Here is a 57671-nt window from a genome sequence, read left to right on the forward strand (position 1 = left end):
CGTGGCGCGGGGCCTTCCGCATGTCTGCGACACTGGTACGGCCATGCCTAAGCCCGGAGAACTCACTTTCGCCGTGCCGCGTGGGGCCAAGAAGCCCCCGCGGCACCTCGCCGACCTCACACCCGCCGAGCGCCGCGAGGCCGTCGCCGCCCTCGGGGAGAAGCCCTTCCGGGCCGGTCAGGTGTCGCGTCACTACTTCGCCCGCTACACCGACGACCCCGCCCAGTGGACCGACGTACCGGCCGCCGCGCGCGAGAAGCTCGCGGCCGAGCTGCTGCCGGACCTCATGAGCGTGGTGCGGCACATCAGCTGCGACGACGACACCACCCGCAAGACCCTGTGGCGGCTCTTCGACGGCACGCTCGTCGAGTCCGTGCTGATGCGCTACCCGGACCGGGTCACCATGTGCATCAGCTCCCAGGCGGGCTGCGGCATGAACTGCCCGTTCTGCGCCACCGGCCAGGCGGGTCTGGACCGCAACCTGTCGACCGCCGAGATCGTGCACCAGATCGTCGACGGCATGCGGGCGCTGCGCGACGGGGAGATCCCGGGAGGCCCGGCCCGGCTGTCCAACATCGTCTTCATGGGCATGGGCGAACCGCTGGCCAACTACAACCGGGTCATCGGCGCCATCCGCCGGCTCACCGACCCCGAGCCGGACGGCCTCGGTCTGTCCCAGCGCGGGATCACCGTCTCGACCGTGGGGCTGGTCCCGGCGATGCTGCGGTTCGCCGACGAGGGCTTCAAGTGCCGGCTCGCGGTGTCCCTGCACGCGCCCGACGACGAGCTGCGCGACACCCTCGTCCCGGTCAACACCCGGTGGAAGGTGCGCGAGGTCCTGGACGCGGCGTGGGAGTACGCGGAGAAGTCGGGCCGCCGGATCTCCATCGAGTACGCCCTGATCAAGGACATCAACGACCAGGCGTGGCGCGCCGATCTGCTCGGCAGGCTGCTCAAGGGCCACCGGGTGCACGTCAATCTCATCCCGCTCAACCCGACGCCCGGCTCCAAGTGGACGGCGTCCCGGCCCGAGGACGAGAAGGCGTTCGTGGCGGCCCTGGAGGCGCACGGGGTACCGGTGACCGTCCGGGACACCCGGGGGCAGGAGATCGACGGGGCGTGCGGCCAGCTGGCGGCCACGGAGCGCTGACCACCGGCTGATACGGTGCCTTCGCACTACCGTCGCGCGACCGTCCCGCGACGACGCACAAATGAACATTCCGACAGGGGAGCGCGAGAGCGCTGAGAGTGCGGCCCGGCCGCAGACCCTCCAACCTGATCCGGGTCATACCGGCGTAGGGAGTCAGCCCAGCATGAACAGCCATCTTCGGCGTGCCGTCACCGCCGCCCTCGTGACCTCCCTCGGCGCCGGCGTCCTCGCGGGCTGCGGTGGGGGCGCGGCGGACGGCAAGGACTCCAAGACCGTCACCCTGGTCTCGCACGACTCGTTCGCGGCGTCCAAGGCGGTCCTCAAGGAGTTCACCCGCGAGACCGGCTACAAGGTGCGGGTGCAGGCCGGTGGTGACGCGGGGGCGGCCGTCAACCAGGCGATCCTGTCCAAGGACCATCCGCAGGGCGATGTGTTCTTCGGCGTCGACAACACCCTCCTCTCCCGCGCGCTGGACAACGACCTGTTCACGCCGTACGAGGCGAAGGGGCTGGACAAGGTCCCCGCGGCCTTCCAGCCCGACCGGGCGAGGCACCGTGTCACACCGGTCGACTACGGCGACATCTGCGTCAACTACGACCGCGCCTACTTCGCGCGCGAGAAGCTGGCGCCGCCCAGGACGTTCGCCGATCTGACCAAGCCCGCGTACAAGAACCTGCTGGTCACCGAGAACGCCGCCACCTCGTCCCCCGGCCTCGCCTTCCTGCTCGGCACCGCCGCCCGCTACGGCGACCACGGCTGGCGGGACTACTGGAAGAAGCTGCGGGCCAACGGCGTCGAAGTGGTCGACGGCTGGGAGCAGGCGTACTACGACCGCTTCTCCGGCTCGGCGGGCGGCGCCAAGGGTGACAAGCCGCTCGTCGTCTCGTACGCCTCCAGCCCGCCCGCCGAGGTGGCGGACGCGAAGTCGAAGCCCGCCAAGGCCCCGACCGGGGTGGCGGAAGGGACCTGCTTCCGGCAGACGGAGTTCGCCGGGCTGCTGAAGGGCGGGGGCAACACCAAGGGCGGCAAGGCGCTGCTGGACTTCCTGCTGACCAAGCGCTTCCAGGAGGACGTACCGCTGAACATGTACGTCAATCCGGTGCGCGAGGACGCCAAGCTGCCGGAGGTCTTCACCCGGTACGGGGTCAAGGTCGCCGACTCGGCCACCCTGCCGCCACGGAAGATCGCCGAGAACCGTGAGCCGTGGGTCAAGGCATGGTCCTCGCTCGTTCTGTGAAGCCCGCCGCGGCCGGCCGCGGCGGGCCGCGCGGCGCCGCCCTGCGGCTGGCTTTGATGGCAGTGCCGCTCGCCTTCTTCGCCGTCTTCTTCGCGTATCCGGTGGCCGCGATCGTCACCCGAGGGCTGCGCACGGGCGGCCGGTGGCGGCTCGGACGGATACCCGAGGTGCTGGGCGACCCGTCCGTCCTGCACACCCTGTGGTTCACCGGCTGGCAGGCGGCGGCCTCGACCGGGCTGACGCTGGTGGTCGCGCTGCCCGGCGCGTATGTCTTCGCCCGCTTCGCCTTCCCCGGCAAGGGGCTGCTGCGCGCCGTGGTGACAGTGCCGTTCGTGCTGCCGACCGTGGTCGCCGGATCGGCGTTCCTGGGGTTGCTCGGGCGCGGCGGCCTGCTGGACGAGCTGTGGGGGATACGGCTCGACACCAGCGTCTGGGCGATCCTGCTGGCCCATGTCTTCTTCAACTACGCGGTGGTGGTCCGCACCGTCGGCGGGCTGTGGGCGCAGCTCGACCCGCGTCAGGAGGAGGCCGCCCGGGTGCTCGGCGCGAGCCGCCTCGCGGCCTGGCGCCGGGTCACCCTGCCCGCGCTGGGCCCCGCCGTGGCCGCCGCCGCGCTGATGGTCTTCCTGTTCACGTTCACCTCCTTCGGCGTGATCCAGATCCTCGGCGGCCCGCGCTACGCCACCCTGGAGGTGGCCATCTACCGGGAGACCGCGCAGCTGCTCGACCTGCCGACGGCCGCGGTGCTGACCCTCGTCCAGTTCGCGGCGGTCGCGGCCGTCCTCGCCCTGCACGCCTGGACCGTACGCCGCCGGGAGGGCGCCCTGCGGCTCGTCGACGCCGCCCGGACCGCGCGCCGCCCCCAGGGCCCGGCGCAGTGGGGGCTGCTCGCGGGGGTGCTGGCCGTCGTCGCGCTGCTGATCGTGCTGCCGCTCGTGGTGCTGGTGGAGCGCTCGCTCCACGGGCCGGACGGCTACGGATTCACGTACTACCGGGCGCTCGCATCCGCGGCCGACAGCGGCGGCACGTTCTTCGTGGCCCCCGTGGACGCCATCGGCAACTCTCTCCAGTACGCGGCCGTCGCCACCGTTTTCGCCCTGCTCGTGGGCGGACTGGCCGCCGCCGCGCTCACTCGCAGGGCCGGGCGGCTCGTCCGGGGTTTCGACGCGCTGCTGATGCTGCCGCTGGGCACCTCCGCCGTCACCGTCGGCTTCGGGTTCCTCATCGCGCTCGACGAACCCCCGCTGGACCTGCGCTCCTCCTGGCTCATCGTGCCGCTCGCCCAGGCCCTGGTGGGCGTGCCCTTCGTCGTGCGCACCCTGCTGCCCGTGCTGCGGGCCGTGGACCACCGGCTGCGGGAGGCCGCCGCCGTGCTCGGCGCCTCCCCGCTGCGCGCCTGGCGGGAGGTGGACCTGCCGCTGGTGGGGCGGGCGCTGGCGGTCGCGGCGGGTTTCGCGTTCGCCGTATCGCTCGGCGAGTTCGGGGCCACGGTGTTCATCGCCCGCCCCGACCTCCCCACCCTTCCGGTGGCCGTCGCGCGCTTCCTGGGCCGCGCGGGACAGCTCAACTACGGGCAGGCGATGGCGCTGAGCACGATCCTGATGCTGGTGTGCGCCTGCTCCCTGCTGGCCTTGGAGCGCATCCGCACCGACCGCTCGGGGGAGTTCTGAATGGGGGAATCCTGATGACGCCGCCGCTGCTGCGTCTGGACGAGGTGACGGTCCGCTACGGCCGCCACGACGCGCTGGACGCCGTCGAGCTGGAGGTCGCCGAGCACGAGACGGTCTGTGTGCTGGGCCCCAGCGGCAGCGGCAAGTCCACCCTGCTGCGCGTGGTGGCCGGGCTCCAGCGCGCCGCCTCCGGCCGGGTGTGGCTCGCGGGCCGCGACCAGAGCGGCATACCCACCCACCGGCGCGGGGTGGGGCTGATGTTCCAGGACCACCAGCTCTTCCCGCAGCGCGACGTGGGCGGCAACGTCGCCTTCGGACTGCGGATGCGGGGGGCCGGGCGCGCGGAGACGGACCGCCGGGTCGCCGAACTGCTCGATCTGGTCGGGCTGCCCGGCGCGCAGCGGCGGCCGGTCGACTCGCTGTCCGGCGGTGAGCAGCAGCGCGTCGCACTCGCCCGCGCGCTGGCGCCCCGGCCGCGGCTGCTGATGCTGGACGAGCCGCTGGGCCAGCTCGACCGCGGGCTGCGGGAGCGGCTGGTGGTGGAGCTGCGGGAACTGTTCGCCCGGTTGGGCACCACGGTCCTCGCCGTCACCCACGACCAGGGCGAGGCGTTCGCGCTCGCCGACCGGGTCGTGGTCATGGAGGACGGGAGGATCGCGCAGTCCGGCACCCCGCTGGAGGTGTGGCAGCGCCCCGCGAACGAGTTCGTCGCCCGCTTCCTGGGCTTCGACAACGTGGTCGAGGCGACCGCGCACGGCGAGTACGCCGACACGGTGTGGGGCAAGCTGCCCGTGCCGCCCGGCTCCCCGCCGGGCCCGGTCCGGCTCCTCGTCCGCCCGGCCGGGGTTCGGCTCACGGCCCCCGAGGACGGCCTGCCCTGCACGGTCGCGGCCCGTACCTTCCGCGGCGACCATGTGGCGCTCATCCTCCAGCCGTCCCAGGGCCCGCGCCTGGAGGCGTCCTGTGCGCTGCGGGACGCCCCGGAGGCGGGGGAGCGGGTCGGGGTGGCCTTCGACGCCGCGGACGTGGTGGTGCTCGGTTCGTCCCGGTTCGGCTCACCCCGGCTCGGTTCGCCGTAGAAAAGTTCAGCCCGTCGGCCAGGCGCTCAGCCCGTCAGGGAGGCGAGCGCGTCCGGGGCCTCGTCCACCGAGTCCACCAGCGCGATACGGGCCTTCATCGGCCGTCCCTCCGCGAGCGCTTCGAGCAGCGGCCAGGCGGGCAGCCGGCGCGTCCAGTGGTCGCGGTCCACCAGCACCATCGGGGTCGGCTCACCGCGCGACTCGTAGTAGTTCGGCGTGGCGTTGTCGAAGATCTCCTGAAGGGTCCCGGCGGCGCCGGGCAGGAAGACGACGCCGGCGTTCGAGCGGGCCAGCAGCCCGTCCTCGCGGGTCGCGTTGGCGAAGTACTTGGCGATGTGCGAGGCGAAGGCGTTCGGCGGCTCGTGCCCGTAGAACCAGGTCGGTATCCCGACCGACGCGCCGCCGTCCGGCCACCGCTCCCGCACCGTGAACGCGGCCCCGGCCCAGGCGCCGACCGACGGGCGGAACGAGGGCTCCCGGGCGAGGAGTTCCAGGGCCTCCTTCAAGGCCGCGTCCGGAAGCGGCGCCGTGTAGGCGCCGAGATTGGCTGCCTCCATCGCGCCCGGGCCGCCGCCCGTCGCGACCGTCAGCCCGGACCGCGCCAGCGTCTGTCCGAGCCGGGCGGCGCCCGCGTACCCCTCGGAGCCGCGCTCCAGCGCGTGCCCGCCCATCACGCCCACCACCCGTGCACCGGCGAGCAGTTCGTCCAGCGCGTCGGAGACCGCGTCGTCGTGGATCGAGCGCAGCATCGAGGAGAAGATGTCGCCGTCCGCCTTGGTCCGCTGGAACCAGGCGTAGGCGCGCGCGTCCGGCGTGCCCGCGTATCCGTCCACCCCGTCGTCCAGGCCCTCGAACAGCTCGGCCGCCGTGTAGAGGGCGCCGCGGTACGGGTCGAACGGCAGGTCCGGCACGGGCGGGAAGACCAGCGCGCCCCGCGCCCGCACCCGCGCCGCGGCCTCCGGCTCCATCGGACAGCCGAGGAAGACCGCCCGGTCGGTGTCGGTGGACAGCAGCGCGGACGTACGGGCCGTCAGGTCGACGGACTGGACCCGGTATCCGGCCAGGGTGCCGCGGGCGACGACCTGGTCGAACTCCTCCAGGGACTCTATTTCGACGTCGGGTGCGGTGGGCGCGGGGGTGTCTGCGTCATCGGTCTGCACGGCGTCATGCTAATCACATCGAACGCCGGTGCGGTCAGCGATGGGTGAACGGCATCGTCGTCAACTGGGCCACGCCCCACACCACCGGCGCCAGCAGGAGCAGCAGGGCCACACCGCGCGTCACGGCCGCGCCCCGCAGCAGACGGGCCGACGCGCCGAGGCGCAGCAGCGCGGCCGTGGTGCGCCGGCGCGCGCTCCGCGCTTCCAGCGCCGCGTTGAGCACCGCGATGAAGGCGCACATCAGGACCAGGGCCACGCCCAACTCGGTGAGCGGGCCGAAGGAGTGGGCGCCGGGGCGGCCGTGGGTCGCCTCGTGCAGCCGCAGCGCTCCGTACAGCCCGGAGGCGACCGCGCACAGCACCCCCACCGGACGCCCGATCAGCCCCGCCTCCTGCTGCAGCATCCGCCCCGCCAGCAGCCGCAGCGGGCCCGGCCGGCCCGCGGCCAGCAGCCGGCCGCAGCCGTGCACGAGCCCGGGCCCGGCCAGGATCAGCCCGGCCACCGTCAGCGCCCAGCCGCCCACCACCTCGGGCGCGCTGCCGCCGAACCGCCCGGACAGCGACACCAGGGCGGCGGAGGACGGATGCGCGCCGCGCCCCGCGTACGCCCCCAGCGCGAGCCCCGCCGTGGTCAGCGCCACGCCCCACGGCAGGGCGGACGCCGCGCGGTGCGGAGGCGGGGTGAGCGGGCCGGTCGCCACGGTGGGGAGGGCGGGCCGTACCGTACGGGCCTCCGCCCCGGCCCCCGGCTGCCGGGGCCACAGCCCCGCCGCGCTCGCCGTGCCCGCCACCACCGGTACGACGGCCACCAGCGTGACCGCCCCGACCAGCGGCAGCGGCCCGTCCCCGCCGAGCGCGCGGTCCGCCGCGCCGCTGCCCGCCCACAGCAGCCACGCGCCGCCCACATCGCCGCGCAGATGCAGGAAGGCCAGCAGCGCCAGCGCGCTCCCGGCCGCGCAGGCCGTCGCCGTCACGGCGCCCGCCAGCAGCGCCAGCCGGGCCGGGCCGAGCCCGGCTGCGGCGAACCCGGCGCCCGGCCGGGTGCTGGGGTCGGCACGGGCGACCGACATGGCCAGCTGCACGGTCGCGGCCAGCGGGACGACGCACCACAGCAGCCGCGCGAGCGCCCCGTCGGGGTCGGCCGGGTGGCTCGCCGCGAACCCCAGGGCGGACAGCAGCAGGAAGCTCACGCCCGCCGCCGCGACGGCCACCAGGGACCGTCGCAGCAGGACCAGCGGGTGGGAGCCGCGGGCTAGGCGGAGGCTGAGCACGCCGCGATGCCCTCCGCGTCGGGGGACGCCGCCGGGTCCACCAGGCGGCCGTCCAGCAGGGTCACGGTGCGGTCGGCGAGCGTGGCCACCTCCGGGTCCTGGGTGGCCAGTACGACGGTGAGGCCGTGCGTACGGGCCGCCGAGGTGAGCGCCCGCAGCACCTGGGCGCGGTCGGCGCGGTGCAGCGGCGCGGTGGGCTCGTCCGCGAACAGCACGCTCGGTGTGGAGGCCAGCGCCCGCGCGATCGCGACCCGCTGACGCTGCGACTGCAACAGCGCGCCGGGGCGCGACCCCGCGCACTCGGCGACGTCGAGCCGCTCCAGCCACTCGCACGCCGCGCTCTTCGCGGCGCGCCGCCCGGTGCCGCGCAGCATCAGCGGCAGCGCGGCGTTCTCCCATCCGGTCAGCTCCGGCACGAGCTGTGGCTCGGTGTCGATCCAGCCGAAGTGGTCGCGCCACAGCCGCTCGCGGCTCAGCGGGGCGAGGGAGTGCACGGCGGTGTCCTTGAACCAGACCTCGCCGTGCTCCGGGACGAACTGGCCCGACAGGCACTTGAGGAGTGTGGTCTTCCCGCAGCCACGGGGGCCGGTCACCGCCAGGATCTCGCCCTCGCGGGCACCGAGGGAGACGCCGGCGAGGGCGGGCGAGCCGTCATGGGCGTACGACAGGGTGCGTGCCCGGAGCACGTCGTCCGGCGGAGCCACCATCCAGAGCACCTCGCCTTACCTGCGATCGACTCGTTCCCCCGACGGGGTGAACGAGACCGGAGCCAATGGGTCACTGGCACGGTAAGGACTCCGGCCGGGGCCGGTGCCTGAGGCTCGGCCGGGTGTGGGCCCAGTTCCTCCGATCAGCCCTGGTGCGGTGGCCGATCGGGTTCTTCGAGGTGGGTGGGCGCGAACATGCGCAGCCGGGCGGGGAGCACGACGACCGAGGGGCCCGGCGCGGCCAGCGCCGCCGCCAGATCGGTGCGCAGCCGGTCGGGTGCCGTCCGTACGGCCGGTACGCCGAAGGACTCGGCGAGCGCCGCGAAGTCCGGGCGGGCCAGCTCGGTGGCTGTCGCCTCGCCGAAGGCGTCCGTCATGTACTCGCGCAGGATCCCGTAGCCGCCGTCGTCCACGATCAGCCAGGTCACCGGCAGGTCGTACTGGCGGGCGGTGGCGAGTTCGGCGATCGAGTACATGGCCCCGCCGTCGCCCGACACGGCCAGCACGGGCCGCCGCCGCGTACGGTCCGCGGCGGCGGCCCCCAGCGCGGCGGGCAGCCCGTAGCCGAGGCCGCCCGCGCCCTGCGCGGAGTGCGTCGCGCCCGCCCGCGGGTCGAACGCGGACCACGCCCAGTACGCGAGGATCGTCATGTCCCAGAAGCTGGCCGCGTCATCGGGCAGGGCCTCCCGTACGGCGCCCAGGACCTGCTGCTCCAGGTCCAGGTCCTGCGCCGCGATCCGCTGCCGCACACGGGCCAGCAGGGCGGCCGCGGTGGCGGCGCCGGTCGACTCCGGGCGGGGGGTGACTTCGCTCAAGAGGGCGGTCAGGGCAGGCTTCGCGTCGGCGTGGATGCCGAGGGCGGGGTGGTTGGACTCCAGCTTGCCGAGGTCGGCCTCGATCTGGATGACCTGACCGCGGGGGCGGAACGTGTGGTAGTTGGACGACAGTTCGCCGAGCCCGGAGCCGGCCACGAGCAGGACGTCCGCGCCCTCCAGAAGGTCGGTCGTGTGCCGGTCCTCCAGCCAGGACCGGAGGGAGAGCGGATGGTCCCAGGGGAACGCGCCCTTCCCGCCGAACGTGGTGGCCACGGGGGCGTCCAGGCGCTCGGCCAGCGCGCGCAGTTCCTCGCACGCCCCCGCGCGCACAACCCCGCCTCCGGCGAGGATCACGGGGCGCTCGGCCGCGCCCAGGAGCCGTGCGGCCCGTTCCATGAGTTCCGGCCGGGGCGGCAGCGGGCGCGGTGCGGCCGGCAGCGTGGTGACGGGCGGTACGGAGGTGGGGGCCAGCAGGACGTCCTGTGGTATCTCCAGCCACACCGGGCCCGCCGGTGCCTCCAGGGCGGACGCCCAGGCGGCGGCGAGGGCGGACGGGATCTGCGAGGCCGTACGGACGGTGTGGACGGACTTGACGATGTCGCGGAACGACGCCTTCTGGTCGACCAGTTCATGCAGATATCCCTTGCGGCCGCCGCCGAGCCCCGGGGTGGGCACCTGGCTGCCGATCCCCAGCACCGGCGCGGACGCCGCGGCCGACTCCTGCAGCGCCGCCAGCGTCATGAGCGCGCCGGGGCCGGTGGACACCAGCAGCGGGGCGACGGTGCCGGTGACGCGGGCGAAGGCATCGGCCGCGAACCCCGCGTTGTTCTCCACGCGCAGCCCTACGTAGTCGAGGCCGGAGCGGCGCAGGGCGTCGAAGGCGCCGAGCGCGTGCTGCCCGGGGAGTCCGAAGACGGTGGTCGCGCCGAGCGCGGCGAGGGATTCGACGACGAGATCGCCGCCGTGGCGCTCGCCCTGTGCGGTGCGCATGGGTGCCCTTTCGTGCGGGTGCGGGTTGCTAGGGATGGGCCGGGGCGGGCTCCGGGGCGGGCTCCGGGGCCGGGTCGCCGGCCAGGCGGCGGTGCCAGGTGTCCAGGACCGCGGCGTCCGTCGGCTTCGTGGCCAGGCTCACCGCCACGTACGCCACGAGCGAGGCCAGCAGGCCGATGTAGATGGGCTCGCTGGCGAGGATGCCCTTCCCGACCATGAGCCCGATCACCGTCAGACCGCCCACGGCCACCGAGGCCAGCGCCCCCGCACCCGTGCCGCGCTTCCACAGCAAGCCGCCCAGGATCGGCATCAACAGCCCGCCGACCAGTACGTTGTAGGCGACGGTCAGCGCCTCGACGACGTTGTTCAGCGCGATCGAGACACCGACCACCGTCAGGCCCATGACGAGGATGAACAGACGGTTGCCCGCGATCTCGTCGTGCGAGGCGGTGGCGGGGCGGCCCCGGAGGCGGGCCCAGATGTCGTTGTTCGCGACCGTGGCGCAGGCGATGAGCGCGCCGGAGGAGGTCGACATCACCGCCGACAGGGCCGCGGCCAGGACGAGCCCCTTGACGCCGATCGGAAGCGCGTCCTTGACGATCGTCGCGAACGCGTCGTCGGGGGAGCCGAGATGCGGGTAGAGAACCTTGGCCGCCGTGCCGATGACCGCGCCGGCGACCGCGTACGCCAGACAGTACGTACCGGCCGCGGTGCCGCCGAGGCGGGCCACCTTGTCGTCGCGGGCGGTGAAGACGCGCTGCCAGATGTCCTGGCCGATGAGCATGCCGAAGGAGTAGATGAGCACGTAGGTGAAGACCGTCTGGGCGCCGATGCCCATGGGGGAGAAGTAGCCGGCCGGCAGTTCGGCCTTCATCGCCGCGAAGCCGCCCGCCTTGACGACGGCGATCGGCAGCAGGAGGAGCAGCACGCCGACGGTCTTCACGACGAACTGCACCATGTCGGTGAGCGTGATCGACCACATGCCGCCGAGCGTGGAGTAGCAGATCACGATGGCCCCGCCGAGCACGATCGCCACCACCCGGTCGAGACCGAAGATCACATCGAAGATGGTGGCGTAGGCGATGGTCGAGGTGACCGCGAGCATGAGGGTGTACGCCCACATGACGATGCCCGAGATCAGCCCGGACGATCCGCCGTAGCGCAGGTCCAGCATCTGGCTGACCGTGTACACCTTGAGGCGGGCGATGCGCGCCGAGAAGAAGACGGACAGCGCCAGCAGGCCGAAGCCGATGGTGAGGACCATCCAGGCGCCCGAGAGCCCGTAACTGTAGCCGAGGCCGACGCCGCCGATGGTGGAGGCGCCGCCGAGGACGATCGCGGCCATCGTTCCGGAGTACATGGCCGGGCCCAGGCGTCGGCCCGCGACCAGGAAGTCGCTGGTGGAGGTGGCGCGGCGCATGCCCCACCAGCCGAGCGCGAGCATGCCCGCGAGATAGACGACGATCACCGTGTAGTCGACAGCGGTCATGGTGGGGCTCCTCACGGTGGGACGGTGACCGCGACCCTAGGCTGTCGCCGAGGAGGCCGGGAAGTGTACGTTTCCTCCACTCGTGGATTCCGGGATGGAGGAAACGGCCATGCCGCCGACCGTGCCCGTACCCCTCACCGTCCTGCTGGACCACCCCCGCCTCGGACTGCGGCAGATCGCCGGGCCGCGCGGGGAGGCGCCGGTGTACCTGGTGCACACCAGCGAGATGGAGGATCCGGTTCCGTATCTTCTCGGCGGTGAACTGCTGCTCAGCGCCGGTGTGCACGGCCCGGAGGCGACGGACGCGTACTGGGACCGCTATGTGGCCCGCACGGTCGAGGCGGGCGCCACGGCGCTGGGATTCGGTATCGCGCCGGTGCACCAGGAGATGCCGCGGGCGCTGGCCGAGGCGTGCGACCGGCACGGGCTGCCGCTGGTGGAGGTGCCACGCGAGACGACGTTCGCGGCTGTCGCGAGCGCCGTGTGGGACGCCATGGCCGAGCGCCGCCACCAGGAGCTGCGGCGGATCACGGAGGTGCAGCAGTCGCTCGCGGCGGCCGCCGCGCGGCCCCATCCGGTACCGGCCGTGCTGCGCCAACTCGCGCGCCATCTGGGCGGATGGACGGTGCTGTACGGGCCGGACGGGAGGGAGCTGGCGGCGGCCGGTCCCCGGCCGTCCCAGCAGGCGCGCGCCGCGCTCGGCTCGCTGGCCGCCCGGCTGCGGGCGGGCCCGGCCTCGGCCGCCGGCACGGCGGACGGGGCCTCCTTGAGCGCCTACGGTCTCGGCGGGCCGGAACACCCGCTCGCCCTCGGGGTGTGCGCGCCGCGCCGCGACGCGGCGGAGAGCGCGGTCGTGGGGGTGGCCATGGTGCTGCTCGCCCTGCTGACCGGACGGGCGACGGCCGACGCGGGGACCGAACGCACGGCGCTGGTACGGCTGATGCTCGGCGCCCAACCGGCCGACGTCGCGGGGCTGCTGAGCGGTGCGGAGGTGTGGACCGTCGTGCGCGGGCGGCGCCGCGGCCGCGGCGGGGACCACGGGCCGCTGGCCGTGGCGGCGCTCTCCGCCGGGCTCGGTACGCCCCTGGTCGACCTGGACGGGGACGACCTGTGCGCCCTGGTGCCCGGCGCCGCGGAGGTACGGGCCCAGCCCGGCTGGACGCTCGGCGCCGGGGCGCCGGTGTCCGCCGCCGGGCTGGCACACGCCGGAGCCGACGCGGCGCGCGCCCTGCGCCGCGCGGTCGCGGAGCGACGGCCCGTGGTACGGCACGCCCCGGCGCGGCGCGGCGTCGTCTCGCTGGTCGACCCGTCCGAGGCCGAGGCCCTGGGCCGCGCCCGGCTCGCCCCGCTGGACGGCGCGCCGGCGCTGCGCGAGACGCTGCGGACGTGGCTGTCGCTGCACGGCAGCTGGGACCGTACCGCGGTGGCCCTGGACATCCACCGCAACACGGTCCGCCAGCGCATCGCCCGCACCGCCGCCCTGCTGGAGGCGGACCTGGGCGACGCGGACGTACGGATGGAGCTGTGGTTCGCCCTCAAGTGGGGATGACCCCCACCGAGCAGCGGCCCGACGCCCGGGCCTGCCCGCACCCTCCCGCGCGCGACGCCGCGCCCACCGCCCGGCGCGCGCCTGGAGCGCCCCGGCTACGGCGGTTCAGCGGCGGAGCCCCACGCCGGGGCCCCGCCGGATGCCGGAGGCCGCCGAACCCGGGGCCCGGGGCCGTGCGCCCGCGAACGGTGGCCCGGGCGATGTGCCCACAGGCGGGAGTTCGGCGTCCGGGCCCCGGACGCGAGACGCCGCCGGATCCCGGGCCGGGGCGTGGCGTCGCGTGGCCGGGGTCCAGGCGGAGCCCCTGGGTTCGGGAAGGGGGGGGGGGAACGCGCCGCCGCCCGGTCAGAGCTTCGCCCACGCCTCCGTCAGCACACCCCTGAGCACCTGCTCGATCTCGTCGAACAGCGCCTGGTCCGCGATCAGCGGCGGGGCCAGCTGGACGACGGGGTCGCCGCGGTCGTCGGCCCGGCAGTAGAGGCCGTTGTCGTACAGCGCCTTGGAGAGGAAGCCGTACAGGACGCGCTCGGTCTCCTCGTCGTCGAAGGACTCCTTCGTGGCCTTGTCCTTCACCAGCTCGATGCCGTAGAAGAAGCCGTTCCCCCGGACGTCGCCGACGATCGGCAGATCGTGCAGCCGCTCCAGGGTCGACCGGAACGCGGCCTCGGTGTCCAGCACATGCCGGTTCAGCCCCTCGCGCTCGAAGATGTCGAGGTTGGTGAGGGCCACCGCGGCCGAGACGGGGTGGCCGCCGAAGGTGTAGCCGTGCAGGAAGGTGTTGCCGTCCCGGTAGAAGGGCTCGGCGAGCCGGTCGGAGACGAGGCACGCGCCGATCGGGGAGTAGCCGGAGGTCATGCCCTTCGCGCAGGTGATCATGTCCGGGACGTAGCCGAACTTGTCGCACGCGAACATCGTGCCCAGCCGCCCGAACGCGCAGATGACCTCGTCCGAGACGAGCAGGACGTCGTACTGGTCGCAGATCTCGCGCACCCGCCGGAAGTACCCGGGCGGCGGCGGGAAGCAGCCGCCCGCGTTCTGCACCGGCTCCAGGAAGACCGCGGCGACGGTGTCCGGGCCCTCGAAGAGGATCTGCTGCTCGATCTGGTCGGCGCACCAGCGGCCGAACGCCTCGGGGTCGTCGCCGTGGATCGGAGCCCGGTAGATGTTGGTGTTGGGCACCTTGTGCGCGCCGGGGACCAGCGGCTCGAAGGGGGCCTTGAGCCCGGGCAGACCGGTGATCGACAGGGCGCCATGGGGGGTGCCGTGGTAGGCCACGGCGCGGGATATGACCTTGTGCTTGGTGGGCTTGCCGGTCAGCTTGAAGTACTGCTTGGCCAGCTTCCAGGCGGTCTCGACCGCCTCGCCGCCGCCGGTGGTGAAGAAGACCTTGTTGAGGTCGCCGGGCGCGTAACCGGCCAGGCGCTCGGCCAGTTCGACGGCCTTGGGGTGGGCGTAGCTCCACACCGGGAAGAAGGCCAGTTCCTGCGCCTGCTTGTACGCGGTCTCCGCGAGTTCGACGCGCCCGTGCCCGGCCTGCACCACGAACAGCCCGGCCAGGCCGTCGATGTAGCGCTTGCCCTGATCGTCGTAGATGTACGTGCCCTCGCCGCGCACGATCGTCGGCACGGGGGCGTTCTCGTACGACGACATGCGGGTGAAGTGCATCCACAGATGGTCGTACGCCGTCTTGGAGAGGTCCGCGCTCATGGCTATCTCGTTCCCCAGGTGTAGGTCTGCTTACGGAGCTTGAGGTAGACGAAGCTCTCGGTGGAGCGCACGCCGGGAAGGGTCCGGATCCGCTTGTTGATCGTTTCGAGGAGGTGGTCGTCGTCCTCGCAGACGATCTCGATGAGGAGATCGAAGGAACCCGCGGTGACGACCACGTACTCGACCTCGTCCATGGCGGTCAGCGCGTCCGCGACCGGGTCGAGATCGCCCTCGACGTTGACCCCGACCATCGCCTGGCGCCGGAACCCCACGGTGAGGGGGTCGGTGACGGCGACGATCTGCATCGCGCCCTGGTCGAGCAGCTTCTGCACCCGCTGCCGCACGGCCGCCTCGGACAGGCCCACGGCCTTGCCGATGGCGGCGTACGGGCGCCGGCCGTCCTCCTGGAGCTGTTCGATGATCGCCAGGGACACGGAGTCGATCGACGGCGTGCCGTTCTTGTCAGGTGTGGCCACGACCCTCACTGTGCACGAGCCTCGACGGTCTGGCAACCCTCGATCAATGAATTCCGTTGTTCGAAGGGTTTTAAATCACTGATTCCGTTGTTCTGGTGTGGCGGGTATGTTGAAAGCGTCGTCCTCGCGACTAGGGTGGTGTCTCACCCATCGGACAGCCGACAGGAGGGGTCGTACGTGACCACCGAACTGCGTCGTTTGCGCAACTACATCGACGGGGAGTTCCGGGACGCCGCGGACGGGCGCACCACGGAGGTGGTCAACCCGGCCACGGGCGAGCCGTACGCCACGGCGCCACTGTCCGGAGCGGCGGACGTGGACGCGGCGATGAACGCGGCCGCGGCCGCGTTCCCGGCCTGGCGGGACCTGGTGCCCGGCGAGCGGCAGAAGGCCCTGCTGAAGATCGCCGACGCCTTCGAGGCGCGGGCGGAAGAGCTGATCGCGGTCGAGTCGGAGAACACCGGCAAGCCGATCGGGCTCACGCGGGACGAGGAGATCCCGCCGATGATCGACCAGATCCGTTTCTTCGCGGGCGCCGCGCGGATGCTGGAGGGCCGTTCGGCCGGTGAGTACATGGAGGGGCTGACCTCCATCATCCGCCGCGAGCCGATCGGGGTGTGCGCGCAGGTCGCGCCGTGGAACTACCCGATGATGATGGCCGTGTGGAAGTTCGCGCCGGCGCTGGCGGCGGGCAACACGGTCGTCATCAAGCCCTCCGACACCACCCCGGCCTCCACCGTGCTCTTCGCCGAGATCATCGGCGGGGTGCTGGCGGAACTGGGCCATCCGCAGGGCGTCTTCAACGTCATCTGCGGCGACCGTGAGACCGGGCGGCTGATGGTCGAGCACGACGTGCCCGCCATGGCGTCCATCACCGGTTCGGTGCGGGCCGGTATGCAGGTCGCCGAGAGCGCGTCAAAGGACCTCAAGCGGGTCCATCTGGAGCTGGGCGGCAAGGCGCCGGTCGTGGTCTTCGAGGACAGCGACATCGCCAAGGCTGTCGAGGACATCTCGGTCGCGGGCTTCTTCAACGCGGGCCAGGACTGTACGGCGGCCACCCGCGTGCTCGTCCACGAGTCGATCCACGACGAGTTCGTGACCGCCCTGGCCAAGGCCGCCGCGGACACCAAGACCGGCGCCCCGGACGACGAGGACGTGCTGTTCGGCCCGCTCAACAACGCCCACCAGCTGGCCCAGGTCAGCGGCTTCATCGAGCGGCTGCCCGCGCACGCCAAGGTCGAGGCGGGCGGTCACCGGGTCGGCGAGAAGGGTTTCTTCTACGCGCCGACCGTGGTCTCCGGGCTCAAGCAGGACGACGAGATCGTCCAGCACGAGGTCTTCGGCCCGGTCATCACCGTCCAGCCGTTCTCCGACGAGGCCCAGGCGGTCCAGTACGCCAACGGCGTGGAGTACGCGCTCGCCTCGTCGGTGTGGACCAAGGACCACGGCCGCGCGATGCGGATGTCCAAGGCCCTGGACTTCGGCTGCGTCTGGATCAACACCCACATCCCGCTGGTCGCGGAGATGCCGCACGGCGGATTCAAGAAGTCCGGTTACGGCAAGGACCTGTCGGCGTACGGGTTCGAGGACTACACCCGCATCAAGCACGTGATGACGTCGCTGGGTTGATGCCTGGTAAGGGCCTTCGGGTCAGCGGCGGCCGAGCAGGGCGCAGAGGGTGCCGATGCGGTTCGTGGTGATCGCGTCGGCACCCGCCCGCAGCAGCCGCGCCATGGAGCGGCGGGTGTCGGCGGTCCAGGCGGAGACCAGCAGACCGTCGGCGTGGGCGCGTGCGACGAGGGCGGGGGAGACCAGGCCGAAGCGGTAGTTCAGCCAGCGTGGCCGCAGATCGGCCAGCAGGGTGGGCCGTGGCGGCGCGAGGGTCGTCCAGGTCAGGGAGATCTCGGCGCCGGGGTCCGCGCGGCGGACGCGGCGCAGCGCGGACAGCCCGCCGCAGTAGTACACCCGGTCCGCGGCCCCGGCCTCGCGCACCTCGGCGACGGCCGCGAGGGCGGCCGACGCGTCGGGCAGGTCGATCAGCAGCCGGGCCCCGCCGGTCGCGGCGAGCGCGTCGCGCAGCGTGGGTATGCCCCCGCCGGACAGCCGCCGCACCTCCTCGGCGGTCAGCGCGGACAGCGGCCGGTCGTGCCCCCACAGCCGCTTGAGGGTGGCGTCGTGGAGGAGGACCGGGACGCCGTCGCGGGTCAGCCGTACGTCGATCTCCACGGCGCCCGCCCCCGCGCGCACCGCCGAGCCGACCGACGCCAGGGTGTTCTCGCGGTGGGTGTACGGATCGCCGCGGTGACCGACCGGGATGAAGGCCGAGCCCACCGCCGTCATCCGCCCGCGGCCGCCGTGTACGCGTCGATCTCGGCGGCCAGCCGCGCCTTGTCCGGCGCGTCCAGGAAGGACGCCTCGACGGCGTTCTTCGCGAGGGTCGCGACACCCGCCGCGTCCAGGTCGAGCAGCCGGGCGGCGACCGCGTACTCGGTGTTGAGGTCGGTGCCGAACATCGGCGGGTCATCGCTGTTGATGGTGACCAGCACCCCGGCCTCGACCATCCGCTTGACCGGGTGCTCGTCGAGGGTGGCGACCGCGCGGGTGGCGATGTTGGAGGTGGGGCAGACCTCCAACGGTATGCGGTGCTCCGCGAGATGGGCGAGCAGCTTCGGGTCCTGGACGGCGCTGGTCCCGTGGCCGATCCGCTCGGCGCGCAGCTCGGTGAGGGCGTCCCAGACCGTCTGCGGGCCGGTGGTCTCGCCCGCGTGCGGAACGCTGTGCAGCCCGGCGGCGATGGCGCGGTCGAAGTACGGTTTGAACTGCGGGCGCGGCACACCGATCTCGGGCCCGCCGAGGCCGAAGGAGACCAGCCCCTCGGGGCGCAGGTCGCAGGCGATGCGGGCGGTCTCCTCGGCGGACTGCAGCCCGGCCTCGCCGGGGATGTCGAAGCACCAGCGCAGCACGGTGCCGAACTCGGCCTCGGCGGCCTTGCGGGCGTCCTCGATAGCCTCGGTGAACGCGGTGTCCGGAATCCCGCGCCGGGTCGAGCTGTAGGGGGTGACGGTCAGCTCGGCGTAGCGGATGTTCTGCCGGGCCATGTCGCGGGCGATCTCGTAGGTGAGCAGCCGCACGTCCTCGGCGTCGCGGATCAGGTCCACCACGGAGAGGTAGACGTCGATGAAGTGGGCGAAGTCACGGAAGACGAAGTAGTCGGCCAGCGCCTCCGGATCCGTGGGCACCTTGGAGTCCGGGTGGCGGGCGGCCAGCTCGGCCACGATGCGCGGGGACGCCGAACCGACGTGGTGGACATGCAGCTCCGCCTTGGGCAGTCCGGCGATGAAGGCGGTGAGATCGGTCAACGAGAACCTCCGGGTGACGGCCGCCGGCGGCGGGCTCCGGCCATCGTAGATGCGCCGGGCACGGGGCGGTGTTCGCAGGCCGTAGCATGGGCGGACATCGCTGTGGGGGAGATACATGGCTGACCAGCCCGACCAGCACCACCAGCAGCGGCAGCCGGAGCCGCGCGACCACGACCCCTGGGCCCCGCCGGCCCGGCGGACGTCCCTGGACAAGCCGCCGTCCCGGCCCTCGGTGGCCGAGCAGCAGACGCTCACCTCCCTGCCCACGGGGCCGCCCGCCCCGCCCCCGCCGCCCGTGCCGGGCCCGCCGCCTCCCGTCCCCGGGCCGCCGCCCGCCGCACCGGGCCCGCCCCCGGGCGGCGCCACCCTGCCGGGCGCGGTGCCCCCGCCGCCGCCCGCCCCGACCGGGCCGGGCACCCCGAGCGCCTACCAGGCCGGGCCGTACGGCACCGGCGGCTACGCCCAGCCGGTGCCGTACGGCGGCCAGGCCCCGTACGGCGCCGGGCCCGGCTACGGCTACGGTTACCCCGGCGCGGCGTACCCCGCCTACCCCGGCGGCGCCTACCCGGGCGCGGGCTACGGCCAGGGCTGGCAGCCGGGTATGACCCATATGCCGGACAACGGCACCGGCACGGCCGCCCTGGTGCTCGGCATCGTCGGGCTGGTCTTCTTCGCCAGCGTCGTGCTGGGCATCATCCTCGGCGTCCTCGCGATCATCTTCGGGGTGCTCGGCCGCGCCAAGGCGGGCCGGGGCGAGGCGACCAACGGCGGCTCGGCCCTCGCCGGGCTCATCCTCGGTGCCGCCGCCGTGGTGGCGGGCGTGGCGATGATCTTCGTCTATGTCGCGGCCGCGAACCACGACAGCTCGGGCGACTCCGATGACTCCGGCTACGCGGACATGTCGGTGGTGCGGGTGGTCCCGTCCGCCGATATGAGCCGCTGACGCGCCTCCATCAGTGCGAACCCCAGGAGATTGAGCCCCCGCCAGCGGACCGGATCCGCCGCCCGCTCGTCGTCCGCCGCCAGTCCGATGCCCCATATGCGGTCCACCGGGCTGGCCTCCACCAGCACCCGGGAGTTGGTCCCCAGCAGATAGCCGCGCAGCGGCGGGTGCTGCCCGAACTTGTGCACGCTGCCCTCGACGACCAGCGCGAAGCGGTGCGCCCGCCACCGCGCCTCGTCGAAACCGCGCACCGAACGCCCCGCGTCCTTGGCCTGCTTGGGGTGCGAGGCGGTCAGCGCCCGCCGCTCGGCCTCCACATCGCCGAACAGCCGCGCCTTCCCGGCCATCATCCAGTGCTCGGCGGTCGGGTAGGTGATGTCGGCCACCTCGAACGGCGCGGGCCACCACTGGCTGAAGCACCCCGCGCCCACGCCACCGTCGCGCCGCGGCCGATGGCCCCAGAAGCGCACGTACTTGAAGGCTTCGCCGCGTGCGGTCCGGTCCACCAACTCCTCGACCGACCGCGGGCTGCCGTCCGGCTCGGCCGGTACCGTCACCCCGTTCGTTTCCATGTCCCGGATTCTCGCAGCCGACGCTGACAGCGCACGGGCTCCGAAGCCGGTCACCCTCCCAGCGTCGTCACCGAATCCGTCGAGAAACCAAAAAGCGGCAACGGAATCCCTTGTTGAAGTGGGGTAGCTCTGTCAGTATCAGCCTCCAATTCCGGTTGGAGCTACGCCGCCTTCCCCCTCGGAGGGAGGTCCGGCGGAGGAGACCAGGCGATGGATCAGCGATGCGGTCCGACGGAGCGGCGGTTCGCCGAGGGGGCACAGCGTATGGAGTCACGGCACGAGCCCGAGAGCCTGTCCGCGCCGCAGCTCGCCGCGATCCGGCGCAGTGTGACCGGCGGCCGCATGGCGCTGAGCCGTCGTGGGCTGCTGCGCGCGGGTGGCGCCGGAGCGTTCGCCGTCGGCGGGCTCGGGGCGCTCAGCGGCTGCGGTATCCCGCCCGCCGGGCGCACCGGCGCCGCCGGCGCCGCCGACGACCACTCCGCCGAGGAGAAGCGAGTCGACTTCTCCAACTGGACCGAGTACATGGACCAGACCAAGGGCGGCCACCGCCCGACCCTGGAGGCGTTCCGGCGCCGCACCGGCATCACGGTGAAGTACACCGAGGACATCAACGACAACGTGGAGTTCTTCGGCAAGATCAAGCCGCAGCTCGCCGCGGGCCAGGACACCGGGCGCGACCTCATCTGCGTCACCGACTGGCTGGCCGCCCGGATGATCCGGCTCGGCTGGGTGCAGACCCTGGACGCGGCCAACCTGCCCCACGCCTATACGCACCTGGCGGCGGAATTCCGCGATCCGGACTGGGATCCGGGCCGCGCCCACTCCTATCCCTGGACCGGCATCCCCGCCGTCATCGCATACAACAAGAAGGCCACCGGCGGCCGCAGCGTCACCTCCGTCTCCCAGCTCCTCGAGGACCCCCGGCTGAGGGGACGGGTCGGCCTGCTCACCGAGATGCGCGACACCGTCGGGCTGACCCTTCTCGACATGGGCAAACGGCCCGAGGACGTCACCGCAGACGACTTCGGCGCGGCGATCGCCCGCCTCCAAAAGGCGTCCGACCGCGGCCAGATCCGCCGCTTCACCGGCAACGACTACACCGGCGACCTGACCCGGGGCGATCTCGCCGCCTGCATGGCCTGGGCCGGGGACCTCATCCAGCTCCAGGCCGACAACCCGGAGATCGAACTCGCCGTCCCCGACGCCGGTTACATGACCGCCACCGACAACCTGCTGATCCCGGCCAAGGCCCGTCACAAGAAGAACGCCGAACGGCTCATCGACTACTACTACGAGCCCGAGGTCGCCGCGAAGGTCGCCGCCTACATCAACTACGTCTGCCCGGTCGACGGCGTACGCGCCGAACTCGCGAAGATCGATCAGGCGCTGGCGGACAACCCGCTGATCCTCCCCGACGAGGAGATGGCCGCCAAGTCCCATGCCTTCCGCTCCCTGTCGAGCAAGGAAGAGACGGCGTTCGAGGACGCGTTCGCCAAGCTCACCGGCGCCTGACGGCCTGACACGCGAGGATGCCCACCCCATGACCCAGCCCACCACCACCGGCGGCGACGTCCGGCTCGACGGGATCGGCAAGACCTACGGGTCCTTCACCGCCGTCCACCCGCTGGACCTGCACATACCCGCCGGCTCCTTCTTCGCCCTGCTCGGCGCCTCCGGCTGCGGCAAGACCACCACCCTGCGCATGATCGCCGGACTGGAGGAGCCCACCACCGGCACCATCCGGCTCGCCGGGGAGGACATCACGGCCCTCCCGCCGCACCGGCGGCCGGTCAACACCGTCTTCCAGAGCTACGCCCTCTTCCCGCACCTCGACATCTACGAGAACGTCGCCTTCGGGCTGCGCCGACGCGGCATCAAGTCCGTCAAGAAGCAGGTCGGGGAGATGCTGGACCTCGTCCAGCTCGGCGACCTCGCCCGCCGCAAGCCCCAGCAGCTCTCCGGCGGCCAGCAGCAGCGCGTCGCCCTCGCCCGCGCGCTGATCAACCACCCCAGGGTGCTGCTCCTCGACGAGCCGCTGGGCGCGCTCGACCTCAAGCTGCGCCGCCGGATGCAGCTGGAACTGAAGCGCATCCAGACCGAGGTCGGCATCACGTTCGTCCACGTCACCCACGACCAGGAGGAGGCCATGACCATGGCCGACACGGTCGCGGTGATGAACGGCGGCCGCGTCGAGCAGCTGGGCGCCCCGGCCGAGCTGTACGAGAGCCCGGGCACCACCTTCGTCGCCGACTTCCTGGGCACCTCCAACCTCATCGATGCCGAGATCACCGACAAGAGCGGAGGCGACCTCCTGCTCACGGCCGCCGGAGGCCGCCTCACCCTGCCCGTCGGGCGATGCCGCGCGGCCGTCCGCACCGGCGCCACGGTGCTGGTCGGGGTGCGCCCCGAGAAGATCTCCCTCACCCCCGCCGAGGACTCCGGCACCGTCCCCGCGACCCGCAACCGGATGACCGGCCGCATCGCGGCCGCCGGCTTCATCGGCGTCTCCACCCAGTACGTCGTGACCACCCCGGACGGCGCCGAACTGGCCATCTACGAGCAGAACATCGAGCGCGACCCCCGGCTCGCCCCCGGCGCCGAGGTCGTCCTGCACTGGAACCCGGCCCACACCTTCGGCCTCGACCCGGCCCAGGGCACCGCCGCGGGCAACGGCTCCGGTGAGGAGGCGGCGTGACGGCCACGGAGACGCGCGACACGGCCCCCGCGGCGCGTGCCACACCCCGCAAGATGCCCCGCAAGATGCCCCGCAAGACGTCCGTACGCAAGCGGCTGGTGCCCTACTGGCTGCTGCTCCCCGGCATCCTGTGGCTGCTGGTCTTCTTCGCGGCCCCGCTCGTCTACCAGGCGTCGACCTCCGTCCAGACCGGCTCCCTCGAAGAGGGCTTCACCGTCACCTGGCACGTCCAGACCTACTGGGACGCGCTCACCGAATACGCCCCGCAGTTCCTGCGCTCGGTGCTGTACGCGGCCACCGCCACCGTGCTGTGCCTGCTGCTCGGCTACCCGCTCGCGTACCTCATCGCCTTCCGCGCGGGCCGCTGGCGCAATCTGCTCATGATCCTCGTCATCGCGCCGTTCTTCACCAGCTTCCTGATCCGCACGCTCGCCTGGAAGACGATCCTGGCGGACGGCGGCCCGGTGGTGGGGGCGCTGAACTCCCTGCACATCCTTGACGTGACCAGCGGTCTGGGGATCACCGAGGGGCAGCGGGTGCTGGCCACCCCGCTCGCCGTCGTCTGCGGGCTGACGTACAACTTCCTGCCCTTCATGATCCTGCCGCTCTACAGCTCCCTGGAACGCATCGACGGCCGGCTGCACGAGGCCGCCCGCGACCTCTACGCCCGCCCCAGCACGGTCTTCCGCAGGGTCACCTTCCCGCTGTCCATGCCGGGCGTGGTCGCGGGCACCCTGCTCACCTTCATCCCGGCCGCGGGCGACTACATCAACGCCGAGCTGCTGGGCTCCACCGACCAGAAGATGATCGGCAACGTCATCCAGTCGCAGTTCCTGCGGGTACTCGACTACCCGACGGCCGCCGCGCTGTCCTTCCTTCTCATGGCGGCGATCCTCGCGATGGTCACCGTCTACATCCGCAAGGCGGGGACGGAGGATCTCGTCTGATGGCCCTCATGCCCCTCATCCGCTGGATACGGCGCAACCTGGTGGTCCTCGCGGGGCTCGCCACCCTCGCGTACCTGATCCTGCCGAACGTCGTCGTCCTGGTGTTCTCGTTCAACAAGCCGAACGGCCGCTTCAACTACGCCTGGCAGCGGTTCTCCACCGACGCCTGGACCGATCCGTGCGGCGTCGCCGACCTGTGCGGCTCCCTCGCGCTGAGCCTGCGGCTCGCGGTGTGGGCCACGCTCGGCGCGACCGTCCTCGGCACCATGATCGCCTTCGCGCTGGCCCGCTACCGCTTCCGGGCCCGCCCCGCCGTCAACAGCCTGATCTTCCTGCCGATGGCGATGCCCGAGGTCGTCATGGCCGCCTCCCTCGCCACGCTCTTCCTCAACATGGGCGTCGGCTTCGGCTTCTGGACGATCCTCATCGCCCACATCATGTTCTGCCTGAGCTTCGTCGTCACCGCCGTCAAGGCGCGCGTCATGAGCATGGACCCCCGGCTGGAACAGGCCGCCCAGGACCTCTACGCCTCCCCGGCGCAGACCTTCCTGCGCGTCACCCTGCCGATCGCCGCGCCCGGCATCGCCGCCGGTGCGCTGCTGTCCTTCGCGCTCTCCTTCGACGACTTCATCATCACCAACTTCAACGCCGGATCCACCGTGACCTTCCCCATGTTCGTGTGGGGATCCGCGCAGCGCGGCACCCCCGTCCAGATCAACGTGATCGGAACGGCGATGTTCGCCCTCGCGGTGCTGTGCGTCCTCGCCGGTCAACTGGCCGGCGCCCGCCGAAAGAGGAGCTGACCACCATGGCCGCAGACGCCATGCCCCGCTCTCCCGGAGGCAGCGACGCTCCCGGACCGCCCGTCCTGGAAGCCCTCGCCGACGTCGCCTACACCCCGTACTGGCTGGACGACCCCGGACGGCCCCGCCCGAACCCCGCCCTGGTCGGCGGCGAACGCTGCGACCTCCTCGTCATCGGGGGCGGCTACAGCGGACTGTGGACCGCCCTGACCGCCAAGGAGCGCGACCCCGGCCGCGACGTGGTCCTGGTCGAGGCCCAGGAGTCCGGCTGGGCCGCCTCCGGCCGCAACGGCGGCTTCTGCGCCGCCTCCCTCACCCACGGCCTCGGCAACGGCGCCGCCCGCTGGCCCCACGAACTGGCCGCACTGGAACGGCTCGGCCACCGCAACCTCGACGCCATCGAAGCCGCCGTCGCCCGCTACGCCATCGACTGCGACTTCGAGCGCACCGGCGAGATCGACGTCGCCACCCGGCCCCACCAGATCGCCGAACTGCGCGAAACCGCCACCCGGGCCGCCGCGCTCGGCATCACCGAGCCCCGGTTCCTGGACCGCGACGCGGTGCGCGCCGAGGTCGACTCGCCCACCTTCCTCGCCGGGCTGTGGGACCACCGGGGCGTGGCCATGCTGCACCCCGCCAAGCTCGCCTGGGGCCTGAAGCGGGCCTGCGCCGAGCTGGGCGTACGGATCTACGAACACACCCCCGCCGAGCAGCTGAGCCGCGCCGGAACCGGCACCCCCGGCATGCTGGTGCGCACCCCCTACGGCCGGGTACGGGCCCGGCGGGTCGCCCTCGCCACCAACGCCTTCCCGGCCCTGGTACGCCGCGTCCGCCCGTACATCGTCCCCGTCTACGACCACGCCCTGATGACCGAGCCGCTGACCGGCGCCCAGCTCGCCGCGATCGGCTGGCGGCGACGGCAGGGCCTCAGCGACACCGCCAACCACTTCCACTACTTCCGCATCACCGCCGACCACCGCGTCCTGTGGGGCGGCCACGACATCGTCTACCGCTACGGCGGCGGGGTGCGCGCCGAATACGACCACCACCCGGCCACCTACCGCACCCTCGCCCAGCACTTCTTCCGCTGCTTCCCGCAGCTGGAGGGCGTCCGGTTCAGCCACGCCTGGGGCGGCGCGATCGACACCTGCTCCCGCTTCTCCGCGTTCTTCGGCAGCGCACACGGCGGACGCGTCGCCTACGCCCTCGGCTACACCGGCCTCGGCGTCGGCGCGAGCCGCTTCGGCGCCGAGGTGATGCTCGACCTGCTGGCCGGGGACCACACCGAGCGGACCCGACTGGAGATGGTGCGCAGCAAGCCGCTGCCGTTCCCGCCGGAACCGGTCCGCTGGGCGGGGATCGGCCTCACCCAGTGGTCGATGAGCCGGGCCGACGCCAACGGAGGACGGCGCAACCTGTGGCTCAAGGCGATGGACCGGATGGGGCTGGGCTTCGACAGCTGAGGTCCCTCTGCCCGCTCAAGGACTCCTGACAGAAGTGGTGGACTTACCCGGTCGGAGGGGGGCATCGGGCACGAGGCCGCCGGATAGCGGGACGCGGTCAGCCGCGTCATCGCACGTGAGAAACCCGGCGACATCGGCGATCACTCCCGGGATACTGGCCGCCCATGGATGAGGTCGAAGTCGTCGTCGCCCATTCCGAGCGCGCGACCCTGCGCGTCGGCGATGTGTTCCTGAAGGTGGACGCCGATCAGGCGCGCATCGACGCCGAGATCGAGGCGATGTCCCTCGCGCCGGTCCCGACCCCGGAGGTCCTGTGGCGCAAGCCGTCCGTGCTCGCGACCGCCGCACTCCCGGGCACGACGCTCGGGCGCCTCGGCGGGCCGTCGGCCGGGTCGTCGGCGGCGTGGGCGGCGGCGGGTGCCACCCTCCGGAAGCTGCACGACGCGCCGCTGCCGCCCCGGCCCGGCCCGGCCGGGCCGGGCCGGGCCGGGCGGAGCGTCGTCGCGCTGGTTGCGGAACTCGACGACGAGTGCGAGTGGCTCGTGACGAACGGCGCCCTGCCCGCGGACCTGGTCACCCGCAATCGCCAGGTCGCCGAGGCCGCGCTTCGGTCGTGGACTCCGGCGTTCACTCACGGCGACCTGCAGATCGCGCATGTCTTCGTCGACGGCGATGAGGTCACGGGCATCATCGACTGGTCCGAGGCGGGCCAGGGTGATGCCTTGTACGACCTCGCCACCTTCACGCTCGGACACGAGGAGCACCTCGACGACGTCATCGCCGGCTACGGCACCGGCATCGACCGCGACGTTATCCACGCGTGGTGGTCGATGCGAAGCCTGCTGATCGTTCGCTCGCTGATCGAGCACGGCTTCGACCCCTTCGCGCCGGGCTGTGAGGTCGACGTGCTGAGATCCCGGATGTGAGGCCGCGCGGGCCCGGCTGCTGCGAGTGCGTTCTGACGTATCGAGCAGGCCATCTCCTGGGGTGCATCACCTGCCCTTGCTCCCACAAAGCGCGGTGTGGAGTCGCCGCCAACGGATGACGGCGCGGTGGCCGGCCGCGCTTGCCGCGGATCGGCGGGGCGGCCGGATCAGAGGGATCAGTGGGGTGACGTCAATTGCGGTTGCCGCCGGTGGTTACCCGGTCTGTTGGCGCACCCGCAGCACCGCCCACAGCAGACAGCCGCACAGACACCAGCTCCCGGCCACATCCAGCGGCCAGTGGTACGCCCGGCGGACCAAACCCACCCCCACCGCGAGGTTGAGCAGGACGACGACGCCGATCAGCCACCCCCGGAGCCCTCCGCGCAGGAGGGGGAGCAGCAGCACGGCCGCCGCGCCGTAGGCGACGGCCGCCGTCGCGGCATGGCCGGACGGGAAGAACCCCGTCTCGTCCGCCAGCGGGCCGGGCGGGCCCGGGCGGTCGATCAGCGCCTTGAGCGGCGCGACCAGGGCCGGGACCGCCGCCATCGCCAGCGTGGCGGCCAGCGGCCCCGGCCAGCGGCGCGCTGCGGCCGGGGAGCGCCACGCCGCGCAGGCGAGCGCGACACCGAGGACCGGGAGCGCCACCGCCGTATTGCCGAGGTCGGCGAGGAACTCCGCGACGGGGGAGGGGAGGGGCGATCCGGCGATGGCGCGGCCGAGCCGCTCGTCGAGCGTCAACAGCGGGCCGTGGGCGGCGACCTGCCAGGCGCACAGCGCGAAGATCACCAGCAGCACCGTGGGGAGGGCGAGCGCCCGGAGGAAGACAGACGGCGGCCCCGGAACAGGGGGGGTGGTTCCGGGGCCGGCGTGGCGATCGGTGTGCCGCACGCCCCGGGGGGTTTGGGGCGGGCGGCCGTCCGATCGGTGAGGAGATCCGGAGCCGGAGGCTCCAGTGGTGTGCGCGAGGGCACAGCCGGGTCGGGGCTGGGGAAGCACCGGCTCGGCATCGCCCGCAGTCCCCTGCGAGCGGGGTGTTTCTCTCATCTGCAACGACCGTACGGCAGCGAGAGGCTGTCGGACAGGCCGATCACCCACCTGTCATCGGCCCCGCACATCTTCTTCACGCGGCTCGACGATCCACCCACAGTCACAGCTCGGCGAAGGCGCCCTCGAGGACGTCCAGACCCTCGTTCAGCAGGTTCTCCCCGATCACCAGCGGCGGCAGGAAACGCAGCACGTTCCCGTACGTACCGCAGGTCAGGACCAGCAGCCCGGCGGCGTGGCAGGCCTTGGCGACGGCCGCCGTCGCCTCCGGGTTGGGGTCCTTGGTGCCCGGCTTCACCAGTTCGACGGCGATCATCGCGCCGCGGCCCCGGAGGTCGCCGATGACGTCGTGCTTCTCCTGCATCGCGGACAGCCGGCCCTTCATGACCTCCTCGATGCGCTTGGCCTTCGCGTTGAGATCCAGCTCGCGCATCGTCTCGATCGCGCCCAGCGCCGCCGCGCACGCCACTGGGTTGCCGCCGTAGGTGCCGCCGAGGCCGCCGGAGTGCGCCGCGTCCATGATCTCGGCACGGCCGGTGACGGCGGCGAGCGGAAGCCCGCCCGCGATGCCCTTGGCGGTGGTGATCAGGTCCGGCACGATGCCCTCGTCCTCGCACGCGAACCACTGGCCGGTGCGGCAGAAGCCGGACTGGATCTCGTCCGCGACGAAGACGATGCCGTTGTCCTTCGCGAACTCGGCGATCCTCGGCAGGAAGCCCTTGGCCGGTTCGATGAAGCCGCCCTCACCGAGGACCGGCTCGATGACGATCGCGGCCACGTTCTCCGCCCCGACCTGCTTGCTGATCATGTCGATGGCCTGGGCCGCGGCCTCCTCGGCACAGTTCTCCGGGCCCGTCAGCCAGCGGTAGGGGTAGGCGAGCGGAACCCGGTAGACCTCGGGCGCGAAGGGGCCGAAGCCATTCTTGTACGGCATGTTCTTGGCGGTGAGCGCCATGGTGAGGTTGGTCCGGCCGTGGTAGCCGTGGTCGAACACGACGACCGCCTGGCGCTTGGTGTGCGCGCGGGCGATCTTCACCGCGTTCTCGACCGCCTCCGCGCCCGAGTTGAACAGCGCCGACTTCTTGGCGTGATCGCCCGGCGTGAGCCGCGCCAGCTCCTCGCAGACCTCCACGTACCCCTCGTACGGCGTCACCATGAAACAGGTGTGCGTGAAGTCCGCCAGCTGCGCCGACGCCCGGCGCACCACGGCCTCGGCGCTGGAGCCGACCGACGTCACGGCGATGCCGGAACCGAAGTCGATCAGCGAATTGCCGTCCACGTCCTCGATCACCCCGCCGCCCGCGCGCACCGTGAAGACCGGCAGCACGCTGCCCACACCGCCGGCGACCACCGCGTTCTTACGGGCGAGCAGCTCCTGCGACTTCGGGCCGGGAATCGCGGTGACGACGCGACGCTCCTGGGGGAGGGACGGGCCTCCGGACAGTTCGGTCATGAGGTACTCCACGGAAAGAAAGGGACGTGACAGGGGCTTTACTCGCAGGCTAGGCGCGCGGCGAGCGAAGCGGCATGTTCCGTTCGGGAGCAGTGGGTGGGGTGCGTTGTCCGCGACGGCCATAGCCGCGGCCCCGGCGCCATCCCGGCACCTTGTGAGGTGCCACCCCGGTGGGGTCGCTGAACTCCCCGGGCGGGAACACTAGATTGAGCGGTGGCGCGGTGGCGCGAAACGCAGAGGCACAGCCGGTCAGGGGGCAAGGGGTAGCAGATGGACACCGAGGGCACGTTCGACTCCCGCAACACCCGACGACCCACCCCCCCGCCCATCCCGCCTGCCCCACCGCGGGTGCCTGACCGGCCCCCGTATGCCCAGCCGTACCCCGAGCAGGCGCCCGCGACGGCCATGGCCCGGCCGACGGCGCCGCCGCCCATGCCGTCGGCGGCACCCCCGACCCCGTCCGCGACGGTCTCGGGTGCGCGGCCGTCCTTCGCGGCATGGCTGCGGGCGCCGCGCTCCGAGGAGGCGGGGCCGGGGGTGTGGAGGTATGGGCACAAGCCCAAGCCGCCGGAGGATCCGGAGAGGATTCCCGGGCGACGTCTGATCAGCGGCGCGCTGATCGCCGGTCTCTGCGGCTGGTTGGTCTGGTCGCTGCTCTGGAACGGGTACCTCGGGTGGTACTGGCTGTGGCCGCTGGACCTGTTCACTCCCGACTCGTGGGAGCGGAAGGGTGACCGTGCTTACGTCGTTGCGGCGTACATCTACTACGGCATCTTCGCGTGCGCCATCGCCGTCCTCTTCGGCCGCGTCGGCCACTGGGGCGAGGTCTGGCGCCGCTACGTCACGCCCCTCTTCCGGCGGGCCTGGGACGAGACGGACGCCGCCGCCGAGCCGAGCCGGCCCGAGGCCGACCCCGTCGAGTGGCCGCATCTGCGGGCCGCCGGGGCGCATGGGGCGGCTGATCGGCTGGCGGCCGACGCGCGGGCCGGGGCGATGAACGACGTCGATCACGCCCGGATCGAGCACGCCTGGCAGTCCGTGCGCGCCGGACGGAATTCGCTCGCCGCGTTCACCGACACCGTGCTGCGCCACGGCGCCGCCTCGCACGGCCATCCGTCCGGCGCCCGGGACCTCCCCGCGCGCACGGCCGAGCACGATCTGCTCACCCGCCAGGTCCGCCTCGGGACCGCCCTCGACGATCTGCGCAATCCGTATCAGCACCGCGGCGCCGGGCTCGCGCTCGATCCCGATGTGCTGGGGACCTCGCTGCTCGCCGTCGGGCCGCCCGGGTCGGGGAAGACCGGGCGGCTGGTGCGGCCCGTCGTGGAGTCGCTGTGCCTGCAGGCGCTCGCCGGGCGGGTCGCGGTGGTGGCCGTGGGGGCGGCGGGGGCGGGCCTGGGGACCGACGAGGCGTTCGACGTCGTCGTGAAGATCGGCCGGCCCGACTCCGTCTACGACTTCGACCTCTACGGCGGCACCACGGACCCCGACGAGGCCGCGGGCATCCTCGCCGAGGCGCTGATCGGCGACATGGCCGCCTCACTGCCCGGCGGCGACAGCCGCCGGGCAGCGACGGCGCTGGCCCAGCTGCTCGGCCCCTATCGCGCCGCGCACGGCCGCTTCCCGGCCGTGCCGGAGCTGCGCGAACTGCTCGACGGCGCGAAGACGGCGGTCGGCGCGCTGCGCGAGGCGCTGGAGGCGGCGGGGGAGCGGGCGCAGGCGCGGGAGCTGGAGGCGCGGGTGCGGCAGTCGGGTGCGCCCGGGGACGTCGGCGCGCTGCTGGCCGACCGGATCGCGCTGCTGGACCGGCCCGCGTTCGCCGACTTCTTCGACACCACCGGCGACCGCCGTCCGTTCTCCCTCCGCGCCCTCGAACACCCGCTGCGGGTACGGATCGATCTGCCGGAGCGCGGGCACGCCGAGGCGTCCCGCATGCTGGCCCGTCTCGTGCTCGCGCAGTTCACCGAGTGCGCCGTGGGCCGCGCCGACCGGTCGCTCTTCGCCTGCCTGGTCCTCGACGACGCGTCGCACACCATCACCCCCGAGGCGCTGCGCGGCATCCAGCGCCTCCGTGCCGCCCACGCGGGCGCGGTGCTCACCCTCCGCACCCTCGACGACGTTCCCGAGGCGCTGCGCAGTGCCCTGCTGGGGGCGGTCGGGTGCCGGATGGCCTGCGCCGGGGTGACGACGTGGGACGGGGCCCGGTTCGCCGAGGTGTGGGGCACGGAGTGGGTCGAGACCCGGGATGTCACGGACCGGCAGATCATCTCGGACGAGCCGTTCACCAAGGTCCTGCACTTCATTCGCAAGGTCGTGACGGGGAAGGCCGTCACGACCCAGTCCGTGACGGTGCGGAAGGTGGAGCGTGAGCGCTGGTCCGCCTCGGAGCTGGCGCATTCGGTGCCCGCCGGGCACGCGGTGCTGTCGGTGACGTCGGTGCGGGGCGAGGGCGGGCCGCCGGTGCTGGTGGATCTGCGCGGGTGACCGGCCGGCGCCGTACGGCAACGGCGCGGATACCGCGGATTCGTCCATTGAGGCAGAATCGGCAGTAGCCGTTCATACGGGGCGGTGAAGTCGCATTTCGTGAAGTCGCATCCCGTCCAGTCGTCCAGTCGCAGTCCGTGCAGTCGCATTCGTCGTCGCATCCGCATCGAAGGTGCCATGCCTCCCACGCTCGCCTCACTCGTCCACCACACCGCGCTCAAGCTGTCCGTCCTCGCGGGAGAGGACCGGCTGGAGACGCCGGTGCGCTGGGCCCATGTCAGCGAGCTCGCCGACCCCGTGCCGTACATGGAGGGCGGCGAGCTGCTGCTCATCACCGCGATGAAGCTGGACGCCGAGGACCCGGCCGCCATGGCCCGCTACGTCCGGCGGCTGGTCGGCGCGGGGGTGGTGGGGCTGGGCTTCGCGGTCGGCGTCGCGTACGACGAGGTGCCGGCGGCGCTCGTGGCCGCGGCGAAGGAGGAGGGGCTGCCACTGCTCGTGGTGCCGCGCCGTACGCCCTTCATCGCCATCAGCAAGGCCGTCTCGGCGGCGATAGCCGCCGACCAGTACCGCGCGGTGACCGCCGGGTTCGAGGCGCAGCGTGAGCTGACCCGCGCCGCGATCGGCGCCGAGGGGCCCGCCGCGCTGCTCGCCCGGCTCGCCGCGCACGTCGACGGCTGGGCGGCGCTCTACGACGCCTCCGGCTCCGTGGTCGCCGCCGCCCCCGACTGGGCGGCCCGCCGCGCCGCCCGGCATACGGCGGACGCCGAGCGGCTGCGCGCCCGCCCCGCCCCGGCGAGCGTGGTGGTCGGCGGGAGCGGCGCGGAGGCGGGCGATGAGGCGACGGACCGGGTGGAGCTGCAGTCGCTGGGCACCGGGCGCCGTACCCGGGGCGTCCTCGCGGTCGGTACGGGCGCGCCGCTGGGCACCGCCGAGCGCTACGCCGTGCACTCGGCCGTGGCGTTGCTGACCCTGACCACCGAGCGCTCCCGGGCCCTGCGGGAGGCCGAGCAGCGGTTGGGCACCGCCGTGCTGCGGATGCTGCTCGCGGGGGAGCCGGACCACGCCCGGGCGGTGGCCGGGCGGCTGTACGGGGAACTGCTGGACGCCCCCTTCCGGATGCTGGTCGCCGAGGCGGTGCCGGGCGGCGGTGGGCAGGCGTCGCACACGGCGTACGCCACGGACGAGACGGCGGCGGAGGCATCCGCGGCCGGTGATGCGAGCGGTGGCGCGGGCGACCCGGACCGCGCCGATCCCCTCGGCGTGCTCGTCGACGCCATGGAGGCGGCCGCGGCCCGCGCCGGCGAGGCGGTGCTCGTCGTGCCCGACGGCGAGCGGCTGATCGTGCTGGCCCCGGACGGCGGGGCCGCGGTCGCAGGCTGTACGGAGCACGCCGAGGGGATCGAGAGCCGGCGCGGTACGGCGACCCGCCCCCGCGACCGCGGCGCCGCCGCGACCCAGTGCGGCGACCTGGTCATCGGCCTGTCCGCCCCGGCGGGCCCCATCGCGGCCGCGGCCGCCTACCGGCAGGCGGAGCAGGCCCTGTCGGTGGCCCGGCGGCGCGGGCGGGTGCTGGTCGAGCACGAGCACGTCGCGGCGGGTTCGCTGCTGCCGCTGCTCGCCGACGACGCCGTACGGGCCTTCGCCGACGGCATGCTGCGCGCCCTGCGCGACCACGACGCGACGGGCCGCGGCGACCTGGTCGCCTCGCTGCGCGCCTGGCTGTCCCGGCACGGCCAGTGGGACGCGGCCGCCGCCGACCTGGGCGTCCACCGGCACACCCTGCGCTACCGGATGCGCCGCGTGGAGGAGATCCTGGGCCGCTCCCTCGACGACCCGGATGTCCGCATGGAGCTCTGGCTGGCCCTGAAGGCCACGGCCCCGGCGACCCCCACGCTGAAGTCGTCCTGAGGGGGCCCCAGGGCGCCACGCCATTGCGGTGCGCTGCGGGCGCCGACTGCGCCGCCCCGGACAAACGCGCCGCGCGTCCCACGCGCCTACGGTGGGAGGGGAGAGACAACCGCACCATCACCCCACCACTTCAGAAGGGTCGGGATCCGCTGTGCCGGACACAAACGAAGCTGTCACCCATGCGTTCTGGCTCGCCGGCCGCGAGGCGACGGGCGAGAGCACGCTCGAGGTCACGTCGCCCTGGGACGGCCGGCGCGTCGGCGCGGTGAGCGTCCCCACCGAGGCGCAGATCGAGGAGGCCGTGGCGGCCGCCGAGGCCGTGCGCGGGGAGTTCGCCGCGACGCCCGCGCACGTACGGGCCGCCGCCCTCGACCACGTCGCGCGACGGCTCGCCGAGCGCACCGAAGAGATCGCCCGGCTCATCTCGGACGAGAACGGCAAGCCCATGAAGTGGGCGCGCGGTGAGGTCGGACGCGCCGTCTCCGTCTTCCGGCTCGCGGCGGAGGAGGCCCGCCGGTTCAACGGCGGCGAGGCCCAGCGGCTGGACACCGACGCCGGTGGTGAGGGGCGGCTCGCGCTGACCCGCCGCTTCCCGCGGGGCACCGTGCTCGGCATCGCGCCGTTCAACTTCCCGCTGAACCTGTGCGCGCACAAGGTCGCCCCGGCCCTCGCGGTCGGCGCGCCGATCATCCTCAAGCCGGCGCCCGCGACCCCGCTGTCCGCGCTGGTCCTCGGCGAGCTGCTGGCCGAGACGGACCTTCCGGCGGGCTCCTGGAGCGTGCTGCCGGTGCCGAACGACCAGATGCCCGCGCTGGTCCAGGACGAGCGGCTGCCGGTCATCTCCTTCACCGGTTCGGACAAGGTCGGCTACGCGATCCAGGCGTCGGTGCCGCACAAGCACTGCACGCTGGAGCTGGGCGGCAACGGCGCGGCGGTGGTCCTGTCCGACTACGCCGCCGACGCCGACCTCGACTGGGCGGCCACCCGCATCGGCACGTTCTCCAACTACCAGGGCGGCCAGTCCTGCATCTCCGTGCAGCGGGTGATCGCGGACGCGTCGGTGTACGAGCGGCTGCTGCCGAAGGTCGTCGCGGCCGTCGAGGCACAGGTCACCGGCGATCCGTCCGATGACGCGACCGATGTCGGCCCGCTGGTCAACGAGGACGCGGCCAAGCGCGTCGAGTCCTGGGTGGACGAGGCCGTGCAGGCCGGTGCGAAGCTGCTGACGGGTGGCAAGCGCGAGGGTGCGAGCTACGCCCCGACGGTGCTCGCGGACGTCCCGGCGGACGTCACGATCTCCTGCGAGGAGGTCTTCGGCCCGGTGCTCACCATCCAGCGGGCGGCGGACGAGGAGGCGGCGTTCGCGGCCGTCAACGACTCCAAGTACGGGCTGCAGACGGGTGTCTTCACCCGCGATGTGCAGACCGCGTTCCGCGCCCACCGCGCGCTGGAGGTCGGCGGGGTGATCGTCGGCGATGTGCCGTCGTACCGGGCCGACCAGATGCCCTACGGGGGCGTCAAGAAGTCCGGCGTGGGGCGCGAGGGCGTGCGGTTCGCGATGGAGGACTACACCTACGAGCGGGTCATGGTCCTCACCGGGATCGACCTGTAGGCCCACCGCCGGAGCGGATACGGCCCGCCCCGGGTTTCGTACGGGCCCTCAGCCTTCGAAGCCGAGGCGGGCCAGCCGCAGAGCCCCGCGCAGCGTGATGTGGAGGTCGTGCACGCCGGCCGGCGGCGTGGGCAGATCGGCGCGGACGGCGGTGTACGCGTAGCGGCCGCCGGTGGGCGGGATGGCGACGGTGGCCAGGGGCGTGCCGTCGGCGAGGTGCAGTTCGACCGCCGCCTCACCGACCCCCGCCCCACCGTCCGCCGTGCCCTCGACCGCCGCCCCGCCGCCCGCCGCCTCGTGGGCCGCCTCGACTGTGACCGCCGTCGCGCCCGCGCCGAAGTCGCAGGCGCGGAAGAGCAGCCGGCCGACCGCCTCGTCGCCGCAGGCCACCGCGTCGCCGCGCGCCTTGGCGCGGTCGACGAGCACGGTGCCGTCCGTCGCGTCGTAGTCCGCGGCCTCCAGCCCGCGCCGCAGCACCGGGCGCGGGGCGGGCGGCGGGCCGTCGAGGGTGAGGGCGGCGGTGCGGCGGATGTCCGCGCTGGAGCCGCCCGCGTGGATCTCGTAACGGCCCGGGTCGACGGTCCAGCGGCCGTGCGCCACGTCCCAGAACCCCAGCGCCTCGTCCACCGGCACGGTGAAGAACAGCCGCACCCGCTCGCCCCGGCGCAAGGCCACCCGGCGGTGGGCGATCAGCCGTCGGTGCGGGCGCGGCACGCGCGCCCCCGGCGCGCTCACATAGATCTGCGCCACCTCGTCACCGTCGCACGGGCCGGAGTTGGTGACCGTGCACTCGACGGTCAGCGACCCGGCAGGGGCGGTGTTGTCGTCCTGCCGCACCGACAGGTCGTCGTAGTCGAAACGGGTGTACGACAGGCCGTGCCCGAAGGGGAAGAGCGGGGCGCGGTCGAAGTAGAGGTAGGTGGCGCGGGAGGTGATGATGTCGTAGTCCAGCAGGTCGGGCAGATCGTCCTCGGAGGCGTACCAGGTCTGCGGCAGCCGCCCGGCCGGTGAGACGTCGCCGAACAGCACCCGGGCCAGTCCGGTGCCCGCCGCCTGGCCGCCGTGCGCGGTCCACAGCAGGGCGGGCAGCGTGTCGGCCGCGTCCCCGACGGCGTACGGATAGCTGCTGGTCAGCACCAGCGCGGTGCGCGGGTTGGCGGCGTGGGCCGTACGCCACAGCCGGTCCTGCCCGGCGGGCAGGGCGAGGGTGGCGCGGTCCTCGGTCTCGCGGCCGTTGATGTGCGGATCGTTGCCCAGGACAACGACGACCGTGTCGGCGGCCGCGGCGGCGCGCGCGACGGCGTCCTCGCCGCGTTCGACGACGTGCCGGTGGAAGACCTCGGCCCGGGAGCGGTCGGCAACCTTCAGGCCCTCGGCGGCGACACAGACATATCCGCCCGTCCCGCCGTGTCTGAGGAGATGTCCGTCACCGTGCCGCTCCAGCGCGAACGTCTCCTGGACCACCCAGCCGCCGGGCTGCTCGGCGGCGGCCCGGACGAAACCGTCCCCGGCGACCGTCAGATAACGGCCGGAGGGGGCGCGCAGCGTGAACACGCCCCCGCCCCAGTCGGCCAGCGCCAGGTCGGTGGGGGTGTCACCGATGGTCAGTGGCGGCAGATCGGTGCGCGCGGCCCGTTGCGCCGGGTTGAGCGACGCCTCCCGCGCCCCCGCCCGGCCCGCCCCCTCCGCCACGGCACCGGGCGGCACCCGCACCCAGCCCGCCGTGGTGCGCAGCCGTACGGTGTCCGTCCCCTCCACGAACACCACACGGTCCGCGCCGAGCCGCGCGGCCAGCGCCTCGCGCGGCGAACTGCGGCGCAGCAGAGCGCCGCTGTACCAGTCGAGCTTGCACTCGTCGGCGAGCGGGCCGACCACGGCCAGCGTGCCGGTGGCGGACGGCGACAGCGGCAGCAGCCCGTCGTTCTTGAGCAGGACGACGGCCTGTTCGGCGGCCTCCAGGGCGAGCGCCCGGTGCGCGGGCGTGTCGAAACCGGCGCCCCGCGGATCGGCGTACGGATCGTCGTCCCCGTCGAACTCGCCCAGCGCGCACCGCATCGTCAGCAGCCGCCGCACCGCCGTGTCGATCACGGAGGTGTCGATGAGCCCGCGCTCCAGCGCGCCCCGCACCCGGCCGATCGTCTTCGAGGCGTCCTGGTCGTGGTCGGTGAAGCTGTCCACCCCGGCCAGCAGGGCGGCCGCCACGCCCTCCTCATGGGTGGCGAAGTAGTGCTCGGAGTCGACCAGGTTGGACGGCGCGCCCGCGTCCGAGCACACCACCAGCTCCTGGCCGGTCCAGGTGCGCAAGTGCTCCCGCAGATACGGGGAGAGATGGTTGGGCCGCCCGTTGACCAGGTTGTACGCGGGCATCACCCCGGCCACCGCGCCCGCCCGCACCGCGCCGCGGAAGGCCGCGAGGTCGTATTCGTGCAGGACGCGCGGGCGCACGGAGGACGACGTGGTGTCGCGGGCGGTCTCGTTGTTGTGCGCCAGCCAGTGCTTGAGGACCGGGGCGGTGCGCCAGCGGTCCGGATGGTCGCCGCGCAGCCCGCGGGTGTAGGCGGCGGCCAGGGCGGAGGTGAGGTACGGATCCTCGGCGTACCCCTCCTCGTTGCGGCCCCAGCGCGGATCGCGCAGCAGATTGACCGTGGGCGCCCACACATTGAGCCCGACCCGGGGGTCGCGGGCGCGCATGGCCCGTACCTCGGCGCCGACCGCCTCGCCGATCCGCCGCACCAGGTCCGGGCTCCAGGTGGCGCCGAGCCCGACGGCCTGCGGGAACACGGTCGCCGGTCCCATCCAGGCGACGCCGTGCAGCGCCTCCTGCCCGGTGCGGAAGGCGGCGAGGCCGAGCCGTTCCACCGCGGGGGCGTACTGGTGGAGCATCGCGATCCGCTCGTCGGCCGTGAGCCGGGTGAGCAGGTCGTCCACGCGGGCGCCGAGCGGCAGCCGCGGATCGCGGAAGGGCGGACGGGTCGCCGGCGTACCGGGCTCGTAACCGCTCACGGGTCTCCTCGCGGAGGTCGGAGGTGTGATTCGAAGCGCTTCGATGCTGGAGGGCCGAGCCGCGCCCTGTCAAGACTCGAACGATCAACGGCCCTTGTCCGGGGCCGGGTTAGAAGAGAACAAGAATCAACGAACCGTCGTCGACTCCTTCCCGCCCGGCCCTTGCGCGACCTGACCCTCCCACTTAATCTCAGCGCAATATCGAAGCGCTTCGACCATCGATCGTACGGCGGGCTCGCCACGAAGGGTTGACGCAATGCCGAACTCCCAGGCTTCGGCCTCCACTTCCCCTCCCGGCCGGAGAACCTTCCTGGCCTCCACGGCGATCGCCGCGGTGGCCGTGACGGGAGGTGTTCCGCTGTTGTCCGCGTGCTCCACGGAGGACAGCGGCGACAAGAACGGCACCACCTCCGGCAAGGACCTGAAGAAGCTGCTGCCGACCTATGTGGCCTCGAAGGTGGCGGACCCGGATATTCCGAGCGTCAACGGCTCCAGCCCCGGCTACACCAAGGCCCCGCCCGCCGCCGACCTCGTCGCCTCCGTGAAGGGCAAGCCCGGACACGGCGGCAGCTACACCATGTTCGAACCGCTGTGGGGCACTCCGCCGCCCAAGAACAACGCCTATGACAAGGCTGTCGACGAAGCGCTCGGCGCGACGATCAAACTTCAGCCGCAGGACGGCAACACCTACGGCGAGAAGCTCAGCGCCGTCCTCGCCTCCGGAGACATCGCCGACATCGTGATGATTCCGCTGTGGGAGATGGGCGGAAAGATCCATGGCGCGGTCGGCGCGAAATTCGCCGACCTCGGCCCGTATCTCTCCGGTGACAAGGTCAAGAAATACCCCAACCTGGCCGCCATTCCCACCGCCGCCTGGCAGATGTCCGTCTTCGGAGGCAAGCTCCGCGGCCTGCCGATGCCCTCCCGCCCGCTCGCCGGAGTCATCCCGTACTACCGCGAGGACCTGTTCAGGAAGAACGGATATCAGGTCCCCAGGAGCCCGGACGAATTCCTCGCCCTCGCCAAGGAGATCACCCGGCCCAAGAGCAAGGTGTGGGCGTGCGACGACATGTGGTGGGCGGCGCAGAAATTCTTCGGCTGCCCGGGCGAAAAGCCGTATTACTGGGTGGAGAAGGACGGAAAGCTCGTCCACAAGGTGGAGACCGACAACTACCTCGAGGCCCTGGAGTGGTGCCGCAAGCTCTTCGCCAAGGGCTATGTCCACCCCGACGCGGTCGCGGGCAAGGCCAATGACGCGCTGACCCGCTTCACCTCCGGCCAGACCCTCATCTACAACGACGGCGACGCCAAATGGTACGGCGCCACCTTCGAACAGGCCGAGCCCCAACCCGACTTCAAGATCCAGGGGATGGACTATTTCGGTCCCGACGGCGGCGACCCGGTCCTCTATCTCGACCCGCCCGCCCAGATCTGGTCCTTCCTCAGCAAGAACCTCGGCAAGGAGCAGATCGAGGAAATCCTCGCCCTCGCCAACTTCATCGCCGCGCCCTTCGGTACCAAGGAGCAGCGGCTCATCGACTACGGCGTCGAGGGCGTGCACCACACCATGAAGGACGGCGTCCCGGTCAAGAACGCCACCGGTGTGCGCGATGTCCAGGACACCTACCGCTTCATCGTGTCCCCGCAGGCCAGCGTCGCCTACCCGGACTTCCCGCAGATGGTCGAGGACTACTGCGGCTGGATGCGGCGCATGGGCAAGTTCGCGAAGAAGCCGCTCTTCTACGGCATGCAGATCCAGGAGCCCAACCGGTACGCCTCCCTCTACACCCCCTTCGAGGACCTGGCCAAGGACGTCACCCGCAGCCGCAAGTCGATCAAGGACGCCCAGCGGGCCATCAGCGACTGGCGCAGCGGCGGCGGCGACCGGCTCCGCGACTGGTATGCCAAGCTCCTCGACGAGAACGGCAGCGGCGCCTGATGGCGGTGGACCTCCCCGACCGGAAGCTCCCCGACCGGAAGCTCCGCCGGAAGTTCCGCGGCCGGGCGGAAGCCCACAGCCGCCGCTCCGCGGACGGCGTCCGGTGGTGGCACCGGCTGCGCCGCGACCGCACCCTGCTGCTGATGACGGCCCCGGCCGTCGCTCTGCTCCTGCTCTTCACCTACGTCCCGCTGCTGTGGACCACGGTCGCCTTCAAGGACTACGACCCGTTCACCCAGGGGCTGTGGACCAGCCCCTGGGCCGGGTTCGACAACTTCACCCTGCTCTTCCAGGACAGCCGCTTCTGGGACGCCTTCGCCAACACCCTCAGCATCACCTTCATCCAGCTGGTGCTGTTCTTCCCGGTGCCGGTCGCGCTCGCGCTGCTGCTCAACAGCGTGCTCAGCGACCGGCTCCGGGGACTGGTGCAGTCGATCCTGTATCTGCCGCACTTCTTCTCCTGGGTGCTGGTCATCACGATCTTCCAGCAGATGCTCGGCGGCGCCGGGCTCCTCGCCCAGCAGTTGCGCTCCCACGGGTACGAGGGCTTCGACCTGATGACCGACCCGGGCGTCTTCACGTTCCTGGTCACCGCCCAGCTGGTGTGGAAGGACGCGGGCTGGGGCGTGATCGTCTTCCTCGCCGCGCTGTCCGCCGTCAACCAGGACCTGTACGAGGCGGCCGCCGTGGACGGCGCGGGCCGGTGGCGCCGGATGTGGCACGTCACGCTGCCCGCGCTGCGCCCGGTGATCGCCCTGCTGCTGGTGCTGCGCGTCGGCGACGCGCTGACCGTCGGCTTCGAGCAGATCCTGCTCCAGCGTGACGCGGTGGGGCCGGGCGCCTCGGAGGTCTTCGACACCTATGTGTGGTGGGTCGGCATCGCCAACACCGACTACGGGATCGCCGCCGCGGGCGGCCTGATCAAGGGCGTCTTCAGCCTGGTCCTGGTGCTGATCGCCAACAAAGTCGCCCATATGCTCGGCGAGCAGGGGGTTTACCGGAAATGACGCCGGACATGACCGTGACCGAGCGGCCCGCCGCCGCCCCCGCCGCGACGCCCTCCGCCCAGCCCCTGCGCCGGCGCGGCGGGGAGAAGCGCCCGGTGTGGGAGGAGGAGCCCGGCAGGGTCGGCCAGGGGCTCAAGGGCGTCACCCTCACCGGGGTGTGCCTGGCGATCCTCGGCCCGCTGTGGGTGGTGATCGTCACCAGCCTCTCCGACCAGAGAACCATCACCGACGCCGGTGGTCTGGTGATCGTCCCCGAGACGATCACCTTCCGGGCCTATACCGAGCTGCTGAGCGGCGGCACGGTGACCCGCGCGACGCTCGTCAGCCTCGCGCTCACCGCGGTGGGCACCGCGATCAGCACGGTGGTCTCCGTGCTGTGCGCCTACGGACTGTCCCGCTCCGGGTCGTTCCTGCACCGTCCGATCCTGATGCTGCTGCTCGTCACGATGTTCTTCAACGCCGGTCTGATCCCCACGTATCTGCTGGTCACCGGGGTCGGCCTGGAGGGCAGCTACTGGTCGATGATCCTGCCGAGCGCCATCTCGGTCTTCAACGTGCTGGTGCTGCGCGCGTTCTTCCAGGACACCGCGCCCGAGCTGGTCGACAGCGCCCGCATCGACGGCGCGGGGGAGTGGCGGATCCTGTTCCGGATCGTGATGCCGCTGTCCAAGGCGGTGGTCGCGGTGGTCTCGCTGTTCTACGCGGTCGGCTACTGGAGCCAGTGGTTCAACGCGATGCTCTACCTGAACGATCAGCAGATGTGGCCGCTGCAGATGATCCTGCGCCAGCTCGTCATCAAACAGCAGGCGCCCCAGGGCATGTCCCAGATGATCTCCAGCCAGCAGGTCCCGGGCCTGGCCGTGCAGATGGCCGTCATGGTGCTCGCGCTGATCCCGGTCGCGATCCTCTACCCCTTCGTCCAGAAGCACTTCACCAAGGGCATGCTCATCGGCGCCGTCAAGGGCTGATCCGAGCGCCCCCGCCCGTTCCACCAGCCAGCCCCGACCGGAAAGAGCCGGTATGCCCGACCTGAACGACGCCACCCGCGGCCGCGTCCTCTACGGCGCGGACTACAACCCCGAGCAGTGGCCCGAGAGCGTCTGGCACGACGACGTCCGGCTGATGCGCGAGGCGGGCGTCACCACCGTCACGGTCGGCGTCTTCTCCTGGGCCACGCTCGAACCCCGCCCCGGGGCCCGCGACTTCGGCTGGCTCGACCGGGTCATGGACCTGCTCCACCAGGGCGGCATCGAGGTGTGCCTGGCCACCCCGACCGCCTCCCCGCCGCCCTGGATGGGCGCCCGCCACCCCGAGACGCTGCCGCGCGACGAGACCGGCGGAGTCGTCTGGTACGGCTCGCGGAACCAGTTCTGCGCCTCGTCCCCCGTCTACCGCGACTACGCCCAGCGCATCACCGAGGACCTGGCCGAGCGCTACGGAAACCACCCCGCCCTGCGGATGTGGCACGTGGGCAACGAGTACGGCACCCACTGCTGGTGCGACACCACCGCCACCCACTTCCGCCGCTGGTTACGCGCCAGGTACGGCCGCCTCGACGCGCTCAACGAGGCATGGGGGACCGCCTTCTGGAGCCAGCGCTACGACTGCTGGGAGGAGATCATCCCGCCGCGCCGGGCCCAGTACCTCGGCAACCCCGCGCAGGCGCTGGACTTCCGCCGCTTCACCAGCGACGCGCTGCTGGAGTGCTTCACCGCCGAGCGCGACGCGCTGGCCGCGCGCACCCCGCACATCCCGGTGACCACCAACTTCATGCCGCTGTTCATCGGCCAGGACGGCTGGGCCTGGGCCGCCGAGGAGGACGTCGTCTCCGTCGACGTCTACCCCGACCCCAAGGACCCGCACGGCGGCGCGTACGGGGCGATGATCCACGACCTGACCCGTTCCCAGGCCGGCGGGCCATGGGTGCTGATGGAGCAGGCCGCCGGCCCGGTCAACTGGCGCGGCGTCAACCACCCCAAGCCACGGGGTCTGATGCGGCTGTGGTCGCTGCAGGCCGTCGCGCGCGGCGCCGACGGCGTCTGCTTCTTCCAGTGGCGGCAGTCCCGGCAGGGAGCTGAGAAGTTCCACTCCGGCATGGTCACCCACGCCGGGGAGCACAGCCGCGCCTATGCCCAGGTGCGCGAACTCGGCGCCCAGCTGCGCGAGCTGGGCCCCGTCGCGGGCAGCGACGTGCCAGCCCGGGCCGCGATCCTGCACGACTGGCACGCCTGGTGGGCGAGCGTCCAGGGCGGCCGCCCCTCCTCCCGGCTCCACTACGACCAGGTGCTGCGCGCCTGGCACCAGGCCCTGTGGGAGCGGAACCTCACCACCGACTTCGCCCACCCGCAGGCCGACCTCACCGACTACGCCCTGGTCGCCGTGCCCCATCTCTATCTGCTGACCGATGAGGCACTGGAGAACCTGGCCGGTTACGTCCGCGGCGGCGGCACCCTCGTCTGCGGCTTCTTCACCGGCGTCGCCGACGAGGACGACCGGGTCCGCCCCGGCGGGGTCGACCAGCGGCTGCGCGACATCCTGGGCCTGCGCACGGTCCACGAGTGGTGGCCGCTGGACGAGGGCGAGACCGTGACCGCCGAGAGCCCCTGGCTCGGCCCCTTCACCGGCACCCTCTGGTCCGAGGACCTGGAGCCGGCCACCGCCGAGACCGTCGCCCGGATCAAGGGCGGTGAGCTGGACGGACTGCCCGCCATCACCCGCAACGCCCACGGCGACGGCACCGCCTGGTACGTCTCCACCCTCCCCGAACCCGCCGCCCTGCGCGCCCTGCTGGCCCGCGCCGCCGGCGAGGCGGGCCTGCGGCCACCGCTGCCCGGCATCCCCGAGGGCGTCGAGGCCGTGCCGCGCGGTGACTGCCTTTTCCTCCTCAACCACGGCCGCGCCCCCGCGGTCGTCCCCCTCCCGTCCGCGCGGACCGACCTGCTCACCGGCCGCGTGTACGACACCCAGGTCCACCTCGACCGCTACGCGGTCGTGGTCCTGACCCCGCTCGATTCCCCCCACCCGAAGGGAGCAGCACCGTGCACCGAGCCGCTCGAAAGCTCTTCCTGACGCCGCTGTTCGCGCTCCTCGCACTCATCGGCTTCGCCGCCGCCCCCGCCCACGCCGCCACCTGGTCCTCCTCGGAGCAGTGGGGCAACTGGTCCACCGGCGGCTACACCCTCTACAACAACATCTGGGGCTCCGGCGCCGGAGCGCAGACCATCTGGGCCAACTCCGCCGCCGACTGGGGCGTCTGGGCCAACCACCCGAACACCGGCGGCATCAAGTCCTACCCCAACGCCAAGAAGGTCGTCGGCAAGAAGATCAGCGCCATCAACACCCTGACGAGCAGCTACAACGTCACCGTGCCGTCCTCGGGCGCGTACAACACCTCGTACGACATCTGGGACAGCAACCACGCGTACGAGATCATGCTGTGGGTCAACAAGACCGGCCCGGTCGGCCCCCTCGGCACCTCCCAGGGCACCGTCACCCTCGGCGGCCACACCTGGACCGTCTACAAGGGCAGCAACGGCTCCAACCAGGTCTTCTCCTTCATCCGCAGCTCCAACTCCAGCTCCGGCACCGTGGACATCAAGCCCATCGTGAACTGGATCAAGAACACCAAGGGCTGGTTCGGCGACGTGACCATCGGCGACGTCCAGTTCGGCTACGAGATCACCTCCTCGTCCGGCGGCCTGGACTTCAAGACCAACAGCTTCGGCGTGTCCGCCGGCTGATCCCGCCCGCCACCGCGTGCCGCCGCTCTCCGGGGAGCGGCGGCACGCGCGGTGCCGGCCGGCGCCGGCGGGCCGCTCATGGCCGCGGCCGCTCATGGCCGCGGCCGGTCAGGGCTCCCGCACCGGCAGCCGGGCGCCGTCCCGCAGGAACAGCGGGATGCGGTCCAGCGGGGCGGGGACGGTCACCGTCCGGCCGCCGTCGTACACCTCGCCCGTCCAGGCGTCCGTCCAGCGCGCGCCCGCCGGGAGATACGCCGTCCGATCGGTGGCGCCCGCCTCCAGGACCGGGGCGACCAGCAGGTCGGGGCCGAGCAGAAAGGCGTCCGCGACGCCCCAGGCCGCCTCGTCGCCGGGGAACTCCAGGAAGAGCGGGCGCATGGGCGGCAGCCCCTCCTCGTGGGCGGCGCGCATCTGCGCCAGCACATACGGCTTGAGCCGCTCGCGCAGCCGCAGACAGGAGCCGAGGACGCGCTCGGCCTCCTCGCCGTAGGACCACACCTCGTTCGGGCCGCCGGTCATGCCGGGCCCGAGCGGCAGCCCCGGGTCGCGGAAGCCGTGCAGCCGCATGATCGGCGACAGCGCGCCGAACTGGAACCAGCGGATCAGCACTTCGCGGTAGGCCGGGTCGTCCGGGTCGCCGCCGTGAAAGCCGCCGATGTCGGTGTTCCACCACGGGATGCCGGACAGGGCCACGTTGAGCCCGGCGGCGATCTGGCGGCGCAGCGTCGCGAAGTCGGTGCCGATGTCGCCGGACCACAGGGCGGCCCCGTGGCGCTGGCTGCCCGCCCACGCCGAGCGGTTGAGGGTCACCACCTCCTCCTCGCCCGCCGCGCGCAGACCCTCGTGGATCGCGCGGGCGTTCTCGCGCGGGTAGAGGTTGCCGACCTCCAGGCCCGGCCCCGCGTGGTAGCGCAGATTCGCCGGGAAACCGGGCTTGATCTCCGGTTCGCAGGCGTCCAGCCAGAAGGCGCGGATCCCGTACGGCTCCAGGTAGTTCTCCCGCACCCGCGACCACATGAACTCCCGGGCCCGCGGATGCGTCGCGTCGTAGAAGGCGACGTGGATCCGCTCGCCCTCGCGCACATCCGGCCAGTCGGCGTGCGCCGTGGGCCCGTACTCGGTACCGACCAGGAAGCCCCGCTGCTCCATCGTCTCGTGGTTCTCGCTCAGCGGGGAGACCGAGGGCCACACCGAGACCACCAGCTTGATGCCCAGGTCGTCCAGCTCGCGCGTCATCGCCGCCGGGTCGGGCCAGGCCACCGGGTCGAACTTCCAGTCGCCCAGGTGCGTCCAGTGGAAGAAGTCGCAGACGATCGCGTCGATCGGCAGCCCGCGCCGCTTGTGCTCGCGGGCCACGGCCAGCAGCTCCTCCTGGGTGCGGTAGCGCAGCTTGCACTGCCAGAACCCGGCCGCCCACTCCGGCAGCATCGGCGCGCGTCCGGTCACCGCGGAGTAGCGGCGCTGGGCGGCGGCCGGGTCCCCGGCCGTGATCCAGTAGTCGATCTGGCGTGCGCTGTCGGCGACCCAGCGGGTGCCGGTCGCGCCCAGCTCGACGCGCCCGATCGCCGGGTTGTTCCACAGCAGGGTGTAGCCGCGGCTGGAGGTGAGGAGCGGGATGGACACCTCGGAGTTGCGCTGCACCAGGTCGATCACGGCGCCCTTCTGGTCCAGCAGTCCGTGCTGGTGCTGGCCGAGGCCGTACAGCCGCTCGCCCTCGTACGCCTCGAAGCGCTGCTCGATGCGGTGGTAGCCGTTGCCGGTGGCGGTGCGCAGCCGCGGCCCGGGCCACCAGAAGTGGGCGCGCTGCTCGGCGAGCAGCTCCCGGCCGCCCTCGGTGGCCTCGAACCGGATCATGCCCTCCGCGGAGATCCGGGCGGTGATCGCGCCGCAGGTCAGCGACGCCTCCCCGGCCCCGATCGCGACGCGCGCGGCCGCCTTGGGCGGGCTGTCGAGGAGCGCGCCGGGCAGGTTCTCCAGCAGCGGCCCGCCGAGCCGGGCGCGCACCCGGATCGCGTCGGGCCCCCATGGCTCCAGGCGTACGGTCTCCTGCCGCCCGCTCCACTCCAGCGCGCTGCCGCGCTCGGTGAAGGTGCCGACGGTGGGGGAGGACTGGGCGAGCGAGGAAGAGGCGGGCGAAGGCGGCGACGGGTTCACGGATGCGCTCCTCGGGGGTGCGGCGGTGAGGGGTCGTACGGTCGGTGCCTACGGGGCGCGGCGCCGGCGTCAGGAGGGGGCGGGGCCCGAGCTGGCCCGTACGGTCAGCTCCGGCGCCAGCAGCGCCACCTTCTCGGAGGCGTCGCCCCGCAGCTTGGCCACCACCAGCTCGACGGCCCGCCGCCCCATCTCCTGGGCGGGGATGGCGACCGAGGTGAGCCGCACGGACGCACTGGTGGCCACCTGGTCGGGGCAGATGGCGACCACCGAGACGTCCTCGGGGACCGCCCGCCCCTGCCGTCGCAACAGGCTCAGCAGAGGATCGATGGCCGCTTCGTTCTGGACGATGAAGCCGGTGGTGCCGGGGCGCTCGTCGAAGATCCGGGACAGGGTGCCGTCCATCGACTCGTAAGAGCCCTCGCACGGGCGGTGCAGCAGCCGCAGCCCCAGCTCGCGGGCGGTCGTGCGCAGCCCGTCCAGGGTCCGTTCGGCGAATCCGGTGTGGCGCTCGTAGACCGCCGCCGCCTCGCCGATCACCGCGATCTCCCGGTGGCCGAGGGCGGCCAGATGCTCCGCGCACAGCGCGCCGGTGGCGGTGAAGTCGAGATCGACGCAGGTCAGGCCGATGGTGTCGGCGGGCAGCCCGATCAGCACGGTGGGCTGGCGGGCCGCGTGCAGCAACGGCAGCCGCTCGTCCTCCAGCTCGATGTCCATCAGGATCATGGCGTCGGCGAGCCCGCTGCCGGTGATCCGGCGCACCGCCGCCGGGCCCTCCTCGCCGGTGAGCAGCAGCACGTCGTACCCGTGCGCGCGGGCGGTGGTGGCGACCGCGATGGCCACCTCCATCATCACCGGTACGTAGATATCGGTCCGCAGCGGCACCATCAGCGCGATGATGTTGGAACGGCTGCTGGCGAGGGCGCGGGCTCCGGCGTTCGGGTGGTAGCCCAGCTCCTTGATCGACCGCTCCACGCGCTCCCGGGTGGGCGCCGAGATCGAGCGCTTGCCGCTGAGGACGTAGCTCACCGTGCTGGCGGAGACTCCGGCGTGGCGGGCGACCTCGGCGAGAGTGACCATGCGGGGAACTCCGTCCGGCGGGAGAGGGAAGTGAAGCGCTTCGACACAGCCGCTACGCGGCCAGTACGCAGTCCATGCGCAGCCCATGAGCAGCCAGTACACAGACAGCGTGCAGTCAGTAAACCTGTTCCACGATGAGCTGTCCAGAGAGTGTCGAAGCGCTTCACCAGGCGGCACCACTTTGCCGACCCGGCCCGCCGGGGGCACACTGAACAGCGGTACGTGCCGGTAATGTCACGAGATCGTCATTTGCGGCAAGGGAGCACCGATGACCGCATCATCCGTCAGGCCGGTGTCCGAGCGTGAAGCGCGCCAGGTCGCCGAGGCCGCACGCGAACAGGTATGGCACAAGCCGAGTTTCGCCAAGGAGCTGTTCCTCGGCCGCTTCCGTCTCGATCTGATCCACCCCCACCCCGCCCCCGCGCCGGACGACGTGCGGCGTGGCGAGGCGTTCCTCGCCAAGCTCCGCGAGTTCTGCGAGACCCGGGTCGATCCCGCCCGTATCGAGCGCGAGTCGCAGATCCCCGACGAGACCATCAACGGCCTCAAGGAACTCGGCGCGCTCGGCATGAAGGTCGATCCCAAGTACGGCGGCCTGGGCCTCACCCAGGTCTACTACAACAAGGCCCTCGCGCTGGCCGGCTCCGTCAGCCCCGCCATCGGCGCGCTGCTCTCCGCCCACCAGTCCATCGGCGTGCCGCAGCCGGTCAAGCTGTTCGGCACCCAGGAGCAGAAGGACCGCTTCCTGCCGCGCTGCGCCCGCACCGACATATCGGCGTTCCTGCTCACCGAGCCGGACGTGGGGTCCGACCCGGCCCGGCTCGCCACCACCGCGATCCCGGACGGGGACGACTACCTCCTCGACGGCGTCAAGCTGTGGACCACCAACGGCGTGGTCGCCGATCTCCTCGTCGTCATGGCCCGGGTGCCGAAGTCCGACGGCCACAAGGGCGGGATCAGCGCCTTCGTCGTCGAGACGGCCGCCGAGGGCGTCACCGTCGAGAACCGCAACGCGTTCATGGGGCTGCGCGGCATCGAGAACGGGGTGACCCGCTTCCACCGGGTCCGGGTCCCCGCGGCCAATCGCATCGGCCCCGAGGGCGCCGGTCTCAAGATCGCGCTGACCACGCTCAACACCGGGCGGCTCTCGCTGCCCGCGATGTGCGCGGGCGCCGGGAAGTGGTGTCTGAAGATCGCCCGTGAGTGGTCCGCGGCCCGTGAGCAGTGGGGCAAGCCGATCGCCCGGCACGAGGCCGTCGGCGCCAAGGTCTCCTTCATCGCCGCGACCACCTTCGCGCTGGAGGCGGTCATCGACCTCGCCTCCCAGATGGCCGACGAGGACCGCAACGACATCCGCATCGAGGCGGCGCTCGCCAAGCTCTACGGCAGCGAGATGGCCTGGCTGATGGCCGACGAACTGGTCCAGATCCGCGGCGGCCGCGGTTTCGAGACCGCGGCCTCCCTCGCCGCCCGCGGGGAGCGGGCGGTCCCCGCCGAGCAGATGCTCCGCGACCTGCGCATCAACCGGATCTTCGAGGGCTCCACCGAGATCATGCATCTGCTGATCGCCCGGGAGGCCGTGGACGCGCACCTGTCCGTCGCGGGCGACCTCATCGACCCGGACAAGTCCCTGTCGGACAAGGGCAAGGCGGCCGCCAAGGCGGGCGGCTTCTACGCCCGCTGGCTGCCGGGCCTGGTCACCGGCCCCGGCCACCTCCCGCGCGCCTACGCCGAGTTCGCCCCGCCGGGCCACCGGGACCTGTCCCCGCATCTGCGCTACGCCGAGCGCTCGGCGCGCAAGCTCGCCCGGTCGACGTTCTACGCCATGTCGCGCTGGCAGGGCCGGATGGAGACCAAACAGGGCTTCCTCAGCCGGATCGTGGACATCGGCGCGGAGCTGTTCGCGATGAGCGCGGCCTGCGTACGCGCCGAGATGCTGCGCAGCCGCGGCGACCACGGCGTCGAGGCGTACCAGCTGGCCGACGTCTTCTGCCGGCAGGCCCGGATCCGCGCGGACGAACTGTTCGGACGGCTGTGGACCAACACCGACGACCTGGACCGCAAGGTGGTCTCCGGGGTGCTCTCCGGCTCGTACGAGTGGCTGGAGGCGGGCGTCCTCGACCCCAGCGGTGACGGCCCGTGGATCGCCGATGCCACCCCCGGCCCGTCGACCAGGGACAACGTCCACCGCCCCATCAGGTGACCGCCGCCCCGGCGGCCCGGACCCGGATGGCGGGATCCGGCCCGCCGGGCCGGGGCGGGCCGGGCCCGGTCATCCGCGGGCGGCGACACGGGCAACAATGGGCAGATGACGGATTCCCTGGCTGACCCGCATCTGCGCCCCCCGGCAGCCCCCGCCGACCCCGGCAGCCCCCGCGACATCGTGATCCTGGGCTCCACCGGATCGATCGGCACCCAGGCCATCGATGTGATCCTGCGCAACCCGGACCGCTTCCGGGTGACCGCCCTGTCCGCCGCCGGAGGGCGGGCCGGGCTGCTGGCCGAGCAGGCCCACCAGCTGAAGGCCGCCACCGTCGCGGTCGCCCGCGAGGACGCGGTGCCCGAGGTGCGCGCGGCGCTGTCCGCGCGGTACGGCGCGGGCGAGCCGCTCCCGGAGGTGCTGGCCGGGCCCGGCGCGGCCACCGAACTGGCCCGCTCCGAGTGCCACACCGTGCTCAACGGCATCACCGGCTCCATCGGCCTCGCGCCCACCCTGGCCGCCCTGGAGGCGGGCCGGGTGCTGGCGCTGGCCAACAAGGAGTCCCTCATCGTGGGCGGGCCGCTGGTCAAGGCGGTCGCCAAGCCGGGCCAGATCGTGCCCGTCGACTCCGAGCACTCCGCGCTCTTCCAGGCCCTGCTCGGCGGCGGCCGCCAGGAGGTCCGCAAGCTGGTCGTCACCGCGTCCGGCGGCCCGTTCCGGGGGCGTACGAAGCGTGAGCTGGCCCAGGTCACCCCGGACCAGGCGCTGGCCCATCCCACCTGGGACATGGGCCCGGTCGTCACGATCAACTCCGCGACCCTCGTCAACAAGGGGCTGGAGGTCATCGAGGCCCATCTGCTGTTCGACATTCCCTTCGAGGAGATTGAGGTGGTCGTCCACCCTCAGTCGTATGTCCACTCGATGGTTGAATTCACCGATGGTTCGACGCTCGCCCAGGCGAGCCCGCCCGATATGCGGATGGCGATCGCACTCGGCCTCGGCTGGCCCGAGCGGGTGCCGGACGCCGCCCCCGGCTGCGACTGGACCAGGGCCCACACCTGGGAGTTCTTCCCCCTCGACACCGAGGCCTTCCCCTCGGTGGACCTCGCCCGGCACGTCGGCGGCCTCGGCGGCACCGCCCCGGCCGTCTTCAACGCGGCGAACGAGGAGTGCGTGGACGCCTTCCTCGGCCGGAAGCTGCCCTTCAACGGAATTGTCGATACGGTCGCGGAAGTGGTCGCCGAGCACGGCGCCCCCTCCGCGGGAACTCAGCTCACCGTCGCGGACGTCCTCGAAGCCGAGACGTGGGCCCGTGCCCGCGCCCGTGAACTGGCCGCCCGCGCGGCGAAGGCGACCCCGGAGGGTCACGCATGACGACATTGATGACGGTCCTCGGCATAGTCGTATTCGCCGTCGGCCTGGGGATCTCGATCGCCTGGCACGAACTGGGCCATCTCTCCACCGCCAAGCTCTTCGGCATCCGGGTCCCGCAGTACATGGTCGGCTTCGGACCGACGGTCTTCTCCCGCAAGAGAGGGGAGACCGAGTACGGCATCAAGGCGATCCCGCTCGGCGGCTTCATCCGCATGATCGGGATGTTCCCGCCCGGTGACGACGGCAAGGTCACCCAGCGCTCCACCTCGCCGTGGCGCGGCATGATCGAGGACGCCCGGTCGGCCGCCTACGAGGAACTGGAGCCCGGCGACGAGAAGCGCATGTTCTACACGCGCGCGCCGTGGAAGCGCGTGATCGTGATGTTCGCCGGGCCGTTCATGAACCTGGTCCTCGCCGTGGTGATCTTCGTCGGCGTGATGATGAGCTTCGGCGTCAACACCCAGACCACCAGCGTCGGCACCGTCTCCGCCTGTGTGGTCCCGGCCTCGGCCGCCGCCGACAAGTGCCCCAAGGGGGCCAAGGACTCCCCGGCCAAGGCCGCGGGCCTCCAGCCCCGGGACAAGATCGTCGCCTTCGACGGCCACCGCGTCTCCGACTGGGGCACGCTCCAGAAGGACATCCGCGAGACCACCGGCCCCGCGACGATCACCGTCGAGCGGGACGGCGCCCGCAAGACCCTGCACGCCGACCTCATCACCAACAAGGTCGCCAAGTCCGACGGGAACGGCGGCTATGTCGAGGGCCAGTACGTCACTGCCGGGTTCCTCGGCTTCACCCCGGCCAACGGCGTGGTGAAGCAGTCCCTCGGCCAGTCCGTGGACCGCATGGGCACCATGGTCGAGGACGGCGTCCAGTCCCTGGTCGACCTGCCCTCCAAGGTGCCCGACCTGTGGAACGCGGCCTTCGGGGACGCCCCCCGCAAGGCGGACTCCCCGATGGGCGTCGTCGGCGCCGCCCGGGTCGGCGGCGAGGTCGCCAACCTCGACATCCCGCCCTCGCAGCGCATCGCGACGATGCTCTTCCTCGTCGCCGGGTTCAACCTCTCGCTGTTCCTGTTCAACATGCTGCCGCTGCTGCCGCTGGACGGCGGCCACATCGCGGGCGCGGTGTGGGAGTCCCTGCGCCGGCGCCTCGCGCGCCTGGTCCGGCGGCCCGACCCCGGCCCCTTCGACGTGGCCAAGATGATGCCGGTCGCCTATGTGATCGCCGGCATCTTCATCTGTTTCACGCTGCTCGTTCTGGTGGCCGACGTGGTGAACCCCGTGCGAATTTCCTGATGATGTGAACTGTCCCGAAGTTCGCCTTTGGGTGGACTTCGGGACCGGAGTGTGCTGGGGCACCGCCCGGTGCCGTAATCTCGGATCGGAGCCCGCTGATCTCGGGCCACTCAAACACCTTCTTGGGGCTACGAACCAGATGACTGCGATCTCGCTAGGAATGCCGTCCGTACCGACCAAGCTCGCCGACCGCCGGGTCAGCCGGAAGATCCAGGTCGGGTCGGTCGCCGTGGGCGGCGACGCGCCGATCTCGGTGCAGTCGATGACCACGACGGTGACCGCGGACATCGGGGCGACGCTCCAGCAGATCGCGGAGCTGACGGCCTCCGGCTGCCAGATCGTGCGCGTGGCCTGTCCGTCGCAGGACGACGCCGAGGCGCTGCCCGTGATCGCCAAGAAGTCGCAGATCCCGGTCATCGCGGACATCCACTTCCAGCCGAAGTACGTCTTCGCCGCGATCGACGCCGGCTGCGCGGCCGTGCGGGTGAACCCGGGGAACATCCGGCAGTTCGACGACAAGGTCAAGGAGATCGCGCGGGCCGCCTCGGAAGCGGGCGTGCCGATCCGCATCGGCGTCAACGCGGGCTCGCTGGACAAGCGGCTGCTGGAGAAGTACGGCAAGGCCACGCCCGAGGCGCTGGTGGAGTCGGCCCTGTGGGAGTGCTCGCTGTTCGAGGAGCACGGCTTCCGGGACATCAAGATCTCGGTGAAGCACAACGACCCGGTGGTGATGGTCAACGCCTACCGTCAGCTGGCCGCCCAGTGCGACTACCCGCTCCACCTCGGCGTCACCGAGGCCGGGCCCGCGTTCCAGGGCACGATCAAGTCGTCGGTGGCCTTCGGCGCGCTGCTGAGCGAGGGCATCGGGGACACCATCCGCGTCTCGCTGTCGGCGCCGCCCGCGGAGGAGGTCAAGGTCGGCATCCAGATCCTGGAGTCGCTGAACCTGCGCCAGCGGCGGCTGGAGATCGTCTCCTGCCCCTCGTGCGGGCGTGCGCAGGTCGACGTCTACAAGCTGGCCGACGAGGTCACCGCCGGGCTCGACGGCATGGAGGTCCCGCTGCGGGTCGCCGTGATGGGCTGCGTCGTCAACGGCCCGGGCGAGGCCCGCGAGGCGGACCTCGGCGTGGCGTCCGGCAACGGCAAGGGGCAGATCTTCGTCAAGGGCGAGGTCATCAAGACCGTGCCCGAGTCGAAGATCGTGGAGACCCTGATCGACGAGGCCATGAAGATCGCCGAGCAGATGGAGAAGGACGGCATCGCCTCCGGCGAGCCCCAGGTCTCCGTCAGCGGCTGAAACACCCGGGTGCCCCCGCCCTCCCGGGCCGGGGGCACCTCCCCGCAGTAGCCGGGGGAGGCTCCGGCGCCCGGAGGCCGACCGAGCCTTCTCGGAAGAGGGCGGTACAGTGCGGGGAATCGACTCCCCTCCGGCCCGCAGGCCCCGCAACCGGTGAGGCAATCCGACACGTGCTGACGACGTCCACCACCAGGGTCCTCGAGCCCCAAGAGCTCGACTCGGCCCTCGCGGTGCTCAACCGCGACCCCATCTCCAATGCCTTCGTCGCCGCCCGCGTCCAGGTCGCCGGCCTGGACCCATGGCGGCTGGGCGGCGAGATGTGGGGCTGGTACAACGGCGGACGGCTCGAGTCGCTCTGCTACGCGGGGGCCAACCTGGTCCCCATCTGCGCCACCCCCGAGGCCGTGCGCGGCTTCGCCGAGCGGGCCCGCCGGTCCGGGCGGCGCTGCTCCTCGATCGTCGGCCCCGCCGACACCACGGCCGAGCTGTGGTCCCTGCTGGAGCCCAGCTGGGGCCCGGCCCGTGAGGTCCGCGCCCGTCAGCCGCTCATGGTCACCGCCTCGACGTCCGCCGACGTCCCGCCCGACCCCCGGGTGCGCCGGATCCGCAAGGACGAGATGGACGTGATCATGCCCGCGTGCGTGGCGATGTTCACCGAGGAGGTCGGCGTCTCCCCGCTCGCGGGCGACGGCGGACTGCTCTACCAGGCGCGCGTCGCCGAACTCGTCGCCGCCGGCCGCTCCTTCGCCCGCGTCGAGAACGGCCGCGTCGTCTTCAAGGCCGAGATCGGCGCCGCCACCCCGCACGCCTGCCAGATCCAGGGCGTCTGGGTCGCCCCCGAACACCGCGGCCGCGGGCTCTCCGAGACCGGCATGGCCGCCGTGCTGCACTACGCGCTGAACGAGATCGCGCCCGTGGCGAGCCTGTACGTCAACGACTACAACACCGCGGCCCGCGCCGCGTACCGCCGCGTCGGCTTCCAGGAGGTCGGCGCGTTCATGAGCGTGCTGTTCTGATCGCCGGACCGGGCCAGTAGGGTGCCGCCCATGCTGCAGATGCCCGGGGGCCACCCCCCGGACCCCCGAGGTGTCGTCGTCGGCCCGCTCGACCTCGCCGCACGCGTGGACGAGGCGCTCGCCGTGCAGGCCGTGGCCTTCGGACTGACGGATGAGGAGATCGGCGTACGGCGGCACATCGTGCTGCGCCACCTCACCAGCCCCGGCGCCCGCGCCCTCGGCGCGACCACCCCGCAGGGGCGTCTCGTGGGCTTCGTGTACGGCATGCCCAACGACCGCACGCACTGGTGGTCCACCATCGTCCAGCCCTATCTGCGCGCCGCCGGGCACGAGGACTGGCTGGACGACAGCTTCGTCATCACCGAGCTGCACGTCCACCCCGACTACCAGAACCACGGCATCGGGCGGTGGCTGATCACCGCCATCACCGACGGGGTCGCGCAGCCGCGCTCGATCCTGTCCGCCATCGACACCGACAGCCCGGCCCGCTGCCTCTACCGTTCGCTGGGCTACCGCGACCTGGCCCGCCCGGTGCTCTTCCCGAGCGCGCCGAGCCCGTACGCCGTCATGGGCGCCCGTCTGCCGCTGCGGCGGCAGCCCGCCTCCGGATAACGCATTTCCGGGTTGCGTCCCCGGGCGGCTAACCTCCTGACATCCATCTCGTACGCAGGAGAAGACCCCATGGCCAACGCCGCCCACGTCCAGCGCATGTCCACCTTGATGCTGAAGACGCTGCGCGAAGACCCGGCCGACGCCGAGACCGCCAGCCACAAGCTGCTCGTCCGGGCCGGGTACGTCCGCCGCGCCTCCGCGGGCATCTGGACCTGGCTGCCGGTCGGCAAGAAGGTCCTGGACAACGTCTCCCGGATCGTCCGCGAGGAGATGGACGCGATCGGCGCCCAGGAGGTGCTGCTGCCCGCGCTGCTCCCCAAGGAGCCGTACGAGGCGAGCGGCCGCTGGGAGGAGTACGGCGACCTGCTGTTCCGGCTGAAGGACCGCAAGGGCGGCGACTACCTCCTCGGCCCCACCCATGAGGAGATCTTCACCCAGACGGTCAAGGACCAGTGCACGTCCTACAAGGACCTGCCGGTGATGCTCTACCAGATCCAGACCAAGTACCGGGACGAGGCCCGCCCGCGCTCGGGCGTGCTGCGCGGCCGCGAGTTCCAGATGAAGGACTCCTACTCCTTCGACACCAGCGACGAGGGCCTGGCCGAGTCCTACCGCCTGCACCGCGAGGCCTACCAGCGGATCTTCGAGCGCCTGGGCCTCGACTACCGCATCGTCTCCGCGGTCTCCGGCGCCATGGGCGGCTCCGCCTCCGAGGAGTTCCTGGCCCCCGCCGCGGCCGGTGAGGACACCTTCGTGGACTGCCCGAACTGCGACTACGCCGCCAACACGGAGGCCGTCACCACCACCGTCCCGCCGGTCGAGGGCGGCGCGCACGGGCCGGTGGAGGAGCTGGACACCCCCGACACCCCCACCATCGAGACCCTCGCCGAGCACCTGGGCGTCCCGGCCTCGGCGACCCTCAAGAACCTTCTGATCAAGGTCGACGGCGAGATCACCGCGGTGGGCGTCCCCGGCGACCGTGAGGTCGACCTCGGCAAGCTGGGCGAGCACCTGGCCCCGGCCGAGGTCGAGCTGGTCACCGCCGAGGACTTCGAGGGCCGCCCCGACCTGGTCCGCGGCTACGTCGGCCCGCAGGGCCTGGCGGGCAAGTCCTTCCGCTACATCGCCGACCCGCGGGTCGCCCCCGGCACCGCCTGGGTGACCGGCGCCAACAAGCCCGACACCCACGCCCGCAACGTCGTCTGCGGCCGCGACTTCGAGGTCGACGACTACCTCGACGTCGTCGTCGTCGAGCCGGGCGACCCCTGCCCCAAGTGCGGCGCGGGCATCGCGCTCGACCGGGCCATCGAGATCGGCCACATCTTCCAGCTCGGCCGCAAGTACGCCGACACCTTCCAGCTCGACGTGCTCGGCCAGAACGGCAAGCCGGTACGGGTCACCATGGGCTCGTACGGCATCGGCGTCTCGCGCGTGGTCGCCGCC

Annotated in this window: 43 protein-coding genes and 1 riboswitch (1 of these 44 running past the window's edge); of the genes, 28 read left to right on the forward strand and 15 right to left on the reverse strand. The window is 72.4% G+C overall.

Annotation, left to right across the window (positions count from 1 at the left end):
* Positions 1-43: 43 nt before the first annotated feature.
* The 4 genes from rlmN (at position 44) to ASC60_RS30975 (ending at position 5136) form a co-directional block, all read left to right on the forward strand.
* Entirely contained in the window at positions 44-1150 is a 1107-nt protein-coding gene (rlmN, locus tag ASC60_RS30960) for a 23S rRNA (adenine(2503)-C(2))-methyltransferase RlmN (RefSeq protein WP_055556773.1), read from the forward strand.
* 65 nt (positions 1151-1215) lie between these two features.
* Positions 1216-1319: riboswitch (TPP riboswitch) on the forward strand.
* Positions 1314-2387, forward strand: coding sequence for a thiamine ABC transporter substrate binding subunit (locus ASC60_RS30965; RefSeq protein WP_055556775.1), 1074 nt, complete (start codon positions 1314-1316; stop codon positions 2385-2387). (Overlaps the previous riboswitch by 6 nt.)
* A 56-nt stretch (positions 2388-2443) precedes the next feature.
* Positions 2444-4057, forward strand: a complete 1614-nt coding sequence (locus ASC60_RS30970; RefSeq protein WP_055556918.1) for an iron ABC transporter permease — start codon at positions 2444-2446, stop codon at positions 4055-4057.
* A gap of 14 nt (positions 4058-4071) precedes the next feature.
* Positions 4072-5136 (forward strand): ABC transporter ATP-binding protein, encoded by a 1065-nt coding sequence (locus ASC60_RS30975; protein ID WP_055556777.1) that lies wholly within the window; start codon positions 4072-4074, stop codon positions 5134-5136.
* Between the two features lie 26 nt (positions 5137-5162).
* Here the strand turns inward: ASC60_RS30975 and ASC60_RS30980 are convergent, their stop codons facing one another.
* The 5 genes from ASC60_RS30980 to ASC60_RS31000 all read right to left on the reverse strand — a co-directional run bounded on the left by ASC60_RS30980 (position 5163) and on the right by ASC60_RS31000 (position 11567).
* Positions 5163-6296, reverse strand: coding sequence for an LOG family protein (locus ASC60_RS30980; protein WP_055556779.1), 1134 nt, complete (start codon positions 6294-6296; stop codon positions 5163-5165).
* Positions 6297-6330: 34 nt separating this feature from the next.
* Positions 6331-7566 carry a hypothetical protein gene (locus ASC60_RS30985; protein WP_055556781.1) on the reverse strand — a complete coding sequence of 412 codons (1236 nt, stop codon included), beginning with the start codon at positions 7564-7566 and terminating at the stop codon, positions 6331-6333.
* On the reverse strand, positions 7548-8273 hold the full coding sequence (locus ASC60_RS30990; RefSeq protein ID WP_055556920.1) for an ABC transporter ATP-binding protein: 726 nt from the start codon (positions 8271-8273) through the stop codon (positions 7548-7550). Before ASC60_RS30990 ends, ASC60_RS30985 begins: the two co-directional genes overlap by 19 nt.
* 143 nt (positions 8274-8416) lie before the next feature.
* Positions 8417-10078, reverse strand: coding sequence for a thiamine pyrophosphate-binding protein (locus tag ASC60_RS30995; protein WP_055556783.1), 1662 nt, complete (start codon positions 10076-10078; stop codon positions 8417-8419).
* Positions 10079-10106: 28 nt separating this feature from the next.
* Positions 10107-11567 carry a sodium:solute symporter gene (locus ASC60_RS31000; protein WP_055556785.1) on the reverse strand — a complete coding sequence of 487 codons (1461 nt, stop codon included), beginning with the start codon at positions 11565-11567 and terminating at the stop codon, positions 10107-10109.
* 109 nt (positions 11568-11676) lie between these two features.
* Here ASC60_RS31000 and ASC60_RS31005 point away from each other — a divergent pair, with 109 nt between their 5' ends.
* Positions 11677-13116: a PucR family transcriptional regulator gene (locus ASC60_RS31005; RefSeq protein ID WP_234357209.1), complete on the forward strand. Its 1440-nt coding sequence runs from the start codon at positions 11677-11679 to the stop codon at positions 13114-13116.
* Positions 13117-13461: 345 nt separating this feature from the next.
* On the opposite strand, the gene ASC60_RS31010 is transcribed toward ASC60_RS31005, so the two are convergent.
* The gene (locus tag ASC60_RS31010) at positions 13462-14823 is read right to left on the reverse strand and encodes an aspartate aminotransferase family protein (protein ID WP_055556790.1); all 1362 of its coding nucleotides are present in this window, start codon (positions 14821-14823) and stop codon (positions 13462-13464) included.
* A gap of 2 nt (positions 14824-14825) precedes the next feature.
* Complete coding sequence (locus tag ASC60_RS31015) at positions 14826-15299, reverse strand: Lrp/AsnC family transcriptional regulator (protein WP_055556792.1); 474 nt, start codon at positions 15297-15299, stop codon at positions 14826-14828.
* A gap of 177 nt (positions 15300-15476) precedes the next feature.
* Here ASC60_RS31015 and ASC60_RS31020 point away from each other — a divergent pair, with 177 nt between their 5' ends.
* Positions 15477-16928 (forward strand): gamma-aminobutyraldehyde dehydrogenase, encoded by a 1452-nt coding sequence (locus ASC60_RS31020; RefSeq protein ID WP_055556794.1) that lies wholly within the window; start codon positions 15477-15479, stop codon positions 16926-16928.
* Positions 16929-16949: 21 nt separating this feature from the next.
* Here ASC60_RS31020 and ASC60_RS31025 read toward each other — a convergent pair whose 3' ends face one another.
* Both ASC60_RS31025 and ASC60_RS31030 read right to left on the reverse strand, forming a co-directional pair.
* Positions 16950-17639 (reverse strand): glycerophosphodiester phosphodiesterase, encoded by a 690-nt coding sequence (locus tag ASC60_RS31025; RefSeq protein ID WP_055556796.1) that lies wholly within the window; start codon positions 17637-17639, stop codon positions 16950-16952.
* Positions 17636-18775 carry an adenosine deaminase gene (locus tag ASC60_RS31030; RefSeq protein ID WP_370592986.1) on the reverse strand — a complete coding sequence of 380 codons (1140 nt, stop codon included), beginning with the start codon at positions 18773-18775 and terminating at the stop codon, positions 17636-17638. Before ASC60_RS31030 ends, ASC60_RS31025 begins: the two co-directional genes overlap by 4 nt.
* Between ASC60_RS31030 and ASC60_RS31035 the strand changes: the two genes are divergently transcribed.
* Positions 18774-19601, forward strand: coding sequence for a DUF4190 domain-containing protein (locus tag ASC60_RS31035; protein ID WP_055556800.1), 828 nt, complete (start codon positions 18774-18776; stop codon positions 19599-19601). The two genes, ASC60_RS31030 and ASC60_RS31035, sit on opposite strands and share 2 nt — an antisense overlap.
* Here the strand turns inward: ASC60_RS31035 and ASC60_RS31040 are convergent.
* Complete coding sequence (locus tag ASC60_RS31040) at positions 19547-20173, reverse strand: NADAR family protein (protein ID WP_055556802.1); 627 nt, start codon at positions 20171-20173, stop codon at positions 19547-19549. The two genes, ASC60_RS31035 and ASC60_RS31040, sit on opposite strands and share 55 nt — an antisense overlap.
* Before the next feature lie 264 nt (positions 20174-20437).
* Between ASC60_RS31040 and ASC60_RS31045 the strand changes: the two genes are divergently transcribed.
* The 6 genes from ASC60_RS31045 to ASC60_RS31070 all read left to right on the forward strand — a co-directional run bounded on the left by ASC60_RS31045 (position 20438) and on the right by ASC60_RS31070 (position 27007).
* On the forward strand, positions 20438-21685 hold the full coding sequence (locus ASC60_RS31045) for a spermidine/putrescine ABC transporter substrate-binding protein (RefSeq protein ID WP_055556804.1): 1248 nt from the start codon (positions 20438-20440) through the stop codon (positions 21683-21685).
* A gap of 28 nt (positions 21686-21713) precedes the next feature.
* Positions 21714-22868, forward strand: a complete 1155-nt coding sequence (locus tag ASC60_RS31050; RefSeq protein ID WP_055556806.1) for an ABC transporter ATP-binding protein — start codon at positions 21714-21716, stop codon at positions 22866-22868.
* A gap of 53 nt (positions 22869-22921) precedes the next feature.
* A complete protein-coding gene (locus tag ASC60_RS31055) occupies positions 22922-23815 on the forward strand; it encodes an ABC transporter permease (protein ID WP_055556922.1) in 894 nt (297 codons plus the stop codon).
* An 8-nt stretch (positions 23816-23823) separates the two neighbouring features.
* Entirely contained in the window at positions 23824-24618 is a 795-nt protein-coding gene (locus ASC60_RS31060; RefSeq protein WP_055556924.1) for an ABC transporter permease, read from the forward strand.
* Between the two features lie 5 nt (positions 24619-24623).
* Entirely contained in the window at positions 24624-26081 is a 1458-nt protein-coding gene (locus tag ASC60_RS31065; protein ID WP_079038735.1) for an FAD-dependent oxidoreductase, read from the forward strand.
* A 164-nt stretch (positions 26082-26245) separates the two neighbouring features.
* Positions 26246-27007 (forward strand): phosphotransferase family protein, encoded by a 762-nt coding sequence (locus ASC60_RS31070; RefSeq protein ID WP_055556808.1) that lies wholly within the window; start codon positions 26246-26248, stop codon positions 27005-27007.
* 213 nt (positions 27008-27220) lie between these two features.
* Here the strand turns inward: ASC60_RS31070 and ASC60_RS31075 are convergent, their stop codons facing one another.
* Positions 27221-27895, reverse strand: a complete 675-nt coding sequence (locus ASC60_RS31075; protein ID WP_055556809.1) for a phosphatase PAP2 family protein — start codon at positions 27893-27895, stop codon at positions 27221-27223.
* 259 nt (positions 27896-28154) lie between these two features.
* A complete protein-coding gene (gene gabT, locus ASC60_RS31080) occupies positions 28155-29504 on the reverse strand; it encodes a 4-aminobutyrate--2-oxoglutarate transaminase (protein WP_055556810.1) in 1350 nt (449 codons plus the stop codon).
* Positions 29505-29774: 270 nt separating this feature from the next.
* Here gabT and ASC60_RS31085 point away from each other — a divergent pair, with 270 nt between their 5' ends.
* The 3 genes from ASC60_RS31085 (at position 29775) to ASC60_RS31095 (ending at position 35511) form a co-directional block, all read left to right on the forward strand.
* On the forward strand, positions 29775-31988 hold the full coding sequence (locus ASC60_RS31085) for a hypothetical protein (RefSeq protein WP_055556812.1): 2214 nt from the start codon (positions 29775-29777) through the stop codon (positions 31986-31988).
* Between the two features lie 177 nt (positions 31989-32165).
* Positions 32166-33899, forward strand: coding sequence for a PucR family transcriptional regulator (locus ASC60_RS31090; RefSeq protein WP_055556813.1), 1734 nt, complete (start codon positions 32166-32168; stop codon positions 33897-33899).
* A gap of 151 nt (positions 33900-34050) precedes the next feature.
* Positions 34051-35511, forward strand: coding sequence for an aldehyde dehydrogenase family protein (locus tag ASC60_RS31095; protein WP_055556814.1), 1461 nt, complete (start codon positions 34051-34053; stop codon positions 35509-35511).
* Positions 35512-35559: 48 nt separating this feature from the next.
* Here ASC60_RS31095 and ASC60_RS31100 read toward each other — a convergent pair whose 3' ends face one another.
* Entirely contained in the window at positions 35560-38514 is a 2955-nt protein-coding gene (locus ASC60_RS31100; protein ID WP_055556815.1) for a glycoside hydrolase family 3 protein, read from the reverse strand.
* Positions 38515-38770: 256 nt separating this feature from the next.
* On the opposite strand from ASC60_RS31100, the gene ASC60_RS31105 reads away from it, so the two are divergent.
* From ASC60_RS31105 to ASC60_RS31125, 5 genes are read left to right on the forward strand one after another with little or no spacing between them, the layout of a single operon-like run.
* A complete protein-coding gene (locus ASC60_RS31105; protein ID WP_055556817.1) occupies positions 38771-40453 on the forward strand; it encodes an extracellular solute-binding protein in 1683 nt (560 codons plus the stop codon).
* Entirely contained in the window at positions 40453-41460 is a 1008-nt protein-coding gene (locus ASC60_RS31110) for a sugar ABC transporter permease (RefSeq protein WP_055556818.1), read from the forward strand. Before ASC60_RS31105 ends, ASC60_RS31110 begins: the two co-directional genes overlap by 1 nt.
* A gap of 8 nt (positions 41461-41468) precedes the next feature.
* Positions 41469-42428 carry a carbohydrate ABC transporter permease gene (locus ASC60_RS31115; protein ID WP_107097212.1) on the forward strand — a complete coding sequence of 320 codons (960 nt, stop codon included), beginning with the start codon at positions 41469-41471 and terminating at the stop codon, positions 42426-42428.
* Positions 42429-42480: 52 nt separating this feature from the next.
* Complete coding sequence (locus ASC60_RS31120; RefSeq protein WP_055556821.1) at positions 42481-44529, forward strand: beta-galactosidase; 2049 nt, start codon at positions 42481-42483, stop codon at positions 44527-44529.
* Positions 44499-45200 carry a hypothetical protein gene (locus ASC60_RS31125; RefSeq protein WP_055556823.1) on the forward strand — a complete coding sequence of 234 codons (702 nt, stop codon included), beginning with the start codon at positions 44499-44501 and terminating at the stop codon, positions 45198-45200. The genes ASC60_RS31120 and ASC60_RS31125 overlap by 31 nt, the downstream gene beginning before the upstream one ends.
* 108 nt (positions 45201-45308) lie before the next feature.
* Here ASC60_RS31125 and ASC60_RS31130 read toward each other — a convergent pair whose 3' ends face one another.
* Together ASC60_RS31130 and ASC60_RS31135 are read right to left on the reverse strand one after the other, a co-directional pair.
* Positions 45309-47354 carry a TIM-barrel domain-containing protein gene (locus tag ASC60_RS31130; RefSeq protein ID WP_055556824.1) on the reverse strand — a complete coding sequence of 682 codons (2046 nt, stop codon included), beginning with the start codon at positions 47352-47354 and terminating at the stop codon, positions 45309-45311.
* Between the two features lie 69 nt (positions 47355-47423).
* Positions 47424-48431: a LacI family DNA-binding transcriptional regulator gene (locus tag ASC60_RS31135; protein WP_055556825.1), complete on the reverse strand. Its 1008-nt coding sequence runs from the start codon at positions 48429-48431 to the stop codon at positions 47424-47426.
* Between the two features lie 268 nt (positions 48432-48699).
* Here ASC60_RS31135 and ASC60_RS31140 point away from each other — a divergent pair, with 268 nt between their 5' ends.
* The 7 genes from ASC60_RS31140 to ASC60_RS31170 all read left to right on the forward strand — a co-directional run.
* A complete protein-coding gene (locus ASC60_RS31140) occupies positions 48700-50634 on the forward strand; it encodes an acyl-CoA dehydrogenase family protein (RefSeq protein WP_055556826.1) in 1935 nt (644 codons plus the stop codon).
* A 105-nt stretch (positions 50635-50739) separates the two neighbouring features.
* On the forward strand, positions 50740-52005 hold the full coding sequence (dxr, locus tag ASC60_RS31145; protein ID WP_055556827.1) for a 1-deoxy-D-xylulose-5-phosphate reductoisomerase: 1266 nt from the start codon (positions 50740-50742) through the stop codon (positions 52003-52005).
* Complete coding sequence (locus ASC60_RS31150; RefSeq protein ID WP_055556829.1) at positions 52002-53303, forward strand: RIP metalloprotease; 1302 nt, start codon at positions 52002-52004, stop codon at positions 53301-53303. The genes dxr and ASC60_RS31150 overlap by 4 nt, the downstream gene beginning before the upstream one ends.
* Before the next feature lie 139 nt (positions 53304-53442).
* Positions 53443-54600 (forward strand): flavodoxin-dependent (E)-4-hydroxy-3-methylbut-2-enyl-diphosphate synthase, encoded by a 1158-nt coding sequence (ispG, locus tag ASC60_RS31155; protein ID WP_055556831.1) that lies wholly within the window; start codon positions 53443-53445, stop codon positions 54598-54600.
* Between the two features lie 170 nt (positions 54601-54770).
* Positions 54771-55616, forward strand: a complete 846-nt coding sequence (locus ASC60_RS31160; protein WP_055556833.1) for a GNAT family N-acetyltransferase — start codon at positions 54771-54773, stop codon at positions 55614-55616.
* 30 nt (positions 55617-55646) lie between these two features.
* Positions 55647-56228 carry a GNAT family N-acetyltransferase gene (locus tag ASC60_RS31165; protein WP_055556835.1) on the forward strand — a complete coding sequence of 194 codons (582 nt, stop codon included), beginning with the start codon at positions 55647-55649 and terminating at the stop codon, positions 56226-56228.
* A 69-nt stretch (positions 56229-56297) separates the two neighbouring features.
* Positions 56298-57671, forward strand: the 5' portion of a protein-coding gene (locus ASC60_RS31170) for a proline--tRNA ligase (protein ID WP_055556837.1). It continues 336 nt past the right edge of the window; the window shows 1374 of its 1710 coding nt (coding positions 1-1374); the start codon lies at positions 56298-56300; its stop codon lies beyond the right edge, outside the window.

The sequence above is a fragment of the Streptomyces sp. NBRC 110028 genome, from assembly GCF_001417735.1.
In the GTDB taxonomy this organism is placed as follows: Bacteria; Actinomycetota; Actinomycetes; order Streptomycetales; family Streptomycetaceae; genus Streptomyces.

Coding starts and splice junctions, on each gene's coding strand:
- rlmN (WP_055556773.1), top strand. CDS start 44: ATGCCTAAGCCCGGAGAACTCACTTTCGCCGTGCCGCGTGGGGCCAAG.
- ASC60_RS30965 (WP_055556775.1), top strand. CDS start 1,314: ATGAACAGCCATCTTCGGCGTGCCGTCACCGCCGCCCTCGTGACCTCC.
- ASC60_RS30970 (WP_055556918.1), top strand. CDS start 2,444: ATGGCAGTGCCGCTCGCCTTCTTCGCCGTCTTCTTCGCGTATCCGGTG.
- ASC60_RS30975 (WP_055556777.1), top strand. CDS start 4,072: ATGACGCCGCCGCTGCTGCGTCTGGACGAGGTGACGGTCCGCTACGGC.
- ASC60_RS30990 (WP_055556920.1), bottom strand. CDS start 8,273: ATGGTGGCTCCGCCGGACGACGTGCTCCGGGCACGCACCCTGTCGTAC.
- ASC60_RS30995 (WP_055556783.1), bottom strand. CDS start 10,078: ATGCGCACCGCACAGGGCGAGCGCCACGGCGGCGATCTCGTCGTCGAA.
- ASC60_RS31000 (WP_055556785.1), bottom strand. CDS start 11,567: ATGACCGCTGTCGACTACACGGTGATCGTCGTCTATCTCGCGGGCATG.
- ASC60_RS31005 (WP_234357209.1), top strand. CDS start 11,677: ATGCCGCCGACCGTGCCCGTACCCCTCACCGTCCTGCTGGACCACCCC.
- ASC60_RS31010 (WP_055556790.1), bottom strand. CDS start 14,823: ATGAGCGCGGACCTCTCCAAGACGGCGTACGACCATCTGTGGATGCAC.
- ASC60_RS31025 (WP_055556796.1), bottom strand. CDS start 17,639: ATGACGGCGGTGGGCTCGGCCTTCATCCCGGTCGGTCACCGCGGCGAT.
- ASC60_RS31035 (WP_055556800.1), top strand. CDS start 18,774: ATGGCTGACCAGCCCGACCAGCACCACCAGCAGCGGCAGCCGGAGCCG.
- ASC60_RS31030 (WP_370592986.1), bottom strand. CDS start 18,775: ATGTATCTCCCCCACAGCGATGTCCGCCCATGCTACGGCCTGCGAACA.
- ASC60_RS31040 (WP_055556802.1), bottom strand. CDS start 20,173: ATGGAAACGAACGGGGTGACGGTACCGGCCGAGCCGGACGGCAGCCCG.
- ASC60_RS31045 (WP_055556804.1), top strand. CDS start 20,438: ATGGAGTCACGGCACGAGCCCGAGAGCCTGTCCGCGCCGCAGCTCGCC.
- ASC60_RS31050 (WP_055556806.1), top strand. CDS start 21,714: ATGACCCAGCCCACCACCACCGGCGGCGACGTCCGGCTCGACGGGATC.
- ASC60_RS31055 (WP_055556922.1), top strand. CDS start 22,922: ATGCCCCGCAAGATGCCCCGCAAGACGTCCGTACGCAAGCGGCTGGTG.
- ASC60_RS31060 (WP_055556924.1), top strand. CDS start 23,824: ATGCCCCTCATCCGCTGGATACGGCGCAACCTGGTGGTCCTCGCGGGG.
- ASC60_RS31065 (WP_079038735.1), top strand. CDS start 24,624: ATGGCCGCAGACGCCATGCCCCGCTCTCCCGGAGGCAGCGACGCTCCC.
- ASC60_RS31070 (WP_055556808.1), top strand. CDS start 26,246: ATGGATGAGGTCGAAGTCGTCGTCGCCCATTCCGAGCGCGCGACCCTG.
- gabT (WP_055556810.1), bottom strand. CDS start 29,504: ATGACCGAACTGTCCGGAGGCCCGTCCCTCCCCCAGGAGCGTCGCGTC.
- ASC60_RS31085 (WP_055556812.1), top strand. CDS start 29,775: ATGGACACCGAGGGCACGTTCGACTCCCGCAACACCCGACGACCCACC.
- ASC60_RS31090 (WP_055556813.1), top strand. CDS start 32,166: ATGCCTCCCACGCTCGCCTCACTCGTCCACCACACCGCGCTCAAGCTG.
- ASC60_RS31105 (WP_055556817.1), top strand. CDS start 38,771: ATGCCGAACTCCCAGGCTTCGGCCTCCACTTCCCCTCCCGGCCGGAGA.
- ASC60_RS31110 (WP_055556818.1), top strand. CDS start 40,453: ATGGCGGTGGACCTCCCCGACCGGAAGCTCCCCGACCGGAAGCTCCGC.
- ASC60_RS31115 (WP_107097212.1), top strand. CDS start 41,469: ATGACCGTGACCGAGCGGCCCGCCGCCGCCCCCGCCGCGACGCCCTCC.
- ASC60_RS31120 (WP_055556821.1), top strand. CDS start 42,481: ATGCCCGACCTGAACGACGCCACCCGCGGCCGCGTCCTCTACGGCGCG.
- ASC60_RS31135 (WP_055556825.1), bottom strand. CDS start 48,431: ATGGTCACTCTCGCCGAGGTCGCCCGCCACGCCGGAGTCTCCGCCAGC.
- ASC60_RS31140 (WP_055556826.1), top strand. CDS start 48,700: ATGACCGCATCATCCGTCAGGCCGGTGTCCGAGCGTGAAGCGCGCCAG.
- dxr (WP_055556827.1), top strand. CDS start 50,740: ATGACGGATTCCCTGGCTGACCCGCATCTGCGCCCCCCGGCAGCCCCC.
- ASC60_RS31150 (WP_055556829.1), top strand. CDS start 52,002: ATGACGACATTGATGACGGTCCTCGGCATAGTCGTATTCGCCGTCGGC.
- ispG (WP_055556831.1), top strand. CDS start 53,443: ATGACTGCGATCTCGCTAGGAATGCCGTCCGTACCGACCAAGCTCGCC.
- ASC60_RS31165 (WP_055556835.1), top strand. CDS start 55,647: ATGCTGCAGATGCCCGGGGGCCACCCCCCGGACCCCCGAGGTGTCGTC.